50 protein-coding genes, 2 tRNA genes and 1 riboswitch (1 of these 53 only partly in view) are annotated in these 56,742 nt (G+C 73.7%); of the genes, 25 read left to right on the top strand and 27 right to left on the bottom strand.

Features of this window, described 5'->3' with window-relative positions; genetic code table 11:
• Positions 1-1,214: the 5' portion of an MFS transporter gene (locus tag ACLQ14_RS08125; protein WP_425811763.1), read on the bottom strand. 127 nt of this gene lie to the left of the window's left edge; only the first 1,214 of its 1,341 coding nucleotides appear in the window; it begins with the start codon at positions 1,212-1,214; its stop codon lies beyond the left edge, outside the window.
• 125 nt (positions 1,215-1,339) lie between these two features.
• Here ACLQ14_RS08125 and ACLQ14_RS08120 point away from each other — a divergent pair, with 125 nt between their 5' ends.
• Positions 1,340-1,981 carry a TetR family transcriptional regulator gene (locus ACLQ14_RS08120; protein ID WP_425811761.1) on the top strand — a complete coding sequence of 214 codons (642 nt, stop codon included), beginning with the start codon at positions 1,340-1,342 and terminating at the stop codon, positions 1,979-1,981.
• Positions 1,982-2,017: 36 nt separating this feature from the next.
• Here ACLQ14_RS08120 and ACLQ14_RS08115 read toward each other — a convergent pair whose 3' ends face one another.
• The 3 genes from ACLQ14_RS08115 to ACLQ14_RS08105 all read right to left on the bottom strand — a co-directional run bounded on the left by ACLQ14_RS08115 (position 2,018) and on the right by ACLQ14_RS08105 (position 3,805).
• The gene (locus ACLQ14_RS08115) at positions 2,018-2,659 is read right to left on the bottom strand and encodes a LysE family translocator (RefSeq protein WP_425811759.1); all 642 of its coding nucleotides are present in this window, start codon (positions 2,657-2,659) and stop codon (positions 2,018-2,020) included.
• 49 nt (positions 2,660-2,708) lie between these two features.
• Positions 2,709-3,560: a hypothetical protein gene (locus ACLQ14_RS08110; RefSeq protein WP_425811757.1), complete on the bottom strand. Its 852-nt coding sequence runs from the start codon at positions 3,558-3,560 to the stop codon at positions 2,709-2,711.
• Positions 3,561-3,732: 172 nt separating this feature from the next.
• Positions 3,733-3,805 (bottom strand) — tRNA-Ala (locus ACLQ14_RS08105).
• Positions 3,806-4,253: 448 nt separating this feature from the next.
• Between ACLQ14_RS08105 and ACLQ14_RS08100 the strand changes: the two genes are divergently transcribed.
• The gene (locus ACLQ14_RS08100) at positions 4,254-5,207 is read left to right on the top strand and encodes a helix-turn-helix domain-containing protein (protein WP_425811755.1); all 954 of its coding nucleotides are present in this window, start codon (positions 4,254-4,256) and stop codon (positions 5,205-5,207) included.
• A 74-nt stretch (positions 5,208-5,281) separates the two neighbouring features.
• Here ACLQ14_RS08100 and ACLQ14_RS08095 read toward each other — a convergent pair whose 3' ends face one another.
• On the bottom strand, positions 5,282-6,484 hold the full coding sequence (locus ACLQ14_RS08095; RefSeq protein ID WP_425811753.1) for a hypothetical protein: 1,203 nt from the start codon (positions 6,482-6,484) through the stop codon (positions 5,282-5,284).
• 39 nt (positions 6,485-6,523) lie between these two features.
• The gene (locus tag ACLQ14_RS08090; protein ID WP_425812853.1) at positions 6,524-7,186 is read right to left on the bottom strand and encodes a GNAT family N-acetyltransferase; all 663 of its coding nucleotides are present in this window, start codon (positions 7,184-7,186) and stop codon (positions 6,524-6,526) included.
• 149 nt (positions 7,187-7,335) lie between these two features.
• On the opposite strand from ACLQ14_RS08090, the gene ACLQ14_RS08085 reads away from it, so the two are divergent.
• The 4 genes from ACLQ14_RS08085 to mscL all read left to right on the top strand — a co-directional run bounded on the left by ACLQ14_RS08085 (position 7,336) and on the right by mscL (position 9,900).
• Positions 7,336-7,974, top strand: coding sequence for a 5-formyltetrahydrofolate cyclo-ligase (locus ACLQ14_RS08085; RefSeq protein WP_425811751.1), 639 nt, complete (start codon positions 7,336-7,338; stop codon positions 7,972-7,974).
• 65 nt (positions 7,975-8,039) lie between these two features.
• Positions 8,040-8,405 (top strand): FmdB family zinc ribbon protein, encoded by a 366-nt coding sequence (locus tag ACLQ14_RS08080; RefSeq protein ID WP_425811749.1) that lies wholly within the window; start codon positions 8,040-8,042, stop codon positions 8,403-8,405.
• 125 nt (positions 8,406-8,530) lie between these two features.
• On the top strand, positions 8,531-9,358 hold the full coding sequence (locus tag ACLQ14_RS08075; RefSeq protein WP_425811747.1) for an SAF domain-containing protein: 828 nt from the start codon (positions 8,531-8,533) through the stop codon (positions 9,356-9,358).
• 110 nt (positions 9,359-9,468) lie between these two features.
• Entirely contained in the window at positions 9,469-9,900 is a 432-nt protein-coding gene (mscL, locus tag ACLQ14_RS08070; protein WP_425811745.1) for a large conductance mechanosensitive channel protein MscL, read from the top strand.
• A gap of 16 nt (positions 9,901-9,916) precedes the next feature.
• Here mscL and ACLQ14_RS08065 read toward each other — a convergent pair whose 3' ends face one another.
• Positions 9,917-10,561 carry a TetR/AcrR family transcriptional regulator gene (locus tag ACLQ14_RS08065; RefSeq protein ID WP_425811743.1) on the bottom strand — a complete coding sequence of 215 codons (645 nt, stop codon included), beginning with the start codon at positions 10,559-10,561 and terminating at the stop codon, positions 9,917-9,919.
• 89 nt (positions 10,562-10,650) lie between these two features.
• Here ACLQ14_RS08065 and ACLQ14_RS08060 point away from each other — a divergent pair, with 89 nt between their 5' ends.
• Together ACLQ14_RS08060 and ACLQ14_RS08055 are read left to right on the top strand one after the other, a co-directional pair.
• On the top strand, positions 10,651-11,289 hold the full coding sequence (locus ACLQ14_RS08060) for a DUF6230 family protein (protein WP_425811741.1): 639 nt from the start codon (positions 10,651-10,653) through the stop codon (positions 11,287-11,289).
• 84 nt (positions 11,290-11,373) lie between these two features.
• Positions 11,374-12,972, top strand: coding sequence for a DUF6114 domain-containing protein (locus ACLQ14_RS08055; protein WP_425811739.1), 1,599 nt, complete (start codon positions 11,374-11,376; stop codon positions 12,970-12,972).
• A gap of 453 nt (positions 12,973-13,425) precedes the next feature.
• On the opposite strand, the gene ACLQ14_RS08050 is transcribed toward ACLQ14_RS08055, so the two are convergent.
• Positions 13,426-18,075 carry a hypothetical protein gene (locus tag ACLQ14_RS08050; RefSeq protein WP_425811737.1) on the bottom strand — a complete coding sequence of 1,550 codons (4,650 nt, stop codon included), beginning with the start codon at positions 18,073-18,075 and terminating at the stop codon, positions 13,426-13,428.
• 358 nt (positions 18,076-18,433) lie between these two features.
• Here ACLQ14_RS08050 and ACLQ14_RS08045 point away from each other — a divergent pair, with 358 nt between their 5' ends.
• The 3 genes from ACLQ14_RS08045 (at position 18,434) to ACLQ14_RS08035 (ending at position 21,268) form a co-directional block, all read left to right on the top strand.
• Entirely contained in the window at positions 18,434-19,447 is a 1,014-nt protein-coding gene (locus ACLQ14_RS08045) for a metalloregulator ArsR/SmtB family transcription factor (RefSeq protein ID WP_425811735.1), read from the top strand.
• Between the two features lie 50 nt (positions 19,448-19,497).
• Positions 19,498-20,511 (top strand): putative glycolipid-binding domain-containing protein, encoded by a 1,014-nt coding sequence (locus ACLQ14_RS08040; RefSeq protein ID WP_425811733.1) that lies wholly within the window; start codon positions 19,498-19,500, stop codon positions 20,509-20,511.
• Positions 20,512-20,590: 79 nt separating this feature from the next.
• Entirely contained in the window at positions 20,591-21,268 is a 678-nt protein-coding gene (locus tag ACLQ14_RS08035; protein WP_425811731.1) for an SAM-dependent methyltransferase, read from the top strand.
• 54 nt (positions 21,269-21,322) lie between these two features.
• Here ACLQ14_RS08035 and ACLQ14_RS08030 read toward each other — a convergent pair whose 3' ends face one another.
• Together ACLQ14_RS08030 and ACLQ14_RS08025 are read right to left on the bottom strand one after the other, a co-directional pair.
• Positions 21,323-23,218: a glycoside hydrolase family 2 protein gene (locus ACLQ14_RS08030; RefSeq protein WP_425811729.1), complete on the bottom strand. Its 1,896-nt coding sequence runs from the start codon at positions 23,216-23,218 to the stop codon at positions 21,323-21,325.
• A 71-nt stretch (positions 23,219-23,289) separates the two neighbouring features.
• Entirely contained in the window at positions 23,290-24,381 is a 1,092-nt protein-coding gene (locus tag ACLQ14_RS08025; protein ID WP_425811727.1) for a LacI family DNA-binding transcriptional regulator, read from the bottom strand.
• A 276-nt stretch (positions 24,382-24,657) separates the two neighbouring features.
• Between ACLQ14_RS08025 and ACLQ14_RS08020 the strand changes: the two genes are divergently transcribed.
• The 4 genes from ACLQ14_RS08020 (at position 24,658) to ACLQ14_RS08005 (ending at position 28,571) form a co-directional block, all read left to right on the top strand.
• Entirely contained in the window at positions 24,658-25,947 is a 1,290-nt protein-coding gene (locus tag ACLQ14_RS08020; protein ID WP_425811725.1) for an extracellular solute-binding protein, read from the top strand.
• A 14-nt stretch (positions 25,948-25,961) separates the two neighbouring features.
• Positions 25,962-26,939, top strand: coding sequence for a carbohydrate ABC transporter permease (locus ACLQ14_RS08015; RefSeq protein WP_425811723.1), 978 nt, complete (start codon positions 25,962-25,964; stop codon positions 26,937-26,939).
• Position 26,940: 1 nt separating this feature from the next.
• Positions 26,941-27,852: a carbohydrate ABC transporter permease gene (locus ACLQ14_RS08010; RefSeq protein WP_425811721.1), complete on the top strand. Its 912-nt coding sequence runs from the start codon at positions 26,941-26,943 to the stop codon at positions 27,850-27,852.
• Between the two features lie 212 nt (positions 27,853-28,064).
• Positions 28,065-28,571 (top strand): hypothetical protein, encoded by a 507-nt coding sequence (locus ACLQ14_RS08005; RefSeq protein ID WP_425811719.1) that lies wholly within the window; start codon positions 28,065-28,067, stop codon positions 28,569-28,571.
• Between the two features lie 444 nt (positions 28,572-29,015).
• On the opposite strand, the gene ACLQ14_RS08000 is transcribed toward ACLQ14_RS08005, so the two are convergent.
• The 3 genes from ACLQ14_RS08000 to ACLQ14_RS07990 form a co-directional block, all read right to left on the bottom strand.
• Positions 29,016-30,407: a type II toxin-antitoxin system HipA family toxin gene (locus tag ACLQ14_RS08000; RefSeq protein ID WP_425811717.1), complete on the bottom strand. Its 1,392-nt coding sequence runs from the start codon at positions 30,405-30,407 to the stop codon at positions 29,016-29,018.
• Complete coding sequence (locus ACLQ14_RS07995; protein ID WP_425811715.1) at positions 30,407-30,685, bottom strand: helix-turn-helix transcriptional regulator; 279 nt, start codon at positions 30,683-30,685, stop codon at positions 30,407-30,409. Before ACLQ14_RS07995 ends, ACLQ14_RS08000 begins: the two co-directional genes overlap by 1 nt.
• Positions 30,686-30,980: 295 nt before the next feature.
• Positions 30,981-31,053 (bottom strand) — tRNA-Arg (locus tag ACLQ14_RS07990).
• A 243-nt stretch (positions 31,054-31,296) separates the two neighbouring features.
• Here ACLQ14_RS07990 and ACLQ14_RS07985 point away from each other — a divergent pair.
• On the top strand, positions 31,297-31,503 hold the full coding sequence (locus ACLQ14_RS07985) for a hypothetical protein (RefSeq protein ID WP_425811713.1): 207 nt from the start codon (positions 31,297-31,299) through the stop codon (positions 31,501-31,503).
• Here the strand turns inward: ACLQ14_RS07985 and ACLQ14_RS07980 are convergent.
• Together ACLQ14_RS07980 and ACLQ14_RS07975 are read right to left on the bottom strand one after the other, a co-directional pair.
• Positions 31,493-32,074, bottom strand: a complete 582-nt coding sequence (locus ACLQ14_RS07980; protein ID WP_425811711.1) for a dihydrofolate reductase — start codon at positions 32,072-32,074, stop codon at positions 31,493-31,495. The genes ACLQ14_RS07985 and ACLQ14_RS07980 overlap by 11 nt on opposite strands.
• Positions 32,074-32,922, bottom strand: a complete 849-nt coding sequence (locus ACLQ14_RS07975) for a thymidylate synthase (RefSeq protein WP_425811709.1) — start codon at positions 32,920-32,922, stop codon at positions 32,074-32,076. The genes ACLQ14_RS07980 and ACLQ14_RS07975 overlap by 1 nt, the downstream gene beginning before the upstream one ends.
• Positions 32,923-32,996: 74 nt before the next feature.
• Here ACLQ14_RS07975 and ACLQ14_RS07970 point away from each other — a divergent pair, with 74 nt between their 5' ends.
• From ACLQ14_RS07970 to ACLQ14_RS07960, 3 genes are read left to right on the top strand one after another with little or no spacing between them, the layout of a single operon-like run.
• Positions 32,997-33,503, top strand: a complete 507-nt coding sequence (locus ACLQ14_RS07970; RefSeq protein ID WP_425811707.1) for an OsmC family protein — start codon at positions 32,997-32,999, stop codon at positions 33,501-33,503.
• A gap of 2 nt (positions 33,504-33,505) precedes the next feature.
• Positions 33,506-34,348, top strand: a complete 843-nt coding sequence (locus ACLQ14_RS07965) for a hypothetical protein (RefSeq protein ID WP_425811705.1) — start codon at positions 33,506-33,508, stop codon at positions 34,346-34,348.
• Between the two features lie 2 nt (positions 34,349-34,350).
• A complete protein-coding gene (locus ACLQ14_RS07960; RefSeq protein ID WP_425811703.1) occupies positions 34,351-34,866 on the top strand; it encodes a hypothetical protein in 516 nt (171 codons plus the stop codon).
• Here ACLQ14_RS07960 and ACLQ14_RS07955 read toward each other — a convergent pair.
• On the bottom strand, positions 34,853-35,572 hold the full coding sequence (locus ACLQ14_RS07955) for a PadR family transcriptional regulator (protein ID WP_425811701.1): 720 nt from the start codon (positions 35,570-35,572) through the stop codon (positions 34,853-34,855). The two genes, ACLQ14_RS07960 and ACLQ14_RS07955, sit on opposite strands and share 14 nt — an antisense overlap.
• Positions 35,573-35,868: 296 nt before the next feature.
• Between ACLQ14_RS07955 and ddaH the strand changes: the two genes are divergently transcribed.
• Positions 35,869-36,696 (top strand): dimethylargininase, encoded by an 828-nt coding sequence (gene ddaH / locus ACLQ14_RS07950; RefSeq protein WP_425811699.1) that lies wholly within the window; start codon positions 35,869-35,871, stop codon positions 36,694-36,696.
• Positions 36,693-37,898, top strand: coding sequence for an ornithine--oxo-acid transaminase (rocD, locus tag ACLQ14_RS07945; RefSeq protein ID WP_425811697.1), 1,206 nt, complete (start codon positions 36,693-36,695; stop codon positions 37,896-37,898). Before ddaH ends, rocD begins: the two co-directional genes overlap by 4 nt.
• Positions 37,899-37,911: 13 nt before the next feature.
• Here the strand turns inward: rocD and ACLQ14_RS07940 are convergent, their stop codons facing one another.
• The 3 genes from ACLQ14_RS07940 to ACLQ14_RS07930 form a co-directional block, all read right to left on the bottom strand.
• The gene (locus ACLQ14_RS07940; RefSeq protein WP_425811695.1) at positions 37,912-38,880 is read right to left on the bottom strand and encodes a universal stress protein; all 969 of its coding nucleotides are present in this window, start codon (positions 38,878-38,880) and stop codon (positions 37,912-37,914) included.
• 83 nt (positions 38,881-38,963) lie between these two features.
• Positions 38,964-39,692: a C40 family peptidase gene (locus tag ACLQ14_RS07935; protein WP_425811693.1), complete on the bottom strand. Its 729-nt coding sequence runs from the start codon at positions 39,690-39,692 to the stop codon at positions 38,964-38,966.
• Between the two features lie 99 nt (positions 39,693-39,791).
• Positions 39,792-39,985, bottom strand: a riboswitch (cyclic di-AMP (ydaO/yuaA leader).
• Between the two features lie 137 nt (positions 39,986-40,122).
• A complete protein-coding gene (locus ACLQ14_RS07930; protein WP_425811691.1) occupies positions 40,123-40,830 on the bottom strand; it encodes a metal-dependent transcriptional regulator in 708 nt (235 codons plus the stop codon).
• A 95-nt stretch (positions 40,831-40,925) separates the two neighbouring features.
• On the opposite strand from ACLQ14_RS07930, the gene serC reads away from it, so the two are divergent.
• Complete coding sequence (gene serC, locus ACLQ14_RS07925) at positions 40,926-42,059, top strand: phosphoserine transaminase (protein ID WP_425811689.1); 1,134 nt, start codon at positions 40,926-40,928, stop codon at positions 42,057-42,059.
• Between the two features lie 21 nt (positions 42,060-42,080).
• On the opposite strand, the gene ACLQ14_RS07920 is transcribed toward serC, so the two are convergent.
• The 5 genes from ACLQ14_RS07920 to ACLQ14_RS07900 form a co-directional block, all read right to left on the bottom strand.
• Positions 42,081-43,442, bottom strand: coding sequence for an MFS transporter (locus ACLQ14_RS07920; RefSeq protein ID WP_425811687.1), 1,362 nt, complete (start codon positions 43,440-43,442; stop codon positions 42,081-42,083).
• Positions 43,439-43,825 (bottom strand): MarR family winged helix-turn-helix transcriptional regulator, encoded by a 387-nt coding sequence (locus ACLQ14_RS07915; RefSeq protein WP_425811685.1) that lies wholly within the window; start codon positions 43,823-43,825, stop codon positions 43,439-43,441. Before ACLQ14_RS07915 ends, ACLQ14_RS07920 begins: the two co-directional genes overlap by 4 nt.
• A gap of 256 nt (positions 43,826-44,081) precedes the next feature.
• The gene (gene manA, locus ACLQ14_RS07910) at positions 44,082-45,350 is read right to left on the bottom strand and encodes a mannose-6-phosphate isomerase, class I (RefSeq protein WP_425811683.1); all 1,269 of its coding nucleotides are present in this window, start codon (positions 45,348-45,350) and stop codon (positions 44,082-44,084) included.
• Positions 45,351-45,366: 16 nt separating this feature from the next.
• Positions 45,367-46,815 (bottom strand): NCS2 family permease, encoded by a 1,449-nt coding sequence (locus ACLQ14_RS07905; protein ID WP_425811681.1) that lies wholly within the window; start codon positions 46,813-46,815, stop codon positions 45,367-45,369.
• Between the two features lie 72 nt (positions 46,816-46,887).
• The gene (locus tag ACLQ14_RS07900) at positions 46,888-48,405 is read right to left on the bottom strand and encodes a sugar transferase (protein WP_425811679.1); all 1,518 of its coding nucleotides are present in this window, start codon (positions 48,403-48,405) and stop codon (positions 46,888-46,890) included.
• Between the two features lie 267 nt (positions 48,406-48,672).
• Between ACLQ14_RS07900 and ACLQ14_RS07895 the strand changes: the two genes are divergently transcribed.
• Positions 48,673-48,927: a DUF2530 domain-containing protein gene (locus tag ACLQ14_RS07895; RefSeq protein ID WP_425811677.1), complete on the top strand. Its 255-nt coding sequence runs from the start codon at positions 48,673-48,675 to the stop codon at positions 48,925-48,927.
• Positions 48,928-48,951: 24 nt separating this feature from the next.
• Here the strand turns inward: ACLQ14_RS07895 and ACLQ14_RS07890 are convergent, their stop codons facing one another.
• Genes ACLQ14_RS07890 through ACLQ14_RS07880 form a run of 3 tightly spaced genes read right to left on the bottom strand, consistent with a single transcriptional unit; the run spans position 48,952 to position 53,502 of the window.
• The gene (locus ACLQ14_RS07890) at positions 48,952-52,215 is read right to left on the bottom strand and encodes a sacsin N-terminal ATP-binding-like domain-containing protein (RefSeq protein WP_425811675.1); all 3,264 of its coding nucleotides are present in this window, start codon (positions 52,213-52,215) and stop codon (positions 48,952-48,954) included.
• A complete protein-coding gene (locus ACLQ14_RS07885) occupies positions 52,212-53,108 on the bottom strand; it encodes a DUF3027 domain-containing protein (RefSeq protein WP_425811673.1) in 897 nt (298 codons plus the stop codon). The genes ACLQ14_RS07890 and ACLQ14_RS07885 overlap by 4 nt, the downstream gene beginning before the upstream one ends.
• A gap of 1 nt (position 53,109) precedes the next feature.
• A complete protein-coding gene (locus ACLQ14_RS07880; protein ID WP_386799857.1) occupies positions 53,110-53,502 on the bottom strand; it encodes a cold-shock protein in 393 nt (130 codons plus the stop codon).
• 175 nt (positions 53,503-53,677) lie between these two features.
• Between ACLQ14_RS07880 and ACLQ14_RS07875 the strand changes: the two genes are divergently transcribed.
• Together ACLQ14_RS07875 and ACLQ14_RS07870 are read left to right on the top strand one after the other, a co-directional pair.
• Positions 53,678-54,787 carry a LacI family DNA-binding transcriptional regulator gene (locus ACLQ14_RS07875; protein WP_425811671.1) on the top strand — a complete coding sequence of 370 codons (1,110 nt, stop codon included), beginning with the start codon at positions 53,678-53,680 and terminating at the stop codon, positions 54,785-54,787.
• Between the two features lie 127 nt (positions 54,788-54,914).
• The gene (locus tag ACLQ14_RS07870; protein ID WP_425811669.1) at positions 54,915-56,594 is read left to right on the top strand and encodes an ABC transporter substrate-binding protein; all 1,680 of its coding nucleotides are present in this window, start codon (positions 54,915-54,917) and stop codon (positions 56,592-56,594) included.
• Positions 56,595-56,742: the final 148 nt, after the last annotated feature.

The following is a 56,742-nucleotide window of genomic DNA, read 5'->3' as shown; positions in this document are numbered from 1 at the left end:
GCGAGCGACTGCGGCAGGGCGTTGGCGATGTTGAACACCCCCATGTTCTTGGCGGCCTCGGTCTCGCGGTTCGGCAGGACGTCGGTGACGAGCGCGAGGTCGACCGCGAAGTAGGTGCCGAGGCCCGCGCCGAACAGGACGGACGCGCCGTAGAGGACGTTCGGGGACTGCGCGACGGCGAACACGACGAGCCCCGCGGCGGCCAGCACGGTCGAGGTCACGACGAACACCTTGCGGCGGCCGGTCCGGTCGGACAGCGCGCCGCCGATGGTCGCGGCGACGACGAGGCACAGCGCGTTGACGACCATGAGCCGCAGCTGCCAGCTGAGGGCGGTGGCGTCGTCGAAGCCGAACCGGTCGAGCAGGTAGTAGACCTGGTACGTGTTGTAGGACGCGAACGCGAACAGGAGCAGGAACCGCCCGGCGAAGGCCCACCCGAAGTCGGGGTGCTTGCGGGGGCTGACCCAGAAGCCCTTGAGGAACGCGCCGAGCCTGAAGGGGCCGGCCTCGCCCTTCGTGAGGTGGCGGTCGCGCAGGACGGCGACGAGCACGAGCACGCCGGCGAGGCCGAGCAGGGTGGGGATGACGAACATCCAAGCCTGGTTCAGGTGGGCGGCCGTGAAGACGTAGGCGAGTGCGACGCCGACCAGCGGCGCGACGTTCTGCGCCATGCCGAGGTAGCCGGACACGCGGGCGCGCCGGTGCTCGGGGACCTGGTCCGGCAGGAGCGCCTGGAGCGCGGCCTGCGTCCCGTTGAACGCGGCCTGCGCGATCGCCCAGCCGACGACGACGACGGCGATGCTGGGCGCGAACGCGACGGTGAGGAGCCCCACGGCGCCCAGCAGCGAGCCCCACAGGAGCCAGGGCCGCCGCATGCCGAGCCGCGACGTCGTGCGGTCCGACAGCGCCCCCGCGAGGGGGTTCGCGACGAACGCGAAGAACGCGCCGACCCCGGTGACCAGCGCGAGGTTGCCCGCGCGGGCGGAGTCGCTCGACAGGGCGTCGATCTTGAGCGCCAGCGTGCTCACGACCGGCGTCAGCAGCGCGACGTACAGCGTGAAGAACGCCGCGACGTAGGCGATCTCGAGCCCGCGTCCGCTGCGCTTCGCGCCGCTCTCGGGCGCCGGGCCGGCCGCCGACGGCGTCGCCGGGGTCACAGCGCTCGGCCGTGCGTCGTCGGTGCGGGCCTGCCGAGGTTCGACGGTGCTCGTCATGGGTCAGGACTCCTGTGTCCGGGGCGGCCTTCGGTAGCCGCGTCTGGACGGAGGCTAGCACCAATACCTACCAGTCGGTCGCCTTTCGGCTGTCCGCCTGCTGTGGACGCCAGTAGGGTGACCCCATGCCGACGACGACCGCCGCCCCCGCCACGCCCCGACCGGGAACGCGCTCGGGCGGCTACGCGAAGGGGCGCGCCCGGCGTCGGCAGATCATCGACGCGGCGATCGCGCTCTACGCCGAGCAGGGGTACCGCGGCACCTCGCTCCGGGACGTCGCGGCGCGCGCCGGGCTCTCCCACCCCGGCCTCCTGCACCACTTCCCGACCATGGAGGCGCTCCTGCTCGCGGTGCTCGAGCACCGCGACGCGGAGGACACCGAACGGTTCGCGCTCGCGGAGCACCACGGCGTCGAGTCGCTGCGGCGGCTCGTCGACCTCGCGGCCTGGAACCAGGCGCGGCCAGGCATCGTCGAGCTGTTCGTCGTGCTGTCCGCGGAGGCCACGGCGCCCGACCACCCCGCGCACGACTACTTCGTCGCCCGCTACGACCTGGCCGTCTCGAGCGCGACCGAGGCCCTCACCGTCGCGCGGGACCGCGGCGAGCTCCGCGACGGCGTCGACCCCGCCGTCGCCGGCCACCGCATCATCGCCCTCATGGACGGACTGCAGGTGCAGTGGCTCTACCGGCGCGACGCCGTCGACATGGCCGCGGAGCTGCGCGACGCGATCGACGGGCTGCTCCGCACCCCGCTCCCCCGCCCCTGACTGCCGCAGCCTGAGGCAGGGCCCGGGGCGGCCCGATCAGATCTTGTTGCCCGCCAGGACGAGCGTGCCGCCGAGGCCGATCATCATCCCGCCACCGGTGGCGCGCACCGCCGAGAGCCGGCGCGGGGACCGGGCGAACCAGTGCCGCGCCGTCCCGGCCAGGAGGGCCCACGTGCCGTCGCACACCAGCGCGATGGCGGTGAACACCGCCCCGAGGACCATCATCTGGAGCGGGACGTGCGCCGAGCGGACGTCGACGAACTGCGGGAGCACCGCGACGAAGAACACGACCGTCTTGGGGTTGGTCACCCCGACCACGAAGCCCTGCCGCAGCACCCGCCACGCCGAGCTGTCACGGCGCCGCGGCTCGGCGCCGTCGTCCACGACGACGCGCCGGTGCCGGATCGCCTGCACCCCGAGGTAGACGAGATACGCGCCGCCCACGAGCTTCACGGCGCTGAACAGCAGGATCGACTCGGCGACGATCGAGCCGACGCCGAACGCGACCGCCGCGACGAGCACCAGCGCACCGAGCTCGTTCCCCAGCACGCTCAACAGGCCGCCGCGACGCCCGAGCGACAGCGACCGGCCGATGACGAAGAGCACGCTCGGGCCCGGGATGAGGATCAGCAGCAGCGACGCGAGCGCGAAGGCCAGGACGCTGTGAGACGGCGGCACGAACGTCACGCTATACCGCCGGGCTCACGTCTGCTGTGGCCCCGACGCCTCAGACCTCGTCCGCCTCCAGCTCGCGCACGGCGGGCTCCACCTCAGGTGCGCCGCGGCGCTCCCCTCGGGAGGCGGTCGGGCGGATCTCGTCCCTGTGGGTCAGGCTCAGGAACACGACGACGGCGACGATGGCACCGAGGAAGAGCACGCTGGTCCACAACGTGCCGAGGCCGAGTCCACCTTCGGACCGGTCCGCGCTGAGGAAGTCACCGATGTTGGCTCCGAGCGGCCGCGTCAGGATGTACGCGAGCCAGAACGACAGCACGGATCCCATCCCGAGGCGCCAGGCGACGGCGACGCTCGCGATCAGCGCGAGCGGGAGGAGCACGGACGGGCCGGGGCCCCACCCGGTCAGCTCGAGCGTCCAGTCGCCGACGGCGGTGCCGAGCGAGAAGGTGACGAGGACGGTCAGCCAGTAGAAGGCCTCGCGCGGTGTGGTGACGATGGAGTGGATCGAGAGGGTCCGCTCTCGGGCGTACCAGACGGAGAAGACCGTTGCCAGCAAGACGGAGAAGACGGTGGTGCTGATCCACAACGGCACACCGATGCCGTCGGTGAGGTTGTCGGTGAGCAGGGTGCCGACGACGCTGATCAGGACCACGACGAGCCAGTAGGTCGCCGGGACGTAGCGACTGCTGCGGAACTGTGCGACCAGGGCCACCGCCAGGACGGCCGAGAACAGCACGGTCGTGTTCGTGAGGCCGAACCCGAGGGTCTCGTTGATGTAGTCGGCGAAGCTCTCACCGACGGTGGTGCAGAGAATCTTGATGATCCAGAAGTAGACGGTCACTTCGGGAACCTTGTTGAGCATGAGGCGCGCGCGGGCGGATGAGGTCGCGTCAGGTGTCATGGCGGCAGGATTCGCGAGCCCGCCTGCCGTCATCCTGACCGAGTCCGGGGGCGACCGCCGCGTCCACTCCCCATGACCTCGTTCGTCCGTCGCGGTCGCGTCGTTCGATCGCGCCAGGGCATGAAGAAGGCCGCTGACCTGGGTGTTGACCCGATCAGCGGCCTTCCGGAGGTGGAGCTAGGGGGATTCGAACCCCCGACCTTCTCATTGCGAACGAGACGCGCTACCAACTGCGCCATAGCCCCTCGAGCGGGCACCAGAGTAGCACCCTGCGGGGGGTGGAGTGGAAATCGGGGACGCCCCCTGGGCCGGCCCTGCGGCCCGGCGCGGGGACGGCTGGTCCCCGACGAACCGGGCGACCGGGCTGTCCTCGCGCCACCCGGGGTCGATGGGCGGACGCTCGCGGGCGCCCCGCAGCGCGGCGAGCTCGACGACGTCGGGGACGTCCGCGCCGTCGGCCCACACCCCGCGGGGGACGGGCGGCGCGGCCCGGCGGCGTCCGACGACGTCCCACCGGGTCCCGCGCAGCAGCAGCACGACGACCGATCCGACCAGCCCGAGGGCGACGGCCACGGCGAGCACGAACTCGAGCACCTGTTCCATGACTCCACCGTCCGCCGCCGCGCCAGGGACGACGAGTGGCAGTCATGACACCCCTCGACAACATCCTGCCAAGGGACGTACGGTCGGGAGATGCTGCACAGCGTGGGCGCCGTCGTCGTCGACGGCCTGTCGATGTTCGAGTTCGGGATCGTGTGCGAGGTCTTCGGGATCGACCGCACCGACGACGGGCTGCCCAACTTCGACCTCCGCATCTGCGGCGCCCGGCCCGGCTACCCGGTCCGCACCAAGCTGGGCCTCGACCTCGTCCCGTCGCACGGCCTCGACGCGCTCGACGACGTCGACCTCGTCGCCGTCCCCGCGACCGCCATCCACCGGGGCCAGGACCCGGCCGTCCTCGACGCCCTGCGCCGCGCGAACGATCGCGGCGCGCTGCTGCTCAGCGTCTGCTCGGGGAGCTTCCTGCTCGCCGAGGCCGGGGTCCTCGACGGCCGGCGCGCCACCACCCACTGGATGTACGCGGACAAGCTGGCCCGCGAGTACCCCGAGATCACGGTCGACCCGGACGTCCTGTTCGTCGACGACGGGAACGTCATCACGAGCGCCGGCACCGCGGCCGGCATCGACGCATGCCTGCACCTCGTGCGACGCGAGCTCGGCAGCGAGGTCGCGAACGTCATGGCGCGCCGCATGGTCGTGCCCCCGCAGCGCGACGGCGGCCAGCGCCAGTTCATCCCGCAGCCGGTCCCGCCGTGCGACGACGACTCGCTGCGCGAGGTCCTCGACTGGGCCGTCGAGCACCTCGCCGAGCCGCACACGGTCGCGAGCCTCGCGTCCCGGGCGTTCGTGTCGCCCCGCACGTTCGCGCGGCGCTTCGCCGCCGAGACCGGCACGACGCCCGCTCGCTGGCTGACGTCGCAGCGCGTCCTGCGCGCCCGCGACCTGCTCGAGAACACCGAGCTCGACCTCGAGACCGTCGCCCGCGAGTCCGGCTTCGCGACGGCCCCGCTGCTGCGCCACCACTTCCGGCGGATCGTCGGCGTCACACCGTCCGCGTACCGCGACACCTTCTGCGCGGCCGCCTGACCGCCCGACGACGCAGCCCTCCGCGGGCGCGCCGCCTTGCCGTCCGCAGGGGCGGCCTCAGGAGTCGGTGGAGCTCACTCGCCCACGACACGCCGACGCGCGAGGATCGCGTCGAGCGAGAGCCCGAGGGTCTCCGTCGTCGGCTTCGGCTCGTCCTCCGCGCGCGCGGGTGCGGGTGCCGAGTCGAAACCCGCGGTCCGGTCCGTCCGCAGCTCCGCGGGGACGCGAACGCGCCCCGGCGCGGCGAACGGTGCGAGCTCCTCGGCCGACACGGGCGCCGGCGTCGGCTCCGGCAGCGGCTCGGGGAGCGGGACCCGGTCGGACTTCGACGCGGTCGGCTTCATCGTGTACGTCGGCGGGGGCACCGGGACGGGCTCCCACGTCGAGCCGCCGCCTGCGGCGGGCGTCGGCGTCGCCGCGGCGGGCGCCTCCGGCACGGGTGCGTGGTCCCGCGCGCTGCCGCGTGCCGACCGGTCGTCGCCGGACGGCGTCGGCCGCTCGGGACGCGCGGCCGCGCGGCGGGCGGCGGCACGGCGCGCCCGGTCGAGGTCCTCGGCGGTGATCCGCGGGATCATCTGGGTCGCGGTCTGGGACGTCTGGACGGCGTGGCCCGTGACCCGGCGTCGTTCACCGCCCCGCGCGGCGTTCCGCGGCGACAGCGGGCTGCCCAGCGCCTGCCGGCGCGCGTCGAGCGCACGGCGGCGGGCGGCCTCGAGTCGCGCCTCGTCCGCGCGTCGGGCCATGAGCACCGCACGGCGACCGAGCGCGAGCACGCCCGCGAGCAGCACCACGGGGACCAGCACGACCGGCCACGGCACCAGCGCGAAGCCGGCCAGCACAGCGACCAGGAGCGTAGCGGCGATCAGCGCGAGGGTCAGCAGCATGCGACGGCGCGCGGCTGCGCGCCTGACGTCCAGCGCGAACACCGGCCGGGCGACCGGATCGAGGGCGCGACGGGGCCGGCCGCCGTCCTGCGGCTCGTCGAAGCTCACGTCCAGCGCCTCCTCACGGCCTCGGCTGCCGCGCGCCGACTGCGCGCTCGTCGCGAGCAGCGGCACGCCTCCTGTGACGACGGGCCCCTCCGACGCGGTGGCGGCTGCCGTCGCCGCGACCGCGCCGCGGCCCGCGACCGCCAGCACGCGCAGGCCGCCCGAGAAGCGGTCCGAGGTCCGCGCGTCGGCCACCTGCTGACGCATCCCGACGCGCAGGGGCACGTAGTACGCGAGCCAGGCAGCGAACAGCACCACGGCTGCCGGCCCCGCCCACGACGTCATCACCAGTCGACCGTAGGCGAGCGTCGCCGCACCTCGGCGGACTCACGACGGCGTGTCGCCGCGCCGACCTGCCACGTTGCCAGTGCTCCAGGTCGCCCGCCAGCGTGCGAGGAGCCCGTCGGGCACCTCGTCGACGGTCACCGCGAAGCTCCGGTGGTCGCACCAGCGGCCGTTGATATGGAGGTAGCGACGCCTCAGACCCTCGTCGCGCAGGCCCAGCTTCTCCACGACGCGCAGGCTCGGCCCGTTCTCGGGCCGGATGTTCACCTCGACGCGGTGCAGCCCCAGCCGGGTGAAGCAGTGGTCGGCCGTGAGCGCGACGGCGGTGGGCGCGATCCCGCGGCCCGCCACGTGCTCCGACACCCAGTAGCCGATCGTCGCCGAGCAGAGTGAGCCGTAGGTGATCGACGACGCCGTGAGCTGTCCGACGAGGTCGCCCTCGTACTCGATCGCGAACGGCAGGGTCGTCCCCGAGCGCGCCTGCGACGACAGCAGCCGCACGTACGAGCCGAACGTCGGCGCCGGACCGCGCTGGGGACGCGGGGAGGTCGCCTCCCACTGGCCCAGCCAGGCGGAGTTCCGGCGGCGCAGGTCCATCCAGCTGTCGACGTCGCCGCGGCGCAGCGGGCGGAGGACGACCTCGCCGTGCGGCCCCTCGCCGCGCAGCGCCACGGGCCACGAGCGCCCTCCGGCGGCCGTCCTCAGGGGCACCGGGCACCCCCGCGGGCGTCGAAGATCATGGGCAGACCCTAACGCTCCACGGGGCCCGGCCGTGCCGGTTCGCCCCAACTGTCCCGGCGCTCCGACACGGCGCGGTCCGCGTCGACGTGGGTTCTGTTTGCCACAATGGCACCATGACCTCCGGCAGCGCGCAGCCCTACCCCTCGTCGAACGGACTCGAGCCGGAGGACGCCAAGGACGAGCTGCGCCGCGCGATCCGCACGGCGCGCGAGGCCCGCTCCGAGCGGCTGCGCCGCGAGGCCGCGGAGGCCCTCGCCGACGTCGTGGAGTCGATCCCCGAGGTCAAGGATGCCCGGTGCGTCGCGGTCTACGCGGCTCGGCCCGCCGAGCCCGGCACCGTCGCGATCATGGACCGGCTCGCCGCCCGCGACGTCCGCGTGCTCCTGCCCGTGCTCGGCACCGGGCTGCAGCGCAACTGGGCGGTCTACGCGGGCTCCGACGACCTGCGGGTCCGGGCGCCCGGGCGCCCGCCCGAGCCCGGCACGCCCGAGCTCCCGGCGGAGGCGGTGACCGAGGCCGACGTGGTCCTGGTGCCCGCGCTCGCCGTCGACACGACCGGGATGCGCCTCGGCCAGGGCGGTGGGTGGTACGACCGCGTCCTCCAGCACACCCGCCCCGGCGCGCGCGTCGTCGCCGTCGTGTTCCCGGAGGAGGTCTACGACGCCGCCTCCCGACCCCTCCCGTTCGAGCCGCACGACCTGCGCGTCCAGGCCGTCGCCACGCCCGCAGGGTGGCGCGAGCTCGGCGTATGATTGGCACTCGGATCATCTGAGTGCCAGCCGGCGGTGCGTCCGTCGGCCTCCCGAGGAGCCCCACCGTGCCCACCTACGCCTACCGCTGCGCCGACTGCGGCCACGCGTTCGACATCCAGCAGTCCTTCTCCGACGACGCGCTGACCGTCTGCCCCGAGTGCGGCGGCACGCTGCGCAAGGTGTTCTCGGCCGTCGGCGTCGTCTTCAAGGGCTCTGGGTTCTACCGCAACGACTCGCGCTCGTCGTCGACCGGCGCCAAGAGCGCGTCGACGACGTCCAGCACGACGTCGGGTTCGACGAGCTCCGAGAGCTCGAGCTCCAGCACGTCGAGCACCCCGAGCACGTCGAGCGGCTCCTCCGCCGGCTCGAGCTCGAGCTCCGGTGCGTCGACCCCCAGCTCCGGCAGCTCGTCCAAGGCCGCAGCGTCCTGAGGTCCCGCCCGCGCGGCTGACCGCCGCCCGCGGAGGTCGACGGTCCGCCTGTGGACGGCGCCCGCCGTGCACACCCCGCGTCCGCGGCCCGGCACCGCCTCCGGCACGTCGCCTACCGTCGCGGCGTGCCCCTTCTCCACCTCCGCGCCCCCGACGCGTCCCACGGACCGCCCGTCCCGAACGATGCCCGCGCCCCCGGCCGGCTCCGGCGGCGCGCGACGACGGCGTTCTGGCGCGCCCGCTTCGCCGTCGCCGCCGTGTGTTGCGGGCTCGCGGCGGCGGTCGTCGTCGGCGCGCTGAGGCCGGCTCCCCCGGCGACCGTGGCCGTGCTCGTCGCCGCCCACGACGTCGCCGCGGGCACGACGCTCGACGTCCATGACGTGCGCGTGGCCCGGGTCGCCGCCGACCTCGCCCCGCCCTCCGCCTATCGGGCCGCCTCGGACGCGAAGGGGCGGGTGGCGTCCGTCGCTCTCGCGGCCGGGACCGTCGTCTCGCCCGGGCTCGTCGCCGCGGGAGCGGTGGCCGCGAGCGCCCCGAAGGGACGCGTCGTCGTCGCGCTCCCGCTCGCCGACGACCCGGCGGCCGCGCTGCTCGGCCCGGGCGACCATGTCGACCTCCTCGCGTCGACGACCGACGGCGCGGCAGGGACCGGCACGACGGGCGGGAACGACGCCGACACCGCCGCCGACACGGGTGCCGAGGATGCAGGCGCCGGCGGGGACGAGCACGCCGACGGCGAGAACGCCCCGGCCGCGACGTCGTCGTACCTGGCCCGCGGCGCGCTGGTCCTGCCGTCCCCCGACGGCGACCACGGTTCCGGGGGCGGGCTGCTGGGCGGCGGCGACACCGCCACGGCGACGCCGACGCTCGTCGTGGCCGTCACTTCGAGGGAGGCGGAGGCCATCGCCGGGCGCCCGGACTGGGCGCGCGTCACCGCGGTGCTCGTGCGCTGACCACCGGAGCGCGCCCCCCGACGCGGGCGAGGACGACTTCGTGACCCCCCGCCCGGGCGTGCTTGTATGTCCTCGACCTTTGGCCGGACCACGAGAGGATCTCCGAACGCATGCGTCACGTCTTCAGCGGCTTCCGCGACTTCATCATGCGGGGCAACGTCGTCGAGCTCGCGGTAGCGGTCGTCATCGGTGCCGCGTTCACCGCGGTGGTGAACTCGCTCGTCACCTACTTCATCAACCCGATCATCGGGGCGATCTTCGGGAAGCCGAACTTCGACCAGCTGTGGGACATCACGCTCCGCCACGGCCCGGATCCCTCGACGCACGACGACGACGCGATCATCAGCGTCGGCCACCTCCTCACGGCGGTGGTGAACTTCCTCCTCATCGCAGCGGCGATCTACTTCCTCATCGTGCTGCCGATGAACAAGATCAACGAGCGCCGCAACCGCAACAAGGCCGTGGAGCCCGCCGCCACCCCCGCGGACGTCCAGCTCCTCACGGAGATCCGCGACCTGCTGGCGGACCGCCCGCGCGTCTGACCGGGGCCGGCCTCCGTCAGCTCGACGCCGCGACGTCGGGCCGCAAACGCTTCCGGTACGCCGGGTCGACGCACGGCACGACGGCGAACAGCGTGCGCTCGAGGAAGTCGACGAGCTCCTCGGGCGAGAGCTCGCTGACGAGCACCCCGTCGACGAGAGACTCCTCCGCGAACGCGACCCACGAGCGCAGCGTCATGCGGAGCATCGCCGTGTCCGGGATGCCGAGCTCCTCGCAGACGACCCGGAGCCGCTCCATCTGGAGCGCGCGCGCCTGCTGGACGACCTCGCGCACCTCCCGGTCCCCCGACGCCGCGCCGCGCACGAGCGAGAAGAACGTGTCCTCGTGCTCGCGGACGAACCGGACGAGGTTGCTGAGCGTCGCGTGGAGGCGGTCGAGCGGCGCGAGGTCCAGGTCCGGCTCGGTGGCGCGGAGCAGGCCGTCGCGGGCAGCGCGGACGACCTCCCGGTGGAAGCCCTGCTTGGAGCCGAAGTAGTAGAACAGCAGCCCGCGCGAGACACCGGCGCGCTGCGAGAGCCGCTCGATGGTGAGCTCGTCGAGCGAGTGGTCGGCGAGCGCCTGGACGCCGATGGCCACGAGCTGCGCGCGGCGCTCGTCGGGTGAGAGGCGGGTCCGCCTCTCGTCATTGCGCTGGTCGCCCATGAGCCGAGCATAGCGACTGATCTGCCGTTATTGACTCGCGACAAGTTAGCTATTGACAGGCGTTCAGTAGGCTCCGTACTGTCGCCCCCATGAGCGACGACGACGTCGCCAGCACCGCCATGAATCAAGGAGGATCCGTGAAGTTGAAGAAGCTCACGAGCACGCGTCGGGGTCGCGTCGCGCTCGCCGCGGTGCCGGCCGCCGTCGCGGTCACCGTGCTGATGGGAGGCGTCGCGAGCGGCGCCGTCCCCGTCTCGTTCGCCGTCTCCGGCCTGCCGTTCCAGGTCGGCGCGTCCCAGCTCGAGGGCGACGGCTTCTCCCAGTACTCCGGCGTCGCGGTCGACGCCGACGGCAAGCAGAACCCGGTCGCGATCTCCGCCATCCAGAACGCCACGCTCGCGGACCTGTGCCAGTCCGTCTCCATCCCCGGCGCGCCCGTGGGCCTGAAGATCACAGCGGGCGGCGGCGGCAAGCCGGCCGAGGCCAAGGACCTCCTGATCGGCATGACCGACCTCAAGGGCGACGCCACCTTCACGAACATCCGCATCGGCATCGACGCGTCGAAGGTCCAGACGACGGCCAAGGGGTCCAAGGGCGACTTCGCGCAGGACGCCGACCACGTGAGCATCAAGGGTCTCAAGCAGACCTCGCTCAGCACCCAGGCCGGCACGTTCACGCTCAACGGCCTGCACCTGTTCATCACGTCCCCCAAGGACACCTGCTTCTGACGGATGCGGCGTCCCGCCCGCGGGTCGGTTCCCGCGGGCGGGACACCCATCTCACCCACCTCGACCGACGAAGGAGTCCAGAGGGTGACCACGACACCGCACGAGACCGACGACACCGCGACCGTCGACGCACCCGAGACCGCCGCAGGCCAGGCCCGCCGGGACCGGTTCCGCGCCTGGCGCCGGTCGCGACCGTTCTGGGGCGGCCTGGTCACGATCGTCGCGGGGCTCGAGCTCTTCGGGTCCGGCCAGCTCGACTTCGGGCACCTTCACCTCCAGTTCGGCGTCCAGGGCATGCAGGCGACGATCCTGCCGATCGCGCTGGTGCTCCTGGGGATCCTCGCCTGGACGATGCCCGTGCACCGGGTCTTCTACGGCGTGATCGCGCTCGTCGTCTCGGTCTACTCGCTCATCGGCGTCAACTTCGGCGGGTTCGCCCTCGGTACGATCCTCGGCGTCGTGGGCTCCGTCTGGACCCTGGCGTGGCTTCCGCGCGACGCGGTCGAGCCCGCGCCGGAGGCGGCCACCGCGACCGCCCGCCCCCGCCACGCCGACGGCCTCGACCTCACGGGCAGCGCCCCCACCACGGACGACACGCTCGTCCTCGACGACTCGCCGGCGCCGCGCCCTTTCCCGGGGGCGCCGGCTGAGGCCGGCGCCGTAGCCCGCTCCCTCCCCGCCGTGCCGCGCGGCGGTCGCGCACGGCTCAACGCCGTCGGCGCGGGCGTGCTCGTCTCGGCGCTCGCCCTGGGCGGCACCGGTGCGGCGCTCCCCGTCGCCGCCTCGGCGAGCACGGCCGACCAGAGCGGCTGGTGCGTCCTCGACCCCCTGCACGTGTTCTGCCCCGCCGACGACGACGCCGGCTCCGGCGACCCGACGGGCGCGCCGAGCGAGTCGCCGACCGCGACCGGCTCCCCCACCGAGACGGCGGGCTCCCCCGCCGACGACGGCGCCTCCGACGCCTCGACGCCCGCCCCTTCCGGCGGGGCGACAGCGGGCGACGGTGGCGGGTCCGCCGCGGGCGACACGCCGTCGTCGTCGGGGGGCGGGACGGCAGGCGACGGCGCCCACTCCGGCGCACCGGCGGACGACACGGCGGCCGCCGACGCCACGGGCAAGGACGCCACCGACGACACGAGCGACACCTCCGACGGCACGACCGACCAGGCGTCCGTCGAGAAGGCCGCGAAGGAGGGCGTCGAGGCCCTCGCGGACCAGCTCAAGCTGTGCCTCGGGGAGGGCAAGGACCTCGGGTCGTCGGCGGAGGTGACCGTGCCGAACCTGTCGTCGCACCTGTCCGGCACGAAGTTCCAGATCACGAACTCCTGGTACAAGGGGAACGTCACCCTGAAGCGCGTCGACGGCACGACCGTCCGCGCCATGAAGTTCACCGCCGACAAGGCCGTCGTCCCTGGCTTCCGGCTCGACGTGCCCGCCAAGGCGGACGGCAGCCAGGGCCTGGTCGCGACGTCCGACTCGATCACGATGAAGGGCGACGTCCTCCTTTACGCGACGAAGTTCTCGGGCAAGCTGCTCGGGATCCCGCTCACCTTCACCCCCGAGTGCGCCCCGCCCGGCTTCATCCCGCTCCCGTCCATGACGGACGTCAAGATCGAGATGGTCGCCAACACGGCACAGTCGCTCGCCTACGACAACCCGCACCAAGAGGTCTACGAGCACTGACGTCGTCCGCCGGCGGTGACGCCCCGTTCGCCGACGGTGACGTCGCGTTCGCCGATGGTGACGCCCCGTTCGCCGATGGTGACGTCGGGCGCGGTGGTTCCTTCCGCGGGTGGGTGCGGACAGGCGGTTCGGACTGCGTCGCCTCCAGGCCCTGGGGGCCTTCCGGCTCCTTGACGTCCTTCACCACCTGCCCGCACCCACCCGCTCCAGCCGCCACCTCACCTCAGCAGCCCGGCCGCGCGCCGTCGTCGGACGCGCCCGTGCCCGCCGAGCACGGAGATGTGGACTCACTCCCCTCGCCCAACACGGGGTCCTGAACACGTTCAGCGGCGGATCGGTACACAAGCCCGTGTTCGGCGAACCGAGCGTCACCATCGGCGAACGGGGCGTCACCATCGGCGAACCCAGCGTCACCGTCGGCGAACCCAGCGTCACCGTCGGCGAACGGAGCTCCTACCAGTGCGGGGGCACGTCCCGGCGCAGGCGGTCGTCGTTCGAGTCGTCGCCGCCCTCCGGCGTGTCAGCGTCGACGTCGTCGCTCGTGCTGCCGAGGACGGCCTCGCGCTCCGTCCCCTGGCGCACCACCCGTCGCCGGCCGCGACGCGCGGCGTCGTCGGAGGCGTCGTCCACGGCAGCGGCCGTGGAGGGCTCGGCCGTCGGGCCCGCGTCCCCCGCCGGGGCGGGTTCCGCCGTCGGGGCCGGCGCGGGCGACCCGTGCTCGTCGGGCGAGCCCGGCTCCGGGGAGCCGGACGCGACCGGCCTGGCCGGACCCGCGGACGACGAGGCGACGGCCGCGCGCGGCAGCGGGATCGCACCCGTCGCGACGGTCGCCCGCACGGCCCCCACCCGCACGTCCCGTGACTTGAGGACGGCGCGCCGGATCCGCTCGGCCTCCTTCTCGGGGTCGAGGAACGCGGCCGCCGACCACACCTGGACGACCGTCCAGCCCAGGCGCTCCAGCCGCTCGCGCCGCTGACGCTCCCGGACGCGGACGCTCGGCTGCGCGACGTACGCCTCGTCGTCGGTCAGCACCGCCACGAGCAGCTCGCCGGGGACGTCCGGGTGCCCGACGACGAGCGGCACCCGGTCCGACCCGTCCGGACCGAAGTCGGTCTCGACGACGAGGCCGGCACGCCACAGGCGTTCGGCGAGGTCGAGCACCAGCCGGTCGCTGCCGCGCGCGACGTCGACGCCGTTCCAGAGCTCCAGCGGGTCGGCCTGGCCGTCGCGCTCGGCGGCGAACCCGAGGAGGTCGGCGAGCAGCCGCGCTCCCCCGCCCCGCAGGCGGTCGGGGTCGAGCTCGTCCGCCCGGAAGCACGACACGACGTCGAGCCGTTCCCGGCTCGCGCCCACGGCGTCGAGGAGCAGCGCGTCGCCACCCGCCTCGCCGACGAGGCCGAACCGGTGCAGGACCCGACCGTGCGGCGTCTTGCCGAAGCCGAGCGTGAGGATGATCGCGTCGCGCGTGAGGCCGGCGACGCCCGTGAGGTCGGCGACCACGACCGGCTCCGGCCGGTTGCCGGCGAAGAAGCCCGCGAGCCCGGGATTGCGCCGGACCTCCGCGAGCAGGGCCTCGCGGATGCGTGCCGCGTGCGAGGGCGTGACCGCGACGATGCCGAGGGTCTGCTCGGGGCGCATCATCGCGTGCTCGATCGCGAGCTCGACGACGCGGTCCAGCTCGGCCTGCGTGGACTCCACCGCCCCGGAGGCCGGGTCGGGCATGCCGAGCCCCTCGGTCACGTGCAGGTGGACGGTCGACCGGGACGCCGGCAGCGGGGCGGGCGCGAGGACGCCGTCGTACCCGTGCCGGCCGAGGAAGCCCACCAGGTGCGGGTCGCGTCGCGTCGCGTCGGAGCGCAGGGTGAGCGTCGGCAGGACGCGCGCCAGCTCGCGGACCGCCGGCGTCGACGCCGACCGCACGTCGCCGACGACGACCACCTGCCGCCCGCGCGCGATCGCGGCGAGCAGCATCTCGAGCGGGACGTGCTGGACGGCGTCGAGCACGACGAGGTCCAACGTGCGTGTCGTCGGGAAGAGCTGCGGCACGAGCGTGGGGGTCGCGACGACGACCGGACGCAGCGCGCGCAGCAGGTCGGCGTGGCGCTCGTGCAGGTCGCGCACCGTCCGGAGCCGGCCCTCGAGGAGCTCGGAGAACAGCGCCTTGGTCGCGTCCGGGTCCGCCCGCATCGCGTCGAGCGTGCGCGCGTGGACGTGGTTCAGGACCGACACCGGCAGCGCGGTCACGTGCCGGCGGTCGAGGTCGCGGAAGCGTGCCGCCAGCGCGTCGAGGCCCGGACCGTCCTGGCCGGTCAGCGCTGGGTCCGTCGCGACGATCTGCTCGAACACCGAGCTCCACCAGGCGAGCTCGAGCTCCGGCGCCACCAGGCCCGGCGCGACGGCGCGCCGCGACAGGTCGTCCACCAGCTCGGAGAGCCCGGCCCCCCGCGCGCGCCGGACGGCGGCGGTCCGCTCGGGCAGGTCGTCGAGCGCCGAGCGGTCGTCGGCCAGGGCGTCGAGGCGGGCCGCGAGGTCGTCGAACGGCAGGTCCAGCAGCGCGCCGCCGCCAGGCGTCGGACCCAGGACGCGCGCCAGCTCGTCCACGTCGATCCGCACGGCCTCGTTCGTGTCCTCGATCGCCGACAGTCCCTCCGGCAGGCGCGGCCAGCTCCCCGTCGGGCAGTGCGTCGCCCAGACGGCGCGCTGCGCCTCCACCTGCTGCAGGGCGGCGTGCAGGTCGGAGACCCGGACGCCCGGCCGCAGCATGTCCTTCGCGCGCCGCACGAGCCGCCGACGCGCCACGCCGCCCATCTCGATCCCGTGGTCGACGCGCCACTGCTTGGTGGCGGTGGCCTGCACCATGTCCACGGCGGGCTGCTCGAACACGAGCGGCAGGAACACGTCCAGCGTGCCCCGCATCCCGCCGAGCATCTGCAGCACGGCCTGCCACTCACCCAGGGTCGTGGCCGTCGTCAGGTCCGTCTCGCGCGACACGTACTCGATCTGCTCGCGCAGCCGCGGCAGGGTCTGCGTGCGCAGGCGGTCCAGGCGCAGGAGCGTCGACCGCGCATCGTCCTCGGTCTCCAGGTCGGCGTCGAACCACGGGGTCGTCGCCGCATGGAGCGTGAACGCCCCCAGCTCCGCCGCCCGCTCGAGGGCGGCCGCCGCGGCGGCCCGGGCGTCGTCGTCGAGCGCGCTCGTGACCTCCGACGACAGCCGCACCGCGGTCTCCGGCGCCGGACGCTCCGACATGAGCCGGGCGAGGGCCTGCAGCGCGTCGTACGCGGACACGCCCCAGGGCGAGCGCGGCAGGTGCAGCGCCTCGATGTACGCCGTCAGGCGCGCCCGCGCGCCCACCAGGGCGTCCATCGTCTCCGCGTGCGCCGACAGGTCCGTCTGTGCCGGCTCCGACGCCATCGCCGTCAGCAGGCGGTTGGCCGCCGACGCGCGCCACCCCGGCTCCGCCGCGATCTCGAACGTCAGCTCGCCCAGGCCCAGGTCCCCCAGGCGCGACGACACCGCGTCCGCCGCGCGCCGGTGACCCGTCACGTACAGGGCCTGCCGCCCGCTCGCCGCCGCCTCCGCGAGCAGCGCCGCGACCGTCCCCACGACGTCCGAGCCCGACGGCGCGTCGATCGCGAAGTGGCCGCCGCCCACGAGCGCGTCCACCGCCCGCCGCTGCGCCTGGTCCAGGTCGCCCACGCCGCGCTCCAGCAGGGGGTCGCCGTCGGCCGTCCGCTCCGGAGGCAGGGGCGGGCCCACCGGCACCGGGACCTGCGACGAGCCCGCCAACGCCGCGACCACCTCGTGCCGCGCCAGCCCCGGCGCCAGCTCGTCCAGGTCGTCGACCAGGTGCTGGCCCGGGTGCACGAACGAGCCCACGAGCCGCCGGTCCGTCAGCGTGAAGTCCTCCAGCACCGCCGCGCCCAGCGTCCCGATCCGCGCCAGCACCGCCGACGGGTCGAAGCCCACGCCCGTGAACGCGCCCTGCGCGAGGGACACCGGGTCGATGAGCGCGCCGTGGTCCCGCAGCGCGCGGACCAGCAGCGTGTTGAGCTCGACCGTCGGCTCGAGCGTGAGCTCGAAGTCGGTGCCACCACGGCCGGCCGTGGAGATGGTCAGCGAGCGGAGGAGGACGGGCGCGTTGACTCTTCTGGGGGTCGGTGTTTCCTCGGTTGCGTCCGGCGTCGGCGGTGCCGAGGCGCTCGTGGTGACGTCCGGCGTCGGCGGTACCGAGGCGCTCGGACTGGGCTCGGCGGGTCGTTCGGCGGTCGCCTCGCCTCCCGGCACTGCGGCCGAGCCCTTGACGTCCTTCGCCGCCTCGGCCCCGCCGACGCCTCGCGCGCCCGTCACCTCACGGAGACCGGCCGACTCGACCGCAGCCACGTCGTCCAGACCCGCTCGGTCACCGCGAGGGCGCACCGCGTCGTCGTCGGTGCGCACCGCAGCTTCGAGCTGGAGCGGGGACGACGACGCCGCCACCGCCGGGTGGAGGGTGCGGAACGAGGAGGTCGCGACCCGGGCCAGGGCCGCCATGTCGTCGGAGCGCGGTCCCGGGCCGGCGGTTCCGGACCAGGAGGCGACGCCGATCGCCAGGTAGGTGGGAGCCGTGCCGTAGCGCTGCGCGTAGTCCTGGGTCTGCGCGACGACGGCGCGCGCGTGGCGACGGGCGGCCGGCAGCGCGTCGGGCTCGCGGAACAGGTTCGACAGGCGCGTCGGCCGGCCCGCGAGGAGCTGGGCCAGGCCGGACGGGTGCGCGGCGGAGAGATCGAGCACCGCGTCGCCCAGCACGGTGATGTCCTCGAGCGAGGAGCCGCCCACGTGCTCGACGAGCGCCACCCGCCACCGCGGGAGCGCCGCCTCGACGGCCTCCTCGCTCGTGAGCGGGCCGGCCGGCGTCGCGGGGGTCGCCGGCCCGTCGTGGGGGCCCACGACGGTGCCGTCCACGGACTCGGCCGCGAGCGGCGCACCGGGCGGGCTCGCGGCGTCGTCGGGCACGGACGTCGTCGTCGGTGCGTCGCCGGTGCGCGCCCTGTCGCGCCGCCAGAGGCGGGCGAGCGGGGAGCCCGGCCGGTCCGGTTCGGGGTCGGGGCCTGCAGCAGTCACGCTGAAACGCTAACCGCCAGGGGATGAGGCGCGGGACCGGCACGCCGACGGGGCCGGGATCGCCTCGATGCCGAGCGGGCGGAGCCGTCCGGCGCCCGCCCCGGAAGACGACGAAGGCCCCGCCGAAGCGGGGCCTTCGCCTTCACGAGGAACGGAGCGCACCACGCAGGGGGCAAGCGGTGCGCTCCGTCGTAGAAGAGTGTGCAGGTTCAACTTTCGCCACGTCAACACCCGGAGGCCGATTCGGGGGAACTTTTTTGGACGAGTGTCCATGTGCGCAGGTCAACACCACAAACGAGTATGTGGGACAAGCGTCCCAAGTCCGCCCTCCGTGCGAAGCGCATCGAAGCCTGTCAATATGGCTGGCATGCGCGAGGAGCCTCCGGTCACCACGAGACGCGTCCTCGAGGCCGGTGCGATCGGCGGCCAGGCCGCCCGCCACCTCGCCGAGATCCTGGCCGCTCTCGCCGACCCGGTGCGTCTGCGGATGCTCTCGCTCATCGGCACGGTCGACGAGGTCGGCGTGCGCGACCTCGCAGCGCTCTCCGACCTCGCCCAGCCCACCGTCTCGCACCACCTGCGCGTCCTGCGCGACGCCGGACTGGTCAGCTCGCAACGCCGCGGGAACCGCGTCTGGTACCGCATCGCGCGAGGCCGTGGGCCGACCGTCGGGACGCTCTTCGACATCCTTGCCCCGATCGCCCTCGACCCGCCGCGCACGCCGCGACCCGGCCGGCCGGAGGACATCGAGGACGCGCTCGACCGACTCACCGGCCGGCTCGCCGCCGCCTATCCGGAGGCGAGCTTCGACGTCGTCCGGCGGATGGTCCGGGAGTGCGCGACCGGGCTGGTCCGGAGCCGCACCACGGCCGGCGCCGTGCCGCTCCTCGTGCTCGTCGAGCGCTTCGCCCGGCAGCGCCTCAGCGACGCCTCGCGCGACCGGGCGGACGCCGCGCCGCACGTCCTGTTCGTCTCCCAGACCGACACCGCACGCTCGCAGCTCGCGGCCGCGCTCACCCGCCGGCTGTCGCAGCACCGCATCGTCGTCCGGACCGCAGGGCTCACTCCCGGCGCACAGATCCCCCGCAACGTCCGGACGCTGCTCACCGAGCTCGAGATCCCCGAGGCGGCCGCGTTCCCCAAGGCCCTGACCGACGACGCCCTGCGTGCCGCCGACGTCGTCGTCACGCTCGGATGCGCCGACGCCTGCCCGGTCCTGCCCCACGTGCGCTACGAGGACTGGCCCGTCGGAGACCCCACCTTCGCCTCGCCCGTCGGCTTCGCCGCGCTCCGCGACGAGCTCCAGGACCGCGCCGCGCGTCTCGTCGCCCAGCTCGACGACGAGCACGCGGTCGCACCCCCGCCGGAGTAGCGTCGGCCGTCTCTCCGATCCCCCGACAGCACCCGCACCGAGGAGGACCCGTGGCCCGCGACCGGACCGACCTGCTGGACTGGGCACAGCCCGGGGCGCGCGTGGCGTACGTCGACGACGCGCAGCCCGACGTCGTCGAGGAGCGCACCGTCACACGCGTCACCAGGACGGGGCTCGTCACCGACGACGGCGCACGCTGGCGGCGTCAGGCGCTCCAGAGGTCGGGGCCGTGGACGGGTGCGCTGCGCGTGCTCTCCGGCATCCGCGGCAAGTCGCTCGCCCCCCTCGACCACCCCGAGGTCCTCCGACGGCGCCCCCCGTCACTCCCCGCTGTGGGCATCCGTCCTGCTGCCATCGACGTGTCGGGAGCAGCCGAACGGATGCCCACAGCGACTCCGGGGCCGGGCTCGAGCGTGCCGGCTCCAGGGGCGGCGGCCGCCGAGGGCGCGCGGACCCGCCGGGTCGTCTGGGTCGGCGACGACGATCCGCACCGCCTGGACACCGCGGTGCTGTCGCTGGCCGCGGACCGGCTGCGCGCGTCCGGGACGTCGCGGACCGATGCGTACGTGCTGAGCTGGACCCTGGTGACCGGCCCGGACTGGGTCACGCGACGGCTCGAGGTCGCGGCGCGAGGGCTCGCCGCCGGAGGCTCGCCCTGGTCCCGCGACCTCGTGCTGGAGCGCGGCGACGACGGGCAATGGCGCTGCGACGCTCGCTCCGCCGGGACGCTCGACGCGCCGTCGCCCGGGCTCGCGGACCCCACCGTGCTCGACGGCGCGCTCGACTGCGACCTCGGCCTGTGCCCCGCGACCAACACGATGCCGGCGCTGCGCCTCGGCGTCCTCGACCACGATGTCGCCCCGACCGAGCTCACGATGGCCTGGGTCGAGGTGCCGTCGCTGCGGGTCGTGGCCGACCGCCAGACGTACGCCGGCGCCGTCGTCGACGACCGCCGCGTCGCCCGCTACACCAGCGGGCGGTACGTGGTCGACCTCGCGCTCGACGCCGACGGCGTCGTCGTCGCGTACCCCGGTCTGGCACACGCGGTCGACGGGCCCGCCTGACCCGGAGCGGCGGGCGCACCGGTTTGCCGTTCCCGCAACCCGGTTTGCCGGCCCGTGCCCCCGTGCGGATGCTGGTCCCATGCCCGACCACCAGCACGCCCACGACGCGCCCCGCTCCCCCGACGAGACGACCGCGTTCTGGGACGCGCGCTACGCCGAGCGCGAGCGGATCTGGTCGGGGCGACCGAACGCCGCGCTCGTCGACGCCGCCCGGGACCTGACGCCCGGACGCGCCCTCGACCTCGGCTGTGGCGAGGGCGGCGACTCGGTGTGGCTGGCCGAGCAGGGGTGGAACGTGACCGGCGTCGACGTGGCGGCGGGCGCCGTCGCGCGCGGACGGGACGCGGCCGACGCTCGCGGCGTCGGCGGCCGGGTGCGCTGGGTGGTCACCGACCTCGCCGCCTGGCGGCCCGACGAGGAGTACGACCTCGTGTCCGCGTGCTTCCTGCACTCCCCCGTGGCGTTCCCGCGCACCGCGGTGCTGCACCGCGCCGCGGGCGCGGTCGTGCCGGGCGGGCACCTGCTCGTCGTCGGGCACGCGGCTCCGCCGCCCTGGTCGACGGACCACGACCACTGGCACGACCGGCCCGACCACGAGGCGGCAGCGCTGCTGTCACCGGACGAGCAGCTCGCCGCGCTCGCGCTCGGCGACGCGTGGGAGACCGTGGTCTGCGAGGTGCGGCCGCGCGACGCCGTCGGACCCGAAGGCCAGGCCGCGCACCTCGACGACAGCGTGGTGCTGCTGCGCCGCCGTTGAGCACGCGAGCCCGGCCGGCGGCCCGGCCGGGCTCGCGTCCCCGTCCTGGGCGGATCAGACCGGGGACGCGACCTCGAGGTCAGCATCCAGGTCGGCCGCCTCGAACGCTGCGACCTGCTCCTGCACCGCCCGGACCCGGGCGACGTCGAGCTTCTCGCTCCGGTCGAACCGGTAGATCCCGTTCTGCTCCTGGAACACGTCCGTGAGCTGCGTGTAGCAGTACCCGAACATCCCGGGGTCGCCGAGCAGCGCGTTCGTCAGGCCCGCGAAGCGCCCGTGGAACTCCTCCTCGTCCGCGACGCGCTGCCCGTAGCCCCAGGACTCGGTCCGGTCGTCCCCGGAGCCGGCCGCGGCCTCCTCGGGGTTCCACCAGATGCCTCCGTACTCGCTGCAGAAGTACGGCTGCCCGCGGTACGGCACGGAGATCGGGCCGCGCTCGTTGTCGTTCGCGAACGGCCGGTCATCGGCGAGGCCGGACATGTCGCGGGCGAAGGCCGCCGGGTCCTGCTCGTAGTGGTGGGAGTCCCACACGTCGCTCTCGAGGACGCGGTGCGAGTAGCCGCTCGCGTCGAGGACCGGGCGCGACGGGTCGGCGAGCTTGGTCGCGAGGAACATCCCCCGCGTCACGTCGTCGAGGACGGTGATCCGGTCGTGCAGGTCCTGGTGCGTCTCGTTGAGCGGGCACCAGCCGACGATCGACGGGTGCGAGTGGTCGCGCTCGAGCGCCTCGAGCCACTCGGTCACGAACGACGTGGTGGGCCGCTGATGGTCCTGGGGGGTGCCGAAGCCTCCGGCGCCCCAGTCGCCGAACTCCCCCCACACGAGGTAGCCGAGCCGGTCCGCGTGGAACAGGAAGCGCTCCTCGAAGACCTTCTGGTGCAGGCGCGCGCCGTTGAACCCGGCCGCGAGGGCGAGCTCGATGTCGCGGACGAGCGCCGCGTCCGACGGCGCCGTCATGAGCGACTCGGGCCAGTACCCCTGGTCGAGCACGAGCCTCTGGAAGACGGGCAGCCCGTTGATGCGGATCGCCTTGCCGTCGATCGCCACCGAGCGCAGGCCCGCGTACGAGCGGACGGAGTCGACGAGCTCGCCCGACGCGTCGCGGAGCTCGACCCCGACGCCGTACAGGTGCGGCTCGCCGGGGCCCCACAGGCGCCGGCGGTCGTCCGGCACGACGAGGCGCACCGACGGCGCGAGGTCGAGGTCGGCGCGCGTGGTGCTCGAGGCGACCGTTCCTTCGTCGTCGGTGAGGGTCACGGTGACGGTGTGCCCGCGACGGTTGGCTGTGAGCGGGAGGACGACGTCGAACGCGCTTCCCGCCACGTCGGGGGTGATGCGGGGGCGGCGCAGCGACGCCGCCGGGACCGGCTCGAGCCAGACCGTCTGCCAGATCCCCGTGGTCCGGGTGTAGTGGCAGTCGGTGTTCTGGTAGACGGTCGCCTGCTTGCCGCGCGCCTGGGGCCCGTTGCGCGGATCCCGCGCCCGCACGACGACGGTCACGGTGTCGCCCGGAGCGCCCAGCCCGTGGAGGTCGGCCGTGAAGGGGGTGAACCCGCCGCGATGGCGGACGACCTCCACGCCGTCCACCCACACGGTCGTGTCGTGGTCGACGGCGCCGAAGTGCAGCAGCACGTGGACGTCGTCGCCGACCGCGGACCACTCCGCGGGGATCGTGACCTCGCGCCGGTACCAGACGGCCTCGAGGAAGTCGACGTCCTCGACGCCGGAGAGCTCCGTCTCGGGCGCGAACGGGACCGTGATGGTGCCGGTGAGCGGCCGCGCCTGCAGGCCGCGCTCGAGTCCGGAGTCCCCGGCGTCGATCTCGAACTGCCAGGCGCCGTTGAGGTTCAGCCACCGGTCGCGGACCATCTGGGGCCGCGGGTACTCGGGACGGGGGACGTCGAGCCCGGCCGGGGCAGACGGAGGGTCGGAACGGTCGAGGACGGACATCGCGTGCTCCATTGCGTGGACGACAGTGCCCGGTCATTCAACATGCGGGCGCCCAAAAGTGCAACGTTGAATCACACAGGCTCGTTCTCGGCAGCCAGCTCGCGGCTGCTCTCCCGCACCAGCACGCGGTGCGGAACCACCACCTCCGTCGCCGGCGGGGCCCCGTCCCCCGCGTACTCGACCTGCCCGACGACGCGGTCGACGGCGGCGGCGGCGATCGCCTGCACGTCGGGAGCGACCGTCGTGAGGGTCGGCGACGAGAAGCGCCCGTCCTCGATGTTGTCCCATCCGGTCACCGCCAGGTCGTGCGGGACGCGCACGCCGTTGGTCCGCAGCGCGTAGAGGACGCCGAGCGCGAGCTCGTCGTTGGCGCAGACGAGGCCGTCGATCGATCCGATGCGTGGCAGCATCTCCTCGATCGCGCGGGCTCCCGACGGGCGCGAGAAGTCCGGCACCGGGACGATCCACCCGGGCTCCGCCGGGGACCCCGCTCGCCCCGCGTGCGCGTCCAGGAAGCCCTGGACACGCAGCGTCCGAGTCTCCTCACCGGAGCCTGCCGGGGAGGGGTCCGCGCCGAGGAAGGCCAGGCGCGAGCGACCGGTGCCCAGCAGGTGCTCCGTGACCTCGCGAGCCGCCAGGACGTTGTCGATGCCGACGTGGTCGGTCCGCCGCACGCCCTCGCGACGCGGGCTGTCGCGCTCTCCGAGCAGGACCATCGGCGTCTCGCCCCGGACCTCGTCGATCTCCACGGGGCCGATCGCGAGGGGCGAGAAGATGATGCCGTCGATCGCGTGGACCTGGAATCCCTGGGCCACGCGCAGCTCGGCGTCCCGGTCGACGCGGGTCTCCTCGATGAGCACGCGGTAGCCGCGGAGCGACGCTGCCTCGATCACGCGGTGGGCCAGGGCCGAGAAGTAGGGCGAGTGCACCCAGGGGACGACGAGAGCCAGCGTGTTCGTGCGCCCGCTGCGCAGCTGCCGCCCGGCGATGTTCGGCCGGTAGCCCAGGGTCGCGATCTCCTTCTGGACGCGCTCACGCGTGGCGGCGCCGACGCGTCCGGTGCCGTTGACGACGTTCGAGACCGTCTTCCAGGAGACGCCGGCAGCGGCCGCCACGTCCTTGATGCCCACCCGCCTGCCGGCGCGTGCCGCAGTGTCCGGCACGGGATCCGGTCGTCCCCGCCCGGGCGGAGAGCCCTGCGTTTCTGCCATCGTTGTCACCCTTTCCGTCCGCACCGCCGCGACCCGGCGTCGGGCAAGCCACTCGTACTGGTTGACGCCCAGCCATGTCTAGTCCATTGTGGTCCCACGTTGGAGCGCAACGTTGCACCAGAAAGGTCGATGATGACCCGGCACGACAGGAATCTCAGCCCGTCCCCCCGCACCCCGGGGGTCGCCACAGCCGACGCGAGCCCGCCCGGCCTCAGTCGGCGCCAGCTCTTGCAGGCCGCCCTGATCGGAGCGGGCGGCATCGCGATCGGCGGCGCGCTGGCAGGGTGCGCCACGTCCGGCGCCTCGGCCTCCGGGAAGACGTCCGTCACCGTCTGGGACCTCTTCACCGGCTCCGACGGGGCGAACATGCAGACCATGATGGCCGCGGTGAAGAAGGCCAACCCGGACGTCGCCGTCAACTCGGTGACGCTCGCGTGGGGCTCCCCGTACTACACCAAGCTCGCGATGGCCTCGTCGGGCGGTCGGCCGCCGGAGACCGCCGTCATGCACCTGTCGCGGCTGGCCGGCTACGCGCCAGGCGGCCTCCTCGAGCCGTTCGACCTCGACGAGCTCGCGAAGCTGGGCATCCGCGAGGAGGACTACGCGCCGGCCGTGTGGAAGAAGGCGCAGTTCAACGGCCAGCTCTACGCGCTCCCGCTCGACACGCACCCGTTCATCGCGTTCTTCAACCCCGCCATCGCACAGAAGGCCGGGCTCACGGTCACCGACGGACACCTGGCCGGCGTGACGAGCGCTGACAGCTTCCTCTCCGCCGGCAAGGCGATGGCCCAGGCCACGGGTGAGACCGGCGTGTCGTTCGGCTACCTCAACGACACCGCGGGGTGCTGGCGCATGTTCTGGGGCCTGTACTGCCAGACGGGAGCGGCCTACGACCTCACGCCGGGGAAGTCGGCCCAGCTCGACGACAAGGCGGCGGGCGAGGTCCTCGAGTTCCTCCAGGAGATGCTCGACGGCAAGATCGCCGCCAAGAACCAGGACGGCGGTGCCGCCGAGGGGCGCTTCATGACCAAGCGCACCGGAATGTTCTTCTCAGGCGAGTGGGAGCTGCCCACGCTCCAGGGCGCGCTGCCCGACGTCGGGGCGATGCCGATGCCGACGATGTTCGGCACGCCGGCGACCTATGCCGACTCGCACTCGTTCGTCCTGCCGAGGCAGGCGCACGCGGACCCGGCGCGGCGCGCTGCGACCTACCGGGTCCTCGCCGGCATCGTGAAGCAAGGCCTGACCTGGGCGCACGCGGGCCACATCCCCGCCTACCAGCCCATCGTGCGGACGCCCGCGTACCAGAAGCTCTCGCCGCAGAAGAGCTACGCGCCGGCCGCCGAGACCGCCGCCTTCGACCCGAACGTCTGGTTCACCGGCGCGGGCAGCGACTTCCAGAACCGGGTCGGCGGCGCGCTGATGGACGCGTACTCGGGCAAGGCCTCGCCGCAGAAGACCGTCGACCGGATGCTCCACGAGATGAACTTCTTCCTCTCGCAGCCCAACCCCGCCTGATCGAGAGGACGACGATGAACGCCTCGAGCATCTCCACCGTTCCCGTTCCGGACGCCGGCGCAAGCGCTCGCACCCGACGCACGTCGAGGACGCGACCCGGCAGCGCCACGGCCTCCTCGACCCGGAAGTCGCTGCGCGAGCGCGACAAGTCCGGCTACGTCTTCGTGGCCCCGTTCGCGATCGCGGCCGGGCTCTTCCTCCTGTGGCCGACGATCTACGGCCTCTGGATGAGCTTCACCGACCAGGCCCTCACGGGCACCGCCAGCCACTTCGTGGGCTTCAGCAACTACGTCGAGGCGCTCGGCGACCCGCAGGTGTGGGCCACCCTGTGGCACACGGTCGTCTTCACGCTGCTGAGCGTCGTCCCTCTGGTCGTCGTCAGCCTCGTCATGGCGCTGCTCGTGCACACGGGCCTGCCGGGCCAGTGGGTGTGGCGGATGTCCTTCTTCGCGCCGTTCCTCCTGACGAGCGCCGTCGTGGCCTCGCTGAGCAGCTGGCTGTTCCAGCCGGAGATCGGCCTGTTCGACGTCGCGTTGTCCAAGGTGCACCTCGGCCCCGTCGGCTGGCTCAGCGACCAGAACGTCGCGATGTACTCGATCGTGCTCGTCACCGTCTGGTGGACCGTCGGGTTCAACTTCCTCCTGTTCCTCGCGGCCCTCCAGGGGATCCCCCACACGCTCTACGAGGCCGCGACGATCGACGGCGCCGGCGCCTGGCGGCGACTCTTCTCGATCACGATCCCCCAGCTGCGCAACATCGCGGCCGTCATCGTGCTGCTCCAGATCATCGGCTCGCTGAAGGTGTTCGACCAGATCTACCTGCTCACCGGCGGCGGCCCGAACGGCAGCACGCGGCCGATCCTCGAATACATCTACGACACGGGGTTCACGAACTACCGGCTCGGGTACGCGTCGGCCATCTCGTACGTGTTCTTCGCGCTGATCCTCGTGTTCGCCCTGGTCCGGCTCGTGCCGACCCGGAAGGAGTCCTGACGTGTCCGTCGCCGAGATGGTGGCCGGCCGCCGCGCCGAGGCGCAGCGGACCAAGGCCGAGAACAGAACCCTGACCCGCCTGACGATCGGGCCGTCCCCGTGGGTCCGCGCAGGCGTGCTCGCACTGCTCGTCATCATGGCCGCGATCTGGCTGCTGCCCGTGGTGTGGGGCGCGGTCACCAGCCTCAAGCACGAGGCCGAGGCGGCGCTGCCGGCGTCGTGGTGGCCCTCGATGGGGTGGACGCTCGACGCCTACCGCTCCGTGCTCGACAACAGCGAGCTGCTGCGCTGGATGGGGAACAGCCTCGTCGTCGCCGTCCTCGTCACCGCGCTCACGGTGCTGATCTCCGCGATGGCGGCGTTCGCCTTCTCGCAGTCCGTCTTCAAGGGCCGCGGGCTCCTCCAGGCGCTGACCGTCGCGTCGATCATGATGCCCGGCCAGATCCTCATCGTGCCGCTGTTCAAGGAGATGCAGAGCCTCGGCCTCGTCGACACGTTCGCGGGCATCGTGCTGCCGCAGATCGTGGCGCCGGTGATGGTGTTCATCCTCAAGCGGTTCTTCGACGCCATTCCCAGCGAGCTCATCGACGCGGCCCGCATCGACGGCGCCGGCCCGTGGAGGCTGTTCTGGACGATCGTGCTGCCGCTGTCCCGGTCGATCCTGGTGGCCGTCGCGATCTTCGTGTTCATCGGGGCCTGGAACAACTTCTTGTGGCCGTTCATCGTGACGACCGACCCGAAGTTCATGACCCTGCCCGTCGGGCTCTCGACCGTCAAGAACGCCTACGGTGTGCAGTACGCGCAGAACATGGCGTCGGCGATCATCGCCGCGCTCCCCCTGCTCGTGCTGTTCATGGTCTTCCAGCGCCGCATCGTCCAGAGCGTGGCCACGACGGGCATGGGCGGGCAGTAGGCGCCCTTGCCCGCACAGCAACGGACGCCGAGTACGAGGGTTTCCGCCGAGATCGAGGCCCGGCGCCTCGTTCTCGGCGGAAACCCTCGTACTCGGCGTCCGTCGTTCGGTGCGGACGCGCGCCGGTCGGCCTCACGCCCTCTTCCGCTCGCGTCGGAGCACTCGTGAACGCCGGCACCCCAGGAGGACGGCGTGTTGTCGTGCTCGGCCCGATGGGATCCGGCAAGACGACCCTGGCCCGCTCGATCGCACATCAGACCGGGATCGCCTACGCCGCGCTCGACGAGCTGTACTGGTCCGAGGGCTGGCGCCCGGCCCCGGAGGCCGAGTACCGGCACTCGGTCGAGAAGATCGCACGCGAGGAGAGCTGGGTCGCCGACACCTTCTCGTCGGGCGCCACCGCCTCGGCGCTCGTCCGCTGCGCAACGGTCGTCATCTGGTTGGATCTTCCCCGGGCGCTGTGCGCGTGGCGCGTGCTGCGCAGGACGATCACCAACATCGTCCGCCGCAACGAGCTCTGGCATGGGAACCGCGACTCGTGGAAGCGCCTCCTCAGCACCCGGTCCCCGGTCCTGACGTCGCTGCGGACGCACCGAGACCATCGCACGCGGATCGACGATCTCGTCGCGACGATCGACACCTCGCGCTGCGAGGTCCTGCACTTCGGGCGTCGAGATGCTCCACGTCGGGCGCGACGATCGGACGGGATGGAGGAGTGACGTGATTCAGCGGACGTGGGTCGCCGGGGAGCGCCCGGCTCCTACGACGGCGGTGACGCAGGTCTATGCGTTCGTCGTCGACGACGACGGAGCCGTCCTCATGCAGCGGGACGTCCGCGGCCGCCACAACCTGCCGGGCGGGACACGACGAGCTCGCCACGCTCCGCCGGGAGTGCCTCAAGGAGAGCCAGATGCTCCTGGGGGACCTGCGCTTCCTCGGCTACGTCAAGGTCCGGGACGGCGCGGGACCGCCTTTCGCCCAGGTACGCTATCTCGCCCGCGTGGCGGCGCCTCGTGGCGGTGGACGCGCTCGACCGGTGACCGGTCGGGGACGTTCGGTGTGCCTGGGCGGATTCGAACTGCCGACACCAACTTCTGGGCCTCGTGTCGTCCAAGCACTCCACGCGATCAGCACACCGACAACTGCCCGTGGGGCGGCTCGTTCTAGTCGCCGGCTGGGGTGTCCCAGTGGTCGAGCTCCTCGGTGCCCTGCGCCGCGGTCGAGCGCGGGTTGATCGTGTCCATGAACGGCACAAGCACGCGTCCGTCGACGCGGCGAGTGCGGGTCAGGCCGGCCACGGTCTGGGCGTCGACGGCCGCGATCGCGGGCAGGGTCACGGCGCGCAGGTCGGCAAGCCCCTCGACGTCGTCCGGCAGCTCGTCAAGGGCGGCCGCGAACGCTTGCGGGATCGCCGTCGCCAGCGCCGCCACCCGGTCGTGCACCCAGTCGGCGTCCACCCCGGCTGCGGCGGCAAACTTGCGCCAGTGCGCGGCCTCGACGTCACCAAAGCGCTTCTCCCCACCGATGGACATGGGCGCCGTGCGGTACAGACGGCCGCTGGGCGTCGCAAGAAGCCCTGTCGATACGTCGTACGCCGGCGCGAGGGTCGCCCGCGTGCCGGCGAGCAGCAGGGAGAAGTTCTTTGCGTGCGCGTCCGGGGCGCCCAGGAGGTAGTTGGCGATGACGCCCTCGACGAAGTTCGCCGCGCCTTGCGGGCCGACCGAGGCGCGCAGCAGCTCGGCGATGCGCGCCACTCCCGGGCCGCCGTCGGACTCGTACTTGCGCTGGGGCATGAGGGCCAGGGCCTGCAGGGTGTCTTCCTGGTGGATGCGCGCGACTCGGCCGTTGCGGCCGACACGCCGGTCGAACCGGGTTGCCACGATCGCGGGCTGGTCTTCGAACATCTCGAAACGTGTCTCGGCGACCGGCAGACCAGCCAGTGCCATCGCGCGCATGCTCACGTGCTCGGCCAGCGCCTGGTGGTCGAGCCACGCGATGCCAGGCTTGACGATGTGGGTAGACGGGGCCGAGCCGGTCGCCAGGCCCCAGCCTTCGCCGAGCCGGGCCAACGTGAACTTGCCCTGGGCACCGGCCAGGCTCCAATGCTCGTCTTCGTCCTGCCAGGCGGACTGGTCGCGGCGCAGGGCGCGCAGCCGGTTGGCGATCTGGCCGTCGTCGATCGGCTCCACAGAGCCCGCGTTGTTCAGGGCCTCGTCGAGCTGATCCTCGGGTGCGAACACGGCACCGCCTGCGCAGTCGCGCCCGATCGCCGCGATCAGGCCCAGGATGTCGCCGGCCTTCACGCCGTGCTGGAGGGCAAGGCGTTCGCGGACGTCGTCGTGGTCGGGCAACAGGCCTGCTAGGTAGGCGCCGACGGCGCGCGAGCTGCGGGCCGGGGCAATGGCCAGCGGCAGTGACAGAGACAGCGGGGTGGCGTTGCGGTCGTTGCTGTAGTCCTCGTCGTACGTCAGCCGCTGACGGGGACCGTTCCGCTCGATGACGCCGGCACGTCTGCCGTAGAGGCCGAACGCGAGCCGGTGCACGACGGGGCGCATCAGGTCTGCCCCTCGTCACCGAGCAGGTCGGCGAGCTGGTCGTCGAAGGAAGCGTCCTGCACCGGGACAGCGCTGATCCCTAGATCGAGGGCCCGCAGAACCGCGAAGGCGCGGCCGATCTCGATGCCTGGCCGCTTGCCGCGCTCGAGGTCGATCAGCAGCGGGCGCGAGACTCCTGCGCGCTCGGCGACCTGAGCCTGGGTCAGGTGCAGGTCGTGACGGCGCTTGGCGAGCACGGCGCCGAACTCGATGTACGTTCGCGAGACCTGATCGACCATAGAAGTCATGATACAGCGACATTGCCGGATGTCACAGATCCCTAACATTATTCGAAGTCGGGGTACCCAGACATCTACGGGGAGGTCAACGGGGCGCCCTCGCTCGATGCCCGGTGGGGCGTCAAGATTGTCGTGCTCGTCCCTCGGCCTGAGCACACCGCTACTCGCGACGGGCGCTCGGTCACCCGGAACACGCGGGGGGCTGCTGACCTCTGGTGACCACGAGGCCCCCGCAAGCGCCGCGCCGGATTCGCCGGGGCCCCCCCACCGCATGACTGACCGCAACAACACGCTGTGCGCCTGGGCAGATTCGAACTGCCGACACCCGCTTTAGGAGAGCGGTGCTCTATCCCCTGAGCTACAGGCGCGCGGGCCGCTCGTGGAGCGGTCCGGGGACGCGCGCCAGCCTACCGGGAGGGCGCGCGGGCGCGCGAACGGCGGCGCTTCACCCGAATCGTTACGATCCGCGGCCGGCCGGCTCGATTTTTCACCCGCTCTCGGCGGCCGCTCGCTCTGCGTCGACCCCCACCGCGGCGGAAGAGTGGCAGACGGAGCGGTGGAACACGAGCCGTCGCTCCACGTTCACGTACGTACGACCCAGGGGCACGCGCATGACCACGTTCGACCTCACCCCCGACGGCAGCGCTGTCGGACCGATCGCGCCGCCGCGCGCGGCACCGGCCCGCGCCACGCGCGCGACGACCACCTCACGCACCCGACGACGCTGGTTCCGCGGGCACAGCCTCTGGCTTCAGGCCGTGGTGTTCACTCTGGCGCTGGTTGCCGGCCTCTTCACCGGGTACCTCATCAACCGCTGACCGGGGCGTCCTCGGCAGAGGCGCGCGAGTAGGTCACGAACCGGTACCGCACCCCGGTGCGCGAGGTCTCCCACGCGCCGGCGTCGAGCCGCCAGACCGCCGGGTCGACCGGCGGCGCCCAGGCGTCCCCCTCGACCTCCAGGTCGAGCTCGGTCACGGCCAGCCGGTCCGCGAGGCCGACCGTCGCGGCGTACACCTGTGCGCCGCCGATCACCCACATCTCGTCGCCGCCCGGCGCCGTGGCGGCCAGGCGGAGCGCCTCCTCGACCGTCGGCGCGAGCCTCACGTCCGCTGCACCCGGGGCGAGGTCCGCACCCGCGGCAGCGCCGTCGTCGGGCGCGGGACGCCAGCCCGGCTGCCGGCTCACGACGACGTTCGTCCGGCCTGGAAGCGGCCGGAACCGCGCGGGGAGCGAGTCCCAGGTCAGGCGGCCCATCACGACCGGGTGCCCGAGCGTCAGGGCCTTGAAGCGTGCGGCGTCCTCGGGGACGCGCCACGGCAGCGCGTTGCCCGCGCCGATCACGGGGCGACCGGCGGCGTCGCGCGCCTGCGCCCAGACGAGCGCGAGCACTAGACGGCCACCGGCGCCTTGATGGTCGGGTGACGGACGTAGCCGAGCACCTCGAGGTCCTCGTACGCGTAGTCGAAGATCGAGTCGCGCGGGGCGACCCGGAGCGTCGGGTAGGGATACGGGTCGCGCTCCAGCTGCGTCCGCACCTGCTCGACGTGGTTGTCGTAGACGTGGCAGTCGCCGCCCGTCCAGACGAAGTCGCCGACCTCGAGGCCGGTCTGCGCGGCCACGAGGTGCGTGAGCAGCGCGTACGACGCGATGTTGAACGGCACGCCGAGGAACAGGTCCGCCGACCGCTGGTAGAGCTGGCACGAGAGCCTGCCGTCGGCCACGTAGAACTGGAAGAACGCGTGGCACGGCGGCAGCGCCATGTCGGACAGCTCCGCGACGTTCCACGCCGAGACGATCAGGCGGCGCGAGTCCGGGTTCGCGCGGATCTGCTCGATCACGCCGGCGATCTGGTCGACGTGCCGCCCGCCGGGCGTGGGCCACGAGCGCCACTGCACGCCGTAGACCGGGCCGAGCTCGCCGTCGTCGTCGGCCCACTCGTCCCAGATGCTCACCCCGTGCTCACGCAGCCAGCGGACGTTCGACTCGCCGCGCAGGAACCACAGCAGCTCGTAGGCCACCGACTTGAAGTGCACGCGCTTGGTCGTGACCAGCGGGAACCCCTGCGACAGGTCGTAGCGCAGCTGCGCGCCGAAGATGCTGCGCGTCCCCGTGCCGGTGCGGTCGTCCTTGTGCGTGCCCTCGGCGAGGACGCGCGCCAGCAGGTCCTCGTACGGGGTGGGCACGGTGCCGCGCGGGGGCGTGGTCGGAATCGCTGCGTCGTCGGCCATGTTGGTCATCGTAGGCGGGCAGGGACGCGAGACGAACGGCCCACGCCCGGCGAGAGACGAACGAGCGATGGGATGATGCGCCAATGAGCACCGACACCACGACCCCTGCCACCGAGACCGACGCGATCCCCGCGTCGAGCCCGTCCACGACGGACCCGCTCTGGGTCGAGCGCACGGGGTCCCGCACCTACCGGGGGTTCTCCGGGCGAGGCGCCACCGTGGACATGGGCCCGGTGAGCGCGGGCGCCGTGTTCACCCCGGGCGAGCTCCTCAAGGTCGCGCTCGCGGGCTGCGCCGGGATGTCGAGCGACGTCCCGCTCGCGCGCCGCCTCGGCGACGACTACAAGGTCACCATCCGCATCGAGGGCGCCAAGAATCTCGAGGAGGACCGCTACCCCGAGCTGACCGAGGTCATCGAGCTCGACCTCTCCTCGCTCGACGACGCGACCCGCGACCGCGTGCTCGCCGTCGCGGAGCGCTCGATCGAGCAGACCTGCACGGTCGGGCGCACGCTCGAGGCCGGGGTCGTCGTGAAGCGGGAGTTCGTCGAGCCCGCCTCCGCGGTGGCCGCGGGCGAGGCCACGGCCTGACCATGGGCGGCGAGGTGCTGCCCGGCGTCCCGGCACCGCCGCCTCCGAGCGGCCCGACGGGCCGCGAGGTGGCGCGCGCGACCCCGGTGCTCGACGCGATCCTCGACCGGGCGGTCGCGATCCCGGCTCCCGTGATCCGACGGCACGTGGACGCGCTGCGCCGTCGCAACCCGCTCGCGAGCCCGGCCCAGCTGGTCCGGATCCTCGAGAAGGAGTACGCGACAGTGCTCAGCGCGGCGGGCGGCGCGGTCGGCGTCGCGGCCGCGTTGCCTGCCGTCGGGACGGGAGCGGGGCTCGTGCTCAGCTCGAGCGACGCCGCGACCTTCTTCGCGAGCTCCGCGGCCTTCGCGCTCGCGGTCGCGGAGGTCCACGGCATCGAGGTCGTCGACGTCGAACGGCGCCGGGCGCTGCTCCTCGCCTCCGTCCTGGGCCCGCGCGGCGCCGCCACCGTGGAGAAGGCCGCGGCAGGCTCGGGGACCGCGTGGGGGAAGACCCTGCTCACGGCGATGCCCGCGTCCACGCTCACGCAGGTCAACCGCGCGCTCGCGAACAAGTTCCTCCGCACACAGCTCGCCAAGCACGCCGGCCTCACGCTGGGTCGCGTAGTGCCGTTCGGCATCGGCGCAGTCGTCGGCGTCGCCGGCGGGCGAGCGCTCGCCCGCACCGTGGTCACGCAGTCGCGCACGGCGTTCGGCGAGCCGCCCGAGGCGTGGCCCCTCACGCTGCGCGTCGTCGAGCCCGCCGACGACGACGCCGCGCCCGCGCTCGAGCACCGGTCACCTCCCCGGCGGCACGGCCCCGTTCGGCCCCGCCGCCTCGGATGGAGCGGCCGTGATGACCGATGAGCATGAGGCTCGCGCACGAGCTCGCGCTGCCGGCCCGTGACGCGTTCGCCCTCGTCGCCGACCCGCGCACGCACGGGACGTGGGTGCCGCTGACCCGGTTCGAGCCGGGCGTCGCCGGCCAGGACGCCGGTCCGGAGGGCCAGCTCTGGGCCCCCGGGGTCGTAGCGACCTTCACGGCCGTGAGCGGCCCGGGCGCGCGTCGCGGCGGGCCGGGGTTCGTCGACCGGATGAGGATCACCGCCTGGGCTCCGCCCACCGAGCCCGGCGCGGACGCGCACCGGCCCGGGCTCGCGGAGTTCCGCAAGCTCGGGCCGGTGCTGTTCGGGACGGCGGGCTTCGAGGTCGAGCCCCTGTCGCCGTCGTCGAGCCGCGTGGTCTGGTGGGAGGACGTGCACATGACGACCGTCCTCCCCCGGGGGCTGACCGCCCCCGTGGCCGACGTCGTGCTGCGGCTCATGGTCCGGGACGCCTGGCGGCGACTGGACCGGGTGACCCGCGGGGGCGTCAGCCCTCGCTGACGTCGCCGTCGTCCGGGCCGTCAGAGGCGGCGTCGGACGGGGCGGGCGCCTCACCCGCGAGGATCAGGTACACCTCGCGTCGGGCGCGGGCCAGCACGTCGACCGTCGCCGCGACCTGCGCCGCGTCGCCGGTGCGCGCGACCTGGGCGATCGCCTGGGCCAGCGCGCCACCCGCCTCGCGCAGCTCGAAGCCCGCCCGACGACCGCCGGTCGACGCGTCGGACCACGGCTCGCCGAGCTCGTCGGCGTGCTCGGCCACGTACGCGCGGCCGGCGTCGGTGAGGCTCGCGAGACGGCGTCCGCCGTCGTCGCTGAGCTGGACGAGGCCCTCGTCCTGGAGCAGGTTGAGGGCGGGGTAGATCGCGCCCGGGCTCGGGCGCCACACGCCGCCCGACTTCTCGCCGATCCGCTGGATCAGCTGGTAGCCGTGCATGGGCTCCTCGGCGAGCAGGAGCAGGACGGCGGCACGCACGTCGCCGCGACCGGCGCGGCGGCCGCGGCCGTGACCGCGGTGGCCGCCGGGTCCGCCGAAGCCGGGCCCGCCGGGGCCGAAGCCCCCCGGACCGAAGCCGGGGCCGAAGCCCCCGGGACCGAACGCGTCGTGGTGGCCGCGGTGCCCGCGGCCGGAGGGACGACCCGGGCCGCGACGGCCGTCGCGCGGGTCGGAGGGGTTCTCAGGGTTCTGGAAGAAGGATGCGGATCGCATGGGGGACCTCCTCGAGGTCTGTTCGAAGGTGTTCTGGGAGCCGACGGGGGCCGCTCCTGCGGGGCGGCGGCCGGGCGATCGTGACGCGGGCCGCGCGAGGCGGGCGGTTCGTCGTCGACAGTCGTTAACGATATATCGCTGATGCATCGCTGTCAACGGTCGCATCTGAGCCACGAGGGAATCCATGGAAGGCCGAGTCCCGACCCGCCAGGTGACCTGCGCCGTCGTACGCTGACCGGACAAGGCCCGGGCGGCGCAGCACCCCCGCGTCCGCCGGGCCCGGCGAAGGAGGCCCGATGCCGCACGCGACCCGTCGCAGCTATCTCATGTGCCGCCCGACGTACTTCACGGTCGAGTACGCGATCAACCCGTGGATGGACACGGGACGCCCCGTCGACACGGCGCGGGCGGTCGCGCAGTGGGAACGGCTGCGCGACGTGTACCTCGACCTCGGGCACGACGTGCAGCTCGTCGAGCCGCTCCCCGGCCTGCCCGACATGGTCTACGCGGCCAACGGGGCGACCGTCGAGGACGGGATCGCCTACTCGGCCCGGTTCACCTACGCACAGCGACGACCGGAGGCGCCCGCGTACCTCAAGTGGCTCGCCGACCACGGCTTCGCCCCCCACGAGGCCGCGCGCACCAACGAGGGCGAGGGCGACCTGCTCCGCGCGGGCGACGTCGTCCTGGCCGGGTACGGCTTCCGGACGGACCGCGCGGCGCACGCGGAGGCCGCCCGCCTGTGGGGCCGAGAGCTCGTGAGCCTCGAGCTCGTCGACCCACGCTTCTACCACCTGGACACCGCCCTCACGGTTCTCAGGGGCAGCGACGGCACGACCCCGGTCGACGTCGTCTACTACCCGGAGGCCTTCTCCCCCGCCGCGCAGGAGGTGCTGCGCAGCAGGTTCCCGGACGCCCTGCTCGCGGCCGACGAGGACGCCGCGGTCCTCGGCCTCAACGCCGTGTCCGACGGCGCGCACGTCGTCCACACGCCGGCCGCCGTCCGCCTCGCCGCGGCGCTCCGCGAGCGGGGGTACGAGCCGATCGGCGTCGACACGTCCGAGCTTCTGCTCGGGGGCGGCGGCGCGAAGTGCTGCACGCTCGAGCTGCGGACCGCGCCATGAGCCACCTCGCGCACAACTACGACCCGCTGCCCGTCGAGCTCGCCCGGGCGGACGGCGCCTGGGCCTGGGACGCGGACGGGCGCCGCTACCTCGACCTCCTCGCGGGCTACTCGGCGCTGAACTTCGGCCACCGGCACCCCGCGCTCGTCGCGGCGGCGCACCGCCAGCTCGACACGCTCACCCTCACGTCGCGCGCGTTCCGGCACGTGCTTCTCGAGCCGTGGGCGGACCGGCTCGCGGCCCTCACCGGCGCCGCGATGGTCCTACCGATGAACACGGGGGCCGAGGCCGTCGAGACCGCGATCAAGGCGGCCCGCAAGTGGGGCTACGACGTCAAGGGCGTCCCGGACGGGGAGGCGACGATCGTCGTCGGAGCGGGGAACTTCCACGGCCGCACCACGACCATCGTCTCGTTCTCCACCGACGACGACGCGCGCCGCGGCTTCGCCCCGTACACGCCGGGCTTCCGGGTGGTCCCGTACGGCGACGCGGCGGCGGTCGAGGCCGCGATCGACGAGACCACCGTCGCCGTGCTGCTCGAGCCGATCCAGGGCGAGCAGGGTGTCGTGGTCCCGCCCGAGGGGTTCTGGCCGCGCGTCCGCGCGGTCTGCGACGCCCACGACGTGCTGCTCGTCGCCGACGAGATCCAGTCCGGGCTCGGCCGCACCGGCACCACGCTCGCCCTCGACCTGTGGGGCGTGCGGGCCGACCTCACGACCCTCGGCAAGGCGCTCGGCGGCGGGATCGTGCCGATCTCCGCGGTCGTCGGACGCGCCGACGTGCTGGGTGTCCTCACCCCGGGGACGCACGGGTCGACCTTCGGCGGCAACCCGCTCGCGTGCGCCGTCTCGCTCGCGGTCCTGGACCTGCTCGAGACCGGCGAGCACCAGGAGCGCGCCAAGGTGCTGGGCGAGGTGCTGCACGGCGAGCTCCAAGGTCTCGTCGCGGACGGGCTGCTCGCCGCGAGCCGCGGCGTCGGGCTGTGGGCTGGGTTCGACGTGCCCGTCGCCCCCGAGCCCGACGACGGCGCGCCCGGCGGGGCTCCCGGGCGGGCACTGTGCGAGGCCCTGCTCGCGCGGGGGGTCCTCGCCAAGGAGGCGCACGGTCGGACGGTGCGGCTCGCCCCGCCGCTCGTCGTCGAGGAGGAGGACCTCCGCTGGGGCCTGACCCAGCTCCGCGACGCCCTCACCCCGCCGAGGTAGACGGGCCGCCCGTTCAGGAGGCGGCGGACCCTTCGGCGGCCTGCTCCTGGGCCTCGGCCTCCGCGCACCGCTTGGTGACGACCATGACCGGGCACTGCGCGTGGTGCAGCACAGCCTGGCTCGTCGAGCCGAGCAGCATCCCGGAGAATCCCCCGCGCCCGCGCGAGCCGACGACGATGAGGTCGGCGGCCTGCGAGAACTCGACGAGCAGCTCGGCGCCGGTCCCGTCGAGCACGATCTGCCGGACCTCGAGGCCCGGGCGGCTCTCCACCAGGCGCTGGACCACGAGGTCGAGGTTGGCGGCGGCGTCGGCGAGGACCTGCTCGTGGTCCACCGACGCGGGCAGCCAGGCCAGCACGCCCGCGCCGGACGCGATCGGCACGCCCGCGACGGCGACGAGCTCGCAGCCCCAGAGCCGAGCGAGGTCGGCGGCGTGGCGGAGCGCTGCCTCGGAGGTCGGCGAGCCGTCGACCCCCGCGATGATGCGCTCGGGGTGGCGCACCGGCGGCAGCTCGTCCGGAGACTCCGGCGCCCGCTCGCCGTCGGGCGTGCGGAGCGGCACGACGACCGTGGCGCACCGCGCGTGCGCCGGGAGGGCCGAGGAGACCGTGCCGAGGAGCCGGCCGGCGAATCCTCCGCGTCCGCGGGTGCCGACGACGGCCAGCACGTGCTCCTCGCTGAGGTCGACCAGCACCCCGGTCGCATCGCCCGCGGCGAGCGAGGCCGTCACCTGGACGCCGCTCGTCCGGACCCGGGCGACGGCCTCGTCGAGGACGGCCTTGGCGCCCGCCTGGACGGCGTCGTCGTCGATGGGCACGTAACCGCCGTCGAGGGACGCCGAGGTGAGGGTCGGCAGGTAGTACGAGCACACGAGATGCAGGCCCAGCCCGGCCTCGGCGGCGTACATCGTCGCCCAGTCGAGGGCGTGCAGGCTCGGCGCCGACCCGTCGACGCCGACGAGAACGCTCTTTGCGCGCGTCATACCCCCAGCCTACCGACTGCTGGGGCAAGAGACGAGCGCCCCGGCCGCCAGATGGCGGCCGGGGCGCTCGATGCGTTCTGGCGTCAGCCGACGCGGATGAACGTGGGGTTCGTCTGCCACATGGCGCGGAACTGGATCGACTTGCCCGGACGGGGGGCGTCGATGATCGTGTTGCCGCCCGCGTAGATGGCGATGTGGCCCGGCGTCCAGATGAGGTCGCCCGGCTTGGCCTCGGCACGCGAGATGACCGTGCCCGCATAGTGCTGGGCCGACGACGTGCGCGGCAGCGAGATGCCGATCTGCGCGTACACGTACGAGGTGAAGCCCGAGCAGTCGAAGCCCGACGGCGTGGTGCCGCCGTAGACGTAGGGGACGCCCACGTAGCGGCTGGCGATCGCGATGATCTTGGAGCCGTTGGCCGAGGACGGGATCGAGGCGCTGCTCGACGAGCTGCTCGAGGACGAGGTGTCGGTGCTCGACGAGCTCGACGAGCTGCTCGAGTCGGTCGACGTGAGGGCCGTGCGGACCTCGGAGCGGCTCGCGGCCTGGACGGTGCGGTGGACGACGGGCTCGGGGGCCGGCGTGACCTTGACGGACGCGGCGTCGGCGGTCCACTTGACGTGCTTGGTGACCGTGACCGTCTTGGACGTCTGCAGCTCGGCCTTGGCGGCCGCGGTGAGGGCGTCGAGGTCGACGGTGCTGAGCTTGCCCGAGTTGTCGGTGTGCGTCGTGGCCGCCTGGGCGGCGGGACCGCCGAGCATCGAGACCAGAAGGCCCGACGACGCAGCGACGACGGCGGTACGGCGACCCACGGTCGAGAGGCTGCCGGTCGCGGCGCTCGCCAGGGTTGCCAGAGGGGTTACGGGGCGACGCGCCGCACGATGGCGGGCGCGAGTGGTGCTCGTGCTCACTCGTTCTCTCCTTTGACGCCTACGAGGTCAGCTGTCGGGTTCGGGTGGGAGAAACACCCGGCCTCCGGTACCTTGCGGTACCTCGGGCTTCACCCCAAGGAAGTCGTCTCCGACTCCCGTTCGTGGGTCCCCCGTCCCTGTCGTCCAACTCGCTGGGACCCTCGCGGAGTGACAGGGCTCGGCGCTCTCCGTGAGGGCTCCGACGACGTCTGCCGCCGGAACTGCCCCTGAACGTACACGACCCCGCGGCGAATGTCACGCCCCGGTCACGGCGTTCGTTCGGGACTCGTCCGAACTGGTACGGAGGTCCCGGAGCGCCGTCGGCGAGGGGTCAGCCGGCGGCCACGAAGACGTGCCGGGAGACGTCGTCCGCGAGCGCGAGCGGCTTCTCGGCGTCGCCCCCGCGGACCGACAGCATCCCGCCGTCCCACACGGCCTCGACCGCCGCCCCGGGCAGGATCCCGGCCTCGGCGAGGCGCGCGAGGAGCTCGACGTCGGGCTGCAGGGGCTCGCCCAGGCGCCGGACGTCCGCCCGGACGACCTCGACCGTCCCCTGGGCCGGGCGAGCGACGTCGAGCAGCGGGACGACGCCCTCGAGGAAGTCCTCGTGCGTCGGCTCCTCGCCCAGCTCGGAGAGGCCCGGGATGGGGTTGCCGTAGGGCGAGAAGTGCGGGTGACCCAGCAGCTCGGCCAGGCGCTTCTCCACGCGGTCGCTCATGACGTGCTCCCAACGGCACGCCTCCTCGTGGACGTACTCCCAGTCCAGCCCGACGACGTCGGTCAGGAGCCGCTCCGCGAGCCGGTGCTTGCGCATCACGCGCATGGCCTTGGTGGAGCCGAGCTCGGTCAGCTCGAGGTGGCGGTCCCCCGTCACGACGACGAGCCCGTCCCGCTCCATGCGGGCGACCGTCTGGGAGACGGTCGGGCCGGAGTGCCCCAGGCGCTCCGCGATCCGGGCACGCAGCGGGACGATGCCTTCCTCGACGAGCTCGTAGATCGTCTTGAGGTACATCTCGGTGGTGTCGATGAGATCGCTCACTGCTGCTCCCTGAAGCGTCGGTGGCCCCCAGTCTAGGGCGGGCCACCCACCGGAATCGGGTACGGGCGCCGGGGCCGCTCCCCTACCCTGGGCCTGTGCCCACCACTCCCGCAGCCATCCGGATCCCGAGCGACCTGCTGCCCGCGGACGGCCGCTTCGGCGCCGGTCCCAGCAAGGTGCGCGACGCGCAGGTGAGCGCACTCGCCGCTGCCGGCCGCACGCCGCTCGGCACCTCCCACCGCCAGGAGCCGGTGCGCAGCCTCGTCCGCCGGGTCCGCACGGGTCTCGCCGAGCTGTTCGCGCTGCCCGAGGGGTACGAGGTCGCGCTCGGCAACGGCGGCTCGACCGCGTTCTGGGACGTCGCGACCTTCTGCCTCGTGCGCTCGAAGGCCCAGCACGCGTCGTTCGGCGAGTTCGGCGCCAAGTTCGCGACGGCGACGTCGCGCGCGCCGTTCCTCGAGGCGTCGAGCGTCGTCGAGGCCTCGGCGGGCACGGTCGCCCGCTGCCGGCCCGAGGACGGCGTCGACGTCTACGCCTGGCCGCACAACGAGACCTCGACGGGCGCCGTGAGCCCGGTCGAGCGTGTCCCCGGCTCGCGGGAGGCCGGGGCGCTGACCGTCGTCGACGGGACGTCGGCCGCCGGCGGCCTCGCCGTCGACGTCGCCCAGGCCGACGCCTACTACTTCGCGCCGCAGAAGTCGTTCGGCTCGGACGGCGGGCTGTGGCTCGCCCTCCTCTCGCCCGACGCCGTCGAGCGCGCCGCGGGACTCGAGGCGGACCGCTGGGTCCCGGAGTTCCTCTCGCTCACCACTGCGCTCGCGAACTCGCGCCAGGACCAGACCCTCAACACCCCCGCGATCGCGACCCTCCTGCTCATGGCCGAGCAGATCGAGTGGATGCTCGAGCAGGGCGGCCTCGCGTGGACGACGGCGCGCACCGCCGCGTCCGCGGCGCACCTCTACGGGTGGGCCGAGGCCCGGCCGTGGGCGACGCCGTTCGTCGCCGACCCCGCGGAGCGTTCGAACGTCGTCGGGACCGTCGACCTCGACGACGCGGTCCCCGCCACCGACGTGCTGGCCGCGCTGCGCGCGAACGGCGTCGTCGACGCCTTCGCGTACCGCAAGCTGGGTCGCAACCAGCTCCGCGTCGCCATGTTCCCCGCCATCGAGCCCGACGACGTCGCCGCGCTCACCGCGTGCGTCGACTTCGTGGTCGAGCAGCTGGGCTGAGCGCCCGACCCGCGAGCCCGCTCAGGCCGCCGCGGAGCGCGCCTGCGTGTCCTGCTCGTCGAGCTCGCGCTCGGCCTCGGCGCGAGCCGCCCGGGCCGCGGGCACGGGGACCGCTGCGCCGTCGTCGGCGTCCAGGTAGCGCACCACGAGGTGCGGGCGCGTCGCGACCCGGTACCGGACCTGCACGTGCCAGTGGCGAAGGACCCAGATCCCCGCCCCCACGGACACGAGCAGCGCCGTCACCGAGCCGATGCCGATGGACCAGCGCGCCCCGAACTGCTCGCCGATCCAGCCGACGATCGGGGACCCGATGGGCGTCGCGCCCTGGAAGACCATCATGTAGAGCGACATGACGCGGCCGCGCATCTCCGGCTCGGTCGACATCTGGATGGTCGCGTTGGCCGCCGTCATCATCGTGAGGCTCGCGAGCCCGACCGGGATGCACAGCACCGCGAAGCTCGCGTAGGTCGGCGCGAGCGCCAGCGCCGCCGTCGCGAGGCCGAACCCGAACGCCGCCCCCACCACGAGCCGCACCCGGGGCCGTTCGCGCCGCGCCGCGAGGAGCGCGCCCGCGAGCGAACCGATCGCGAGGATCGACCCGAGGATGCCGTACTCCCTCGCGCCCTTGTCGAAGACCGTGCGCGCCATCGTGGCCGACGTGAGCTGGAAGTTCAGCCCGAACATCGACACCACGCCGACGACGGCCATGATCACGACGATGTCCGTGCGCCCCCGCACATACCTGAACCCCTCGCGGACCTGGCCCTTGCGACGGCTCGCCACGGGCATGCTGCGCAGCTCGCGGGTCCGCATCTGCGTGAGCGCGAGGATCGTCGCCGCGAACGACACCCCGTTGATGATGAAGACCCACCCCGGACCGACCGCGGCGATGAGCAGGCCGCCGACGCCCGGCCCGATCAGGCGCGCGGCGTTGAACGACGCGCTGTTGAGGCCGACGGCGTTCGACAGCTTGTCCGTCGGGACGAGCTGCGCGACGAACGTCTGCCGCACCGGCGCGTCGATCGTCGCGACGACGCCGAGCGCGAACGCGAACGCGTACACGTGCCACAGCTCGACCGTCCCGGTCAGCACGAGCGCCCCGAGCCCGAACGCGAGCAGGCCCTGCGACGCCTGCGTGACGCCGAGGAGCTTGCGGCGGTCGAACCGGTCGGCGAGCAGGCCGCCCAGCGGCGCGAAGAGGAGGAACGGCAGGAACTGCAGCGCCGTCACGACGCCGACGGCGAAGCTCGAGTTGTGCGAGAGGACCGTGAGAACCAGCCAGTCCTGGGCGACACGCTGCATCCACGTGCCCACGTTGGCGACGAGCGCGCCCGAGAACCAGAGCCGGTAGTTGAAGTAGCGCAGCGAGGAGAAGGTGCTCACCGAGCGGCCACCTCCAGCAGGATCTCGGCGGCCTGGTGGAGCGTCTCGCGCTGTGCGGGCGTGAGGTCGTCGAGCTGGACCGAGAGCCACGCGTCGCGGCGGCGGCGGGTCTCGACGATCTCGCGGTTCCCCTCGTCGGTGAGCTCGACGACGACCTGACGACCGTCGTCGGGGTTGCCGCTCTTGCGGACGAACCCGCGCTCGACGAGCGCGTTGACCGTGCGCGTCATCGACGGCGGCTTGACCCGCTCGTGGTCTGCGAGGGCACCCGGCGTCAGGGCGCCGTGCTTGCCGAGGGTGGTGAGGACGGCGTGCTGACCCTCTGTGATGTCGGCGGTCGCGCGCTGCTGCTTGAGGCGCCGGGTCACGCGAAAAAGAGCCACGCGCAGCTCGGCTGCGGGGCTCTCCGGGAGGGTCTGCGTCGCCGGATCAGCGGTCGCGACAAGGGGTTCAGGTTCGGGCACGCTCGTTACCCTACGCTCATTACCCTTGCTAATCAAATTGTTCCGACCGACCAGCTCCGAGCCGCACCGACCACGCCGAGGTAGACGAGCGGCCCGCCTGCCTCGCGGAGAAGGTGACGACGACGCGGGGGCGTGGGTCGGGTGAGGGGCGCCCACCCGACCACGGACGCCGAGATCAGGGCACGTACGCCACCGTCACGCGCCCCTCGCCGCACACGCTCAGCGTCCCCGCGGCGTCGGGCACGAACACGGACTCTCCGGCCGCGACGGTGCACGTGTCGGCGCCGGCCCCGGCGCGCAGGCGCAGCACCCCGCCCAGGGCGAGCACGACGCGCGGGCCCTCCCCGGGCAGCGCGAGCTCGCCGTCCACGGGGAGCACGTCGCCGACGACGAGGCCGAACTCGCGGATGGGCACGCGATAGGTGGTAAGCCCGCGGGCGAGCCGGCTCGTGGCGGGTCGGGGCGGTGGCGCCGGGACGAAGTCGGAGCACTCGAGCAGCGCGTCGACGTCGACGCGCTTGTGCGTGAGGCCGGCGCGGAGCACGTTGTCGGAGCTCGCCATGATCTCGACACCCGCGCCGCGCACGTAGGCGTGGACCTGCCCGGGCGCGAGGAACACCGCCTCGCCGGGCTCGAGCGTGAACACGTTGAGCAGGTAGGACGCGAGGACGCCGGGGTCGCCCGGGTACTGCTCGCCGAGCCGGAGCGCGACCGCGTCGGCCCGCGCGCGCACGGCGGCGGCCGCGCCGCCGGGCGCCCCCTCCGTCGCGCCCGACGCCGCGGCCTCGCCACCGCCGCCCGCCCGTCGCCCGACCGAGGCGAGGCTCCGGTCGAGGTCGGGGGCTGCGTCGTCGGCGGTGCGGGCGTGGACGGCGAGCTCGAACGCTCGGCGGACGGCGTCGGCGCTGCGCCCGCGGCCGAGCGCGTCGCGCATCCGCCCGACGAGCGTGCCGTCGAGGCCGGCGAGGAGAGCGAGCGCCTGGCGCGGTCGCCGGAAGCCCGCAAGGCCCTCGAACGGCGTCAGCGCGACGATCATCTCGGGCTTGTGCTGGTCGTCGCGGAACGAGCGCTCGGGGGCGCCGAGCGGCACCCCCGCGGCGTTCTCGCGGTTGAAGCCGGCGCGGGCGAGGTGGGGGCGCGGGTGGACCTGCAGGGAGAGCCCGCGCTCGGCCGCGAGCACCTTGAGCAGGTAGGGCAGCCGGGGTCCGTACGTGTCCTGGACCCGCTGCCCGAGGGTGGCGACCGGGTCGTCGCGCACGAGATCCACGAGGCTCGTCGCCGTGCCGTCGTGCACCGTCAGCGACGGCGCGACCGGGTGGGCGCCGAGCCAGAGCTCGGCCGCGGGCGCGCCGTCGACGTCCAGGCCGAGGAGCTGCTGGATGACGTGCGTCGATCCCCAGTCGTACGGCTGGACGGTGTTCCGGAGCGGGTAGAAGCTCTGCATCGTGGCGGGCGCCCGCTCAGGCGTTGAGGAGCTCCCGGATGGGCCCGAGCGCGAAGTACACGACGAACGCGGCCCCCGCGATCCACATGAGCGGGTGCACCTTGCGCGCCTTGCCGACGGCGATCTGCAGGACGACGTACGCGACGAAGCCCGCGCCCATGCCCGTGGTGATCGAGTAGGTGAACGGCATCAGGACGATCGTCAGGAAGGCCGGGATCGCGACCTCCCAGTGCTTCCAGTCGATGCCGGAGACCTGGGTCATCATGAGGAAGCCGACGACGACGAGCGCCGGGGTCGCGGCCTCGTAGGGCACCATCGCGACGAGCGGGGACAGGAAGGTGGCGAGCAGGAACGCGATGCCGGTCGTGACGCTCGCGAGGCCGGTGCGGGCGCCGTCGCCGACTCCGACCGTGGACTCGACGTAGGCCGTGTTCGAGGACACCGACCCGACGCCGCCGGCGACCGCCGCGACGGAGTCGACGACGAGGATCTTCTTGGTGCCGATCGGGTCGCCCTGCGCGTCGAGGAGCTTGCCCTCGGTCCCGACGGCGACCATCGTGCCCATCGTGTCGAAGAAGTCGGCGAGCACGAGCGAGAAGACCAGCAGCACGACGGTGAGGATCCCGAGCTCCCGGAACCCGCCGGTGAGCGAGAAGTGCCCGACGATCGAGAAGTCCGGCAGGTCGACGACCTTGTCGGGCCACTCGGGCACGTCGAGCGACCAGCCGCGGGGGTTCTTGTCGCTCTGCGCGCCGATGGCGAACGCGGCCTGCAGGATCGCCGCCGCGACGGTCATCACGATGATCGAGATGAGGATCGCGCCGCGCACCTTGCGCACCATGAGGACGAGCGTGAGCAGCAGCCCGACGACGAACACGAGCAGCGGCCACCCGGCGAGCGATCCGTCGATGCCGAGCTGCAGCGGCGTGCCGTTGCCGGTCCGGACGAACCCGGAGTCGAAGAAGCCGAGGAGCGCGATGAACAGGCCGATGCCCACGCTGATCGCGACCTTCAGCTCGCGAGGCACGGCCCGGAACATCGCGGTCCGGAACCCGGTGAGGACCAGCACGAGCATGACGACACCCTCGAGCACCACGAGGCCCATGGCGTCGGCCCAGGTCATGCCGGGCTGCGCGGCGATCGAGAAGGCGACGACCGCGTTGAGGCCGAGGCCGGTCGCGATCGAGAGCGGGAAGTTCGCGATCGAACCCATGAGGATCGACATGACGCCGGCCACGAGCGCCGTGGTCGCGGCGATGGTGGCGCGGCCGTCGGCCCCGCCGAGGAACGCGCCGGTGCCGTCCTTGCCCCCGAGGATCAGGGGGTTGAGGGCGATGATGTAGCACATCGAGAAGAAGGTGACGAGGCCACCCCGGATCTCGGTGCCGACCGTGGAGCCCCGCTCGGTGATCCTGAAGAACCGGTCGATGGCGGAGCGCTGCGCGGTGGGGGCGGCGGACGTCATGGGAGCATCGTGCCAGATTCCGGCGGTCCGACGGCGCGCGCACCGGCGGCGACGCCCGCGGTGCCGGCCTGCTCAGAACGCGCCGTCGCCCCGGAGCACGGCCTTCGCGGTCCGCCCCAGGATCACGAGGTCCCCGAACAGCGTCCAGTTCTCGACGTAGTAGACGTCGAGGCGGACGCTCTGCTCCCAGGACAGCTCCGACCGGCCGCTGGTCTGCCACAGGCCGGTCATGCCGGGCTTGACGAGCAGCCGCCGTCGGACGTCCTGCTCGTACGCGGAGACCTCGCCGGGCAGCGGCGGACGCGGGCCGACGAGGCTCATGTCGCCGCGGAGCACGTTGAGCAGCTGCGGGAGCTCGTCGAGCGAGTACCGGCGCAGCAGCTGCCCGACCCCGGTCACGCGGGGGTCGTCGCGGATCTTGAACAGCGGCCCGGCGGCCTCGTTGAGGTCGGCGAGCGCGTCCACCTCCGCCTCGGCGCCCACGCGCATCGAGCGGAACTTGTACATGGGGAACAGGGTCCCGTTGCGTCCGACGCGCTGCTGCGAGAACAGCACCGGGCCGCGGCTGGTGACCTTCACGGCGACCGCCACGACCAGGAGGACCGGGCTGAGGGCCACCGCGAGCAGGAACGCGCCGAACCAGTCGGTCAGGGCCTTGAGCCAGTACCTGCCGCCCGTGAACCGGGGCGCCTCGACGTGGACCAGGGCGGCGTTCTCCGCGGGGGTGACCGCGATCCGCGGCCCCGCGACGTCGGCGAGCGCCGCCGTCAGCATGAGGTCGACGCCCGAGGGCTCGAGCTCCCACCCGAGGCGGCGGACGACGTCCTTGGTGAGCGCGCCCGAGCCGGTGACGGCGACGGTGTCGACGCCGATCGTGCCGGCGATCTCGGCGGCGCCGAACACGTCCCCGAGGACGGGCACGCCCTGCACGTCGGGGCCGTCGGCGAGCTCCGCCACGGGCACGCACGCGCCGACGACGCGGTAGCCGGAGTCGCGCCGGTTGTTGAGGTCGGCGACGAGGTCCTCGACGTGGGACCGGTGCCCGATCGCGAGCACGGTCGACATGCACAGGCCCTCGTCGCGCCGGCGGTGCAGCCACTGCCGCCACGCGTACCGCCCGACGAGCAGCGTGAGCAGGCCGAGGGGCGCGGCGACCGCGATGTACCCGCGCGTGCTGTACTCCCGCACGACGAACGCCACGATCGCGAGCGCGGCGAAGAACCGCCAGGTCGCGCCGAAGACCCGCTGGTACTCGGTCGAGCCCGCGCCCACGACCTTGACGTCGCGCGACTTCGTGTACGCGAGGAGCGCGAACCAGCACACGGCGATGGCCGCGGCGCGCACCGGGTCGTGCCAGGTGAGGCCGTCGTCGGGCCGGCCCGCGACGATGCCGCGCCAGCGGACGATGTAGCCCACCACCACGGAGAACAGGATCGCGGCGGCGTCGGTCAGGAGCAGGCGACGGCGGAAGGACGCGTACCAGCGCGACCGGTCGACCTCGGCGCGGGCGGCACGGACGCGGGCCCGCCGGCGCGCCTCGGTCGCGCGAGGCGAGGAGCCGCGGAAGCGGTCGGCGACGATGCCCGCCACGTTGTTCCTTCCGATCGCGCGAGTCGTTGCTGCGCCCCCCGGAGGAGCCGCGACCGCCTTCGGGTCCGCGGCGCCCGGGACTGCCGGGCGGCCCGTCCGGACCGGGAGAAGGACCTATGAGACGTGAGCGAGACTACCGCCCGCGCGATACCTCCCAGCGACGTCAGGACCTACTTTCACCCGGATGAACTGGACGAGTGTCCAACTTCGTCCCCCGGCGTTCCCGCGCAGGTCGCAGGGGCCGTCCGCTGGACTAGTCTCGACGTCGTGCCCTCCCTGAAGGACGTCGTCCTCCACCCCGACCGCCGCCGGGCAGAACCGCCCGCCGAGCGCGTCGACCTGCGACCCCCGATCTGGCTCGGGATCGCCGCGTGGGCGGTCACGCTCGTCGTCGCCGTCGTGCTCCAGGCGACGGACACGGTGACCGGCGGCCGGCTCGTCGCGACCGCGTGCGCCGGCCTCGCCCTGGGCCTCGTCGGGCTGTGGTGGGAGCGCCGCAACCGGAACCGCTACCGGGGCTGACGCACCAGATCGCCGACGGTGACGTCAGTCCCAGGCGCTCTCGGCGACGAGCGCGTCGGCGGCGTCCGGGTCGGCCAGCGCCGCGGCCAACGCGTGCCGCAGGGTCCAGTCGCCCGCGGCGAGCGCGAGGCCCCGCGCCAGCCCGTCGGTCGTGGTCGCGTGCACGACGACGTCCGGGGCCTCCCCCGGCTGGCTCGCCGCGCGCGTCACCCACCACGGGACACGGTGGCCGGCCACGACGAGGCGGTCGTGGCGGACCGCCGCGACCGCGAGCCCCGGCACGAGCGCGGCGACGCCCGGCGGCAGCTCCCACGGGCGTCCCGCGTCGGTTGCGCTGCCCGCCTCGTCACCGTCGGCGAACCCCGCGTCGCCGTCGGCGGAAGCGACGTCCCCGTCGGGCAGGACGTCGTCGGTCTGCACGTCGAGGTCGAGCGCGTCGGCGACGGCGTCGACCTCGCCCGGCGACGCCGGCACCACGGGGCCGAGCACCGCGGCGTGCGGGCCGGACGCGACGCGCGCGTCCGCGGGCTCCACGATGCGTGCCCGCGGACGCCCGCCGTCGTCGAGCACGAGCGCGAGGACGCGGTCCGGCGGCGGGTCCCACACGGCACCGTCCGCGGCCGCCGACCTCAGCGCACGCCAGAGCGCCGCCGCATCGGAGAGGGGCACCTGCGCGCCGGCGTCGCGGTCGGCGAGGCGGTCGAGGACGTCGCCGAGCGCGTCGCCGTCGAGCGCGTCGAGGCCCCGGACCGCGCCGAGCGCCTCCGCGACCCGGGGGTCCGCGAGGGCGTCACCGAGCCCGGCGGCACCCGGCGCGGTCTCGTCGAGCGTGGGCACGAACGGCACATGAGCCGCCCCCGCGACGCCCGGCGGGACCGTGAACGGGGCGCCCAGCCTCGCCCGGAACCACGCGGCGAGGTGCGAGGGCTCGCCGAGCGGCCGCGCGAGCAGGGCCGCGCGCAGGTGCGGCTCGCCCAGGACGTGCCGCACGACCTCGGCCGTGGCCCCGTCCGGCACGGCGTCGAGCGGCACGACGACGTCCACCTCGTCGACGAGCGTGCCGCCGCCCACGCGGTCGGCGAGCGTCTCGAGGTGCTCGAGGACGTCGTCGCCGAGCAGGTCGTCGAGGCCGTCGGGCAGGGTGGCATCCTCGCCCGGCCCCGGCAGGACGACGTCCCGCAGGGTCATGACGTCGAGGTCGGCGTGGGCGCCGAGCGCGACGGCGTCGCCGGCCAGGGCGTTGGCGAGGTCGGTGGCGTCGGTGGTCGTGGCGGGGAGCAGCGCGTCGAGGTCGAGGAGGTCGAGGTCGAGCACGTCCGCGGCCCACGTCCCGGGAACGGCGAGGTCGCCGGCGGGCTGCGGGGCGACGGGCTCCTGCGTCTCGCGGTCGAGCGCGGGGAGCAGCACCGCCGCGAGGTGCCGCGGGAGCGTCGTCGTCGGGTGCGCGCGGCGGACGGCCCCGACGAGCGCAAGGAGGTGGGCGGCGGCGTCGTCGGATGCCTCCCCCTCGTCGGCGGCGCGCAGGATCGCGGCCCGGACGGCGGGGAGGTCGAGGACCGCCGGGTCGTCGGGCGCGAGGGCGCCGAGGTCGTGGAGCACCGGGTGGGCGGCGTCGGGGTGGACGACGGGCACGCTCCAGGCGCGGAACGCCTCGAGCACCTCGTCGGGCGCCGCCCCCGCGACGACGCCCCGCGCGCCCCGCACGGTGGTCGCCGGCGCCGTGGCGGCCCGCGACCCACCGGGCCCGTCCGCGGACCGCACGACGGGCACGGGCAGGGCGGCGAGCGCCTCGCGCACGTCGGGGTCGGACGCGTAGGGGGCGAGCGCGGCCAGGGCGCGCCCCCAGCCCCCGGGCGGGAGGCCGGGGGCGAGGTCCTCGACGACGTCCGCGAGCGGCCGCACGGACACCCCGAGCGGCCGGGCCGCGGCCCGGGCGGACGGCGGCAGGACGACGAGCCCGTGGAGGGCGGGGCGCAGAGCGTCGACCACCGCGGCGTCCGACCCGACGGGGCCCTCGATCGCGACCGCCTCGCGCGCGGGCGTCCCGTCGAAGAGCGGCGCGTCCCGCAGCGCCGAGATCGCGGCGTCCTGCACGACGGCGTCGGCCCACCCGGCGGGCACGCCGGTAGGGACGAGGGCGAGCGCGGCGGCGGGATGCTCGCGCGCCATCTCGGCGACCGTGCGGGCGAACAGGCCTCCCGCCTCGCGTGCGACGTGCTCGGCGAGGGGTCCCTCGACCACGTGGCGGCGGGTGGCGTCGAGCGGGAGCGTCGCGACCAGGACCCCGGGCAGGGACGTGCGGTCCGCCGTCGGGGTCGGGGCGTGCACGACGCCGGAGACGACCGCGCCCCTCGCCGCGTCACCCACGGGCAGCGCCCACGTGACGCTCCACCCGGTGCGGCCGCGCTCCTCGACGGGGCGGTCGGCGAGGAGCTCCGCCGGCACCGTGCCGTGGGCGGTCGCGACCCGCCAGCCGCGCGCCGGCGAGAACGCGTCCCGCTCGATCACCCGCGGCTCGCCGTGCACGTCCACCCGGATGGCGTCGAGCGCGCCGAGCGCGAGCAGGAGCGCTGCGTCGAGGTCGTCGAGCTGGCGGCGCACCGCGGCCACCGCGTCCGCGTCGCGCAGCGCGAGCACGACGGCGGTCGTGCGGCCGTGCGCGGGCAGCCCGTCCGCGCCCAGGGACGCGGCGAGAGTCGCGGCGTCGGCGGCGGCGAGCGGGAACGGGACGCGCAGGACGGGCAGCGCCTCGCCGCGCCCGGGCAGCCGGTCCTCCAGACCGGCCTCGGCGAGCAGCGCGCGCGTCCCCGCGAGGGAGAACCCGACCCCGCGGACGTCGCCGCCCGCCCCGGGGTCGCGCGTCAGGACGGCGACGTCGTCGGAGACGGACCGCACGGCGGCGAACCCGACGCCGAACCGCCCGACGGCTCCCCCGCCGTCGCCCGCACGCTCCCCCGACTTGGTCGACGCGCGGAGCGACGCGAGCGAGGCGACGCCGTCGGCGGTGAGCGGGGCGCCCGTGTTCTCGGCGACCAGATAGCCGGCCCGGTCGGCGGACGCCGGGACGACCAGCCGGAGCGTCAGCTCGCCGGGCGGGTCCCCACCGGCGGCCGCGTCGGCGGCGTTCTGCGCGAGCTCGACGACGACGCGGTCGCGGTACCACCCGCGCGCGTGGTCCTCCTCGAGGTTGGCGTCCTCGCGCAGGCGCGTGGGCGAGGACTGCCAGGCCCGGACGGCGGCGTCCCGCAGGAGCGCGGTGCCGAACGGGTCGGCGGGGGCGTCGCTCACGGCGCGGGCGTGGTCTCCTCGGCCGACGCCTCGTCCGGCTCCGGGGCCGCGGGCTCGTTCTCCGCCGGTGCCTGGGCGGCGGGCGGCTCGGATGCGGCCTCGACGTCGATGCTGAGCTCGTCGATCAACGGGTCCGCGGCGGGCCAGTCGCTCGCGTGCTTCGGGACGTCCGTCTCGGAGTGCGCGCCGCAGCCGTGGTCGAGACTGACGACCTTGCCGTCGTCGGGCGACCAGGCGTTCGCGCACACGCCGAAGACCTGGCCGAGCGCACCCTGGAGGGGCACGAGGAACCCGCAGGAGCCGCACTCCGCGTCGGCCGCGACCGCGCCGGGCGTCGTCGGGCCGCGGGTGCCGCGGTACCAGCGCTCGGCGGCCTCGTCACGGCCCTGCGGGCCGAGCACGCGGGCCCGCGCGAGGGCGAGCTCCTCGATCGCGACCCTGCCTTCTTCGTCCTCCGCTCCGCCCTCCCTGGGCGTGTACCCGGGGACGAGGCGAGGGTCGTCGGCGAGGAACGGCAGCACGTCGCCCGTGCCCACGTCACCCGGGCGCAGGCGCTCCGACCAGGGCAGCCACGCGGGCGCGAGCAGCGCGCCGTCGCCGGGCAGCAGCGCGACCTCGCAGACGGTGGCCGTCCGCCCGCGCGGGACGCGCGACACGCTGACGGACCAGTACCAGCCGGTGTACCCGCGCATCGTGCACGCGAAGCGGTGCGTCGCGAACCGGTCCGCGTCGACCGAGACCCCGAGGTGCTCGCCCACGTCGGACGCGGACTCCGCATCCTGCTGGGCGGCCTCGAGCGCGAGCTCGACGGCGCCCTCGAGCACGGCGTCGTGGCCACGCGCGGCGCGGGTCGTGCGCGCCGCCGTGGAGCGGGGCTTGGTCGTGGCCGCCATGTCAGGCCTCGAGGTCGTCCGCGACGGCCCGGAGCACGGTCGCGACCTTCGTCGCGGCGCCCTTCTCGGGGTACCGACCGCGGCGCAGGCCGTTGCCGACGCTGTCGAGCAGCTTGATGAGATCCTCGACGATGACGGCCATGTCGTCTGCGGGCTTGCGCTTCTGGATGCGCTGGGCGCGCTCGACCGACGGCGCCGGCTCGAGGAGGCGGACGCCCATGGCCTGCGGGCCGCGGCGGCCGTCGGCGACGCCGAACTCGACCTTGGCGCCGGGCTTCACGTTCGCGGCGTCGGGCAGCTCGTTGGCGTGCACGAAGACCTCGCCGCCCTCGTCGGACGCGATGAAGCCGAAGCCTTTCGTGGTGTCGAACCACTTGACCTTGCCGGTGGGCACGTAGAACCTCTGCTGTGTCGTCGGGAATGCTCAGCGCTTCAGCCTACCGGGCGCAGGCGCCCGCGGGCCACGGAGCTCGTCGGCAGGAGCCAGCCGACCGCGACCGCCTACGCTGGCGTGCGACCGCACACACCGGGGACGGCGGTGTCGCCGTGCCCCCGACGGAGGAGCACCCGTGCCGAAGACGCCGACGGTCTACGACGTCGCCGACCGTGCCGGCGTCTCGATCGCGACGGTCTCGCGCGTGCTGCGACGGCCCGACGACGTCCGGGAGTCCACGCGCGACGTCGTCCTGCGTGCGGTGCGTGAGCTCGGCTACGTGCCCAGCGGCTCGGCCCGCGGGCTCGCGGCCCGTCAGACGGGCGTCCTGGGTCTCTGCTTCCCCGACGTGGACGGCATCGACGACGTCGCCGACCTGCCCGCCCTCCAGCCCACGGGACGCCGGGTCGAGGTGGTGGTCGACCGTGGGCAGGTCGCGGCGTCGCGCTGGTCGAACCTGTACATCGGCGAGGTGATGCGCGGCGCCGAGCTGGAGGCGTGGCGCACGGGGCTGGCCGTGATGATCGCGGTGGCGCGCGGCGCCCGGCGCGACGACGTGGTCGCCGACCTGGCGGGCCGCGTCGACGGGCTCGCGGTGCTCTCCACCACCGTCCCGGACGACGTCCTCGAGCACGTGGAGCGGCGGATCCCCGTCGTGGTGATGGCCGGCCCGCGGCACGGCGACCGGCACGACCACATCAGCGTCGACAACGCCGCCGGGATGCAGGCGCTGACCACGCACCTGCTGACCGACCACGGCGCGCGGGACCTCGCGTTCGTCGGCGGCCCCGCGGGATCGCCCGACGACGCCGACCGGTTCGCGGGCTTCCGCTCCGCCCTCGAGGCGGCGGGCCTCCCGGCACCCGACGACGCCGCGTGGCGGGGGGACTTCACCCGCCCGACGGCGCGCGAGCTGGCGCGGCGGATGCTGGACGCGCGGGACCGCGGCACGCCGCTCCCCGGCGCCCTCGTGTGCTCGAACGACCAGACCGCGCTGGGGATGCTCGACGTGCTGACGGAGGCGGGTGTCCGCGTCCCGGGCGACGTGCTGCTGACCGGGTTCGACGGCATCGACGCCGGCCAGGTCTCCTCCCCGCGCCTGACGACGGTGCGTCAGCCGATGGTCGAGCTCGGCCGCGCGGCGGTCGCGCGCCTGCGGGAACGCATGGCCGATCCCGGCCGTGCGCCGTCGTCGGAGAGCCTGCCGGTGACGGTGATCCTGCGGGAGAGCTGCGGCTGCCACTGAACGGCCCGAGGCTCACCGCCCCCCGTGTTGCGCCGAGAAAATGTATGCGCATACACTCCTGGAATCCCAGCGCGCCGCAGAGGCGTGCGGCCCGTCCAGGGCCTCGACGAAGAGGAGTGGATGACCCATGAAGCGCTCCGTGCGCTCCGCGCGACGACTCGTCGCCGCAGCAGCCGCGGCCGCGGTGCTCGCCACCGCCGCCTGCTCCGCCCCGGTCAAGACCCAGACCGACGCGGGCGCGGGCGCGGGCACCGGCGGCAGCGGTGGCACCGCCACCTCCATGCTGATCGCCGCCGACAACGGCTCTCCGACGTTCGACCGCAACTTCAACCCGTTCTCGTCCGGCAAGCGCAACACGACGACCTACATCTACGAGCCGCTCGTGATCATCAACGAGATGAGCGGCGAGGAGACCCCCTGGCTCGCGACGGGCTACACCCAGCCCGACCCCAAGACGGTCGACTTCGCGATCCGCTCCGGCGTCACGTGGTCGGACGGCAAGCCCTTCACCGCGGCCGACGTGCTCTACACGTTCAACCTGCTGAAGAAGTACCCGCAGCTCGACCTCAAGGGCATCTGGAGCCACATGGCCTCGGCCGAGGTCAAGGGCGACCACGTGGTCGTCCATCTGTCGTCCGCGGACGTCCCGGCGGCCAAGATCATCGCCCAGCAGCTGATCGTCCCCGAGCACCTGTGGAAGGACGTCAAGGACCCGGTCACCTGGACGGACGAGAAGCCAGTCGGGACCGGGCCCTACACCCTCGGCGACTTCACGCCGAACCAGTACACGCTCGTCAAGAACACGAGCTACTGGCAGGCGGACAAGGTGGCCGCGGACACCCTGGTCCAGCCGGCGTCGAACTCCGAGCTCGACCTCGTCAACAAGGGCTACGACTGGGCGTACGCCTTCATGAGCGACGTCGACAAGACGTGGGTCAAGGCCGACCCGAAGCACAACACGTACTGGTTCCCCGCCGGCGCGACGATCGCGCTGATCCCGAACATGACGAAGAAGCCGTACGACGACGTGAACTTCCGCGCCGGCGTGGCCTACGCGCTCGACAAGCAGCAGATCGCCGACAAGGCCGAGCAGGGCTACGTGAAGAAGGCCAGCCAGACCGGCCTCATGCTGCCCGCCCAGGAGAAGATCCTCGACAGCTCCATCCCGAACCAGGGCTACGTCGACCCCGACGCGACCAAGGCGCTCGCCGCGTTCGCCAAGGCGGGCTACACGCAGAAGGGCGGCAAGCTCGTCGACGCGTCGGGCAAGCAGCTCAGCATCTCCATCACGACGCCGAACGGCTGGTCCGACTGGCTCCAGGGCGTCCAGCAGGTCAAGACGCAGCTCGGGAAGATCGGCGTCGCGGTGAAGGTCGTGCAGCCGCAGCCCGCCGCGTACCAGCAGGAGCTCCGCTCCGGCGAGTTCGACATGATCATGGGCACCGTCGGCGGCTCCGGCCAGCCGTACCAGGACTACAACGGCCTCATGGGCAAGGAGTTCTACGCCCCGATCGGCAAGACGGCGTCCGGCAACTTCGGCCGGTTCCAGTCGCCGGAGGCCGACGCTCTGCTCGCGAAGCTCAAGACCACCGTCGACCAGGACGCGCAGAACCAGCTGGTCTCCCAGCTCGAGCAGATCACCTACGACCAGTTCCCGATGATCTCCCTGTTCTACGGCGGCTCGTGGGGCCTGTTCTCCACCAAGAAGTTCACGGGCTGGCCCAGCGCCGACGACGCGTACGCGTCGCCCAAGACCTGGGACTCGACGCCGCTGCTGATCCTCACGCACCTCAAGGCCGTCGGCTGACGGCGGTGGGGGGGGGGGGGGCGGGGCCGCCCCCCCCCCCCCCCCCCCCCCCCCCGGGCCCTTCGGCATGTCCCGGCGGGCCGTCAGGACCCGTACACGGGAGCGTCGTTCTGACGATCGGCGCGACGGCGTGAGCTGTCAGAACGAC

Source organism: Luteimicrobium sp. DT211 (assembly GCF_049844995.1).
GTDB lineage: Bacteria > Actinomycetota > Actinomycetes > Actinomycetales > Cellulomonadaceae > Luteimicrobium.
The sequence above is the reverse complement of the archived record's forward strand: the minus strand, read 5'-3'. Positions and strand labels throughout refer to the sequence as shown.

What these genes read in the sequence shown, in the direction of transcription:
- mscL (WP_425811745.1), top strand. Translation starts at nt 9,469, where the DNA reads ATGCGTCACGTCTTCAGCGGCTTCCGCGACTTCATCATGCGGGGCAAC.
- ACLQ14_RS08005 (WP_425811719.1), top strand. Translation starts at nt 28,065, where the DNA reads ATGGGATCCGGCAAGACGACCCTGGCCCGCTCGATCGCACATCAGACC.
- ACLQ14_RS08060 (WP_425811741.1), top strand. Translation starts at nt 10,651, where the DNA reads ATGAGCGACGACGACGTCGCCAGCACCGCCATGAATCAAGGAGGATCC.
- ACLQ14_RS08110 (WP_425811757.1), bottom strand. Translation starts at nt 3,560, where the DNA reads ATGACACCTGACGCGACCTCATCCGCCCGCGCGCGCCTCATGCTCAAC.
- ACLQ14_RS07885 (WP_425811673.1), bottom strand. Translation starts at nt 53,108, where the DNA reads ATGGCGGCCACGACCAAGCCCCGCTCCACGGCGGCGCGCACGACCCGC.
- ACLQ14_RS07985 (WP_425811713.1), top strand. Translation starts at nt 31,297, where the DNA reads ATGACCACGTTCGACCTCACCCCCGACGGCAGCGCTGTCGGACCGATC.
- ACLQ14_RS08000 (WP_425811717.1), bottom strand. Translation starts at nt 30,407, where the DNA reads ATGCGCCCCGTCGTGCACCGGCTCGCGTTCGGCCTCTACGGCAGACGT.
- ACLQ14_RS07870 (WP_425811669.1), top strand. Translation starts at nt 54,915, where the DNA reads ATGAAGCGCTCCGTGCGCTCCGCGCGACGACTCGTCGCCGCAGCAGCC.
- ACLQ14_RS07970 (WP_425811707.1), top strand. Translation starts at nt 32,997, where the DNA reads ATGAGCACCGACACCACGACCCCTGCCACCGAGACCGACGCGATCCCC.
- ACLQ14_RS07965 (WP_425811705.1), top strand. Translation starts at nt 33,506, where the DNA reads ATGGGCGGCGAGGTGCTGCCCGGCGTCCCGGCACCGCCGCCTCCGAGC.
- ACLQ14_RS08035 (WP_425811731.1), top strand. Translation starts at nt 20,591, where the DNA reads ATGCCCGACCACCAGCACGCCCACGACGCGCCCCGCTCCCCCGACGAG.
- ACLQ14_RS08015 (WP_425811723.1), top strand. Translation starts at nt 25,962, where the DNA reads ATGAACGCCTCGAGCATCTCCACCGTTCCCGTTCCGGACGCCGGCGCA.
- ACLQ14_RS07955 (WP_425811701.1), bottom strand. Translation starts at nt 35,572, where the DNA reads ATGCGATCCGCATCCTTCTTCCAGAACCCTGAGAACCCCTCCGACCCG.
- ACLQ14_RS07905 (WP_425811681.1), bottom strand. Translation starts at nt 46,815, where the DNA reads ATGACGTCCGCCGCCCCCACCGCGCAGCGCTCCGCCATCGACCGGTTC.
- ACLQ14_RS08100 (WP_425811755.1), top strand. Translation starts at nt 4,254, where the DNA reads ATGCTGCACAGCGTGGGCGCCGTCGTCGTCGACGGCCTGTCGATGTTC.
- ddaH (WP_425811699.1), top strand. Translation starts at nt 35,869, where the DNA reads ATGCCGCACGCGACCCGTCGCAGCTATCTCATGTGCCGCCCGACGTAC.
- manA (WP_425811683.1), bottom strand. Translation starts at nt 45,350, where the DNA reads ATGCAGAGCTTCTACCCGCTCCGGAACACCGTCCAGCCGTACGACTGG.
- ACLQ14_RS07975 (WP_425811709.1), bottom strand. Translation starts at nt 32,922, where the DNA reads ATGACCAACATGGCCGACGACGCAGCGATTCCGACCACGCCCCCGCGC.
- ACLQ14_RS07995 (WP_425811715.1), bottom strand. Translation starts at nt 30,685, where the DNA reads ATGGTCGATCAGGTCTCGCGAACGTACATCGAGTTCGGCGCCGTGCTC.
- ACLQ14_RS08065 (WP_425811743.1), bottom strand. Translation starts at nt 10,561, where the DNA reads ATGGGCGACCAGCGCAATGACGAGAGGCGGACCCGCCTCTCACCCGAC.
- ACLQ14_RS07960 (WP_425811703.1), top strand. Translation starts at nt 34,351, where the DNA reads ATGAGGCTCGCGCACGAGCTCGCGCTGCCGGCCCGTGACGCGTTCGCC.
- ACLQ14_RS07940 (WP_425811695.1), bottom strand. Translation starts at nt 38,880, where the DNA reads ATGACGCGCGCAAAGAGCGTTCTCGTCGGCGTCGACGGGTCGGCGCCG.
- ACLQ14_RS08045 (WP_425811735.1), top strand. Translation starts at nt 18,434, where the DNA reads ATGGCTGGCATGCGCGAGGAGCCTCCGGTCACCACGAGACGCGTCCTC.
- rocD (WP_425811697.1), top strand. Translation starts at nt 36,693, where the DNA reads ATGAGCCACCTCGCGCACAACTACGACCCGCTGCCCGTCGAGCTCGCC.
- ACLQ14_RS08030 (WP_425811729.1), bottom strand. Translation starts at nt 23,218, where the DNA reads ATGTCCGTCCTCGACCGTTCCGACCCTCCGTCTGCCCCGGCCGGGCTC.
- ACLQ14_RS08085 (WP_425811751.1), top strand. Translation starts at nt 7,336, where the DNA reads ATGACCTCCGGCAGCGCGCAGCCCTACCCCTCGTCGAACGGACTCGAG.
- ACLQ14_RS08120 (WP_425811761.1), top strand. Translation starts at nt 1,340, where the DNA reads ATGCCGACGACGACCGCCGCCCCCGCCACGCCCCGACCGGGAACGCGC.